This is a genomic window from Enterococcus sp. DJ147D b, from assembly GCF_058216655.1.
Map to the genome: position 1 here is coordinate 1,730,146 of NZ_CM177104.1, position 57,671 is coordinate 1,787,816.

Here is a 57,671-nt window from a genome sequence, read left to right on the forward strand (position 1 = left end):
AGACTAGGTAATTTCTTTTCATTTGTTCTCCTTAAGAGTGGGAACATGACTACACCTACTGCATTGATAAACGTTAGAAACATATTCGAAATACTCAAGGTAAAGGATAATTTACCAAATACTTCAATAGTCCAGCGACGTTCCACAAAAAAACGAATTGAACCAATAATAAACATACTCGCAATATTAGATAACATTAATTTACTACCCACATTTATATTATCTAATATTTCGGTAAAAATCATCTTATGAGTGATTAGTTTCACCGAAATCATATCTCTAATATGATACATTCCCCATAAAGTCATAATTAATTTCGATAGAATATCCATGATAATCAGCCAATAAAAATTTCTGCCACCTAACAAAAAATAAAAACCGATCATGCAAATATAAATATATCTATCACTTCTTGATAATTGAGCATATTCTTTTATTCTGTTTGTCGATTGTAAAATATACTGTATGAATGTTTTAGCAATCGTAATGACAGAAACAATAGCAGTTAGAAGTAAAATTACTTTTTTGTTCGAACTAGGAACCATTATCATTGTTGCGATAATTACACAACAAGAGATAATCACTTCCATACATATAAGATACCAGTACTGAGAACCTAGGTTCCTTTTGTCTAATTCATCATAATTTTCTCCACCAATTTTCAGATAAATACCATCAACCCAACCAAAATGTAAAAAACCAACGTAAGAGGAATAAAATACATATAATTGCCAATAACTATATTCTTTAACTCCCAATAATTTAGGAACAAATAGATTAAGCAATACAGAAATAGCTAAAGTAACAAAATTGGCTGCCACGGTATAATAGAGATTTTTTATGATCATTTTAGCTTTATTATTCACATATGAAGCTCCTTTAAATATAAAATAGAAAATTTCTACTTTAGCTGTAATTTACCAATTCAACAACCCAATAAATAGTCATTCTTCCTCATTATCCATAACATTATTCACTCCACCCAAGAAGACCCAGAAGACTAGTGGAGAGCTTGTTGTCATAAAGAAAATTTCATTGTGGAATAAGCCAGACAAAGCAAGTGCTAGTACTGCCAGTGCATAGTACAGAAACTCAGTTTGCCTAATATTATTTTTAAATGCATATCTTAACATTCGTATTACATTCTTAAGAAGAAAATACCCTGCTAATACTGCTCCAATAATTCCGGTACAAACAAGAACATTCAAATAAGCATTATGGACTGCTAAATTAGTTTTTGCAAGATACGTATTAGGGAGTTCTTTCTTTGCATAATCATGAATAGATTTTGGTGCTACTCCAAAGAGAGGTCGTGTTTTAAAAATCTCAAATCCACTTTTCCATAGAGTAAATCTCATATTTGAAATATCACCGCTCTGTGCGACGTCCTCTCGTGACAAATTAACTTCATCTTTATTATTTACTTTAGTATGGTTCTTCTTAATACTAATTTCTTGAGTTAATTCTGGTAGTTTACTCATTCCATTTTTTGAAACATCTACTAGAAGAAACATTGCAGAACTCACGACAGCGGCAACTAGAAAACCATAGAATATATTTTTAAATTTTGAAAGTTTTTTATACTTGCCGTAAAAGACTTGAAAAAATGTATAAACTGACGTAAGAGCTAAAAGAACAATTAAACCATTTCTAGAACCCGATAAACCAATATATAAAATTTGTATAATCATATTAATGATTAATAACAAACGCGTAATCCAACTTTTACAAATTTTATTAAACAAGTATACAGAGAATAATATTACTATCGTTGACATTACAGCCGCATAGTTTGGATCAGCATATGCTCCGAACAATCGATTTTCAACAAATCCTAGTCTTAAAGGGTTAGTTTTATTTACTAATGGTGCTATATATGAAAAATTGAATACAAACATCAGTAATGAAACAAATGACATAATGAACCCAAAAGCTACTAAAATTACTTGGAATTTAATAAAAAAACTTTTCCTTACCTCTGAATTTTTTGCTAGACTAAATATTGTTAATAAAAATAACGCTTCCCAACAAAAATTCTTAATATTAGCAAAAAATGCATATTGATAGTTTAACAAAATCGAAATTAAAAAAGCAATTAAAAACAAAACCAAAGAAATATCATAATCGAATTTTTTCTTTTTAGTAATGATTTCAAAAAACTCAGCTAATAAAATCAGACCTCCTACTAATCCAATAACATTAAATAACAAAGAGTCAATAGAGTTAGGCATTAGACTCCAAGCTCCAATTGATCTTAATAAGGTAATTGAATATAGGATTAAAACATATAATTCTTTATGAAAAATTTTTTTATTCACTTGGTTCTCCACTTTAAAATAATCCTCCTCATTTTAAAACAAATAATTTATTAGTCTACTTTTAAATCAAAGATAGATTTATACTTTTTGAAGGATTTCAACGGTATGTTCCAATGACTCTTCTAAATCAAATAAGGGCATCCAGCCCACGTTTTTTATTTTCGTATTATCCAAAATAGCTGTATTTGCTTTCGAAAAGCCTTTGCTTTCAACTTCGTCTGGTAGTTCAAAAATAACCGTTTTCCCACTGATATTTGCTATTTTTTTGGCTAAGTCTTTCAAATACAAATCAAATTTCTCACTTGAAACATTATAAGCTTGGCCACTTTCACCATGTAACAGTAAATATAAAATTGCAGAAACCGCATCTGCTACATACACATATGAAAAATATTGATTTCCTTCACTTTTTAATACAATATCTTCATGATTCACTGCATTTAGAATGAATTGAGAAGAAGCTTTTGTGTCAGAAGCCAACATAGTTGGACCAAATGTTCGACATAAGCGTGGAATGACAATGTCTAAGTCGTATTTTGTAATATATGCTTGGCAAAGTGACTCGCTCACTCGTTTCCCTTCTGGATAGCCAGCGCGTAATGTATTGCAATCAATATAACCACAATATTCTTCATTAAATTTTTCAACGTCTCCACGATTTTCACCATAAATTTCAACCGTCGACAAAAAGAGTGTTCTTTTAACATTGGTTGCTGCTGCATGCTTTAACACCTGATCTGTTCCAGACAGATTCGTCATGATTGTCCCAATTGGATCTGTTGCATATGCCTTTGGATGCGTATTACTTGCCCCATGAATCATATAATCAACCACAAGATCTTCTGGTAAAGGTTCCGTTACGTCACCTTCCACAATCTCAAAAAATGATGAATCCAGATACATTGAAAAGCGAGTCTCAAGTTTTTTACGATTTCTTCCCATTGCAAATATTTTGATTTTCAATCCTAATTGCTGGTTTGCCAACATCAGAGTATCAATTAAAAATGAACCAATCATTCCAGAAGCGCCAATCATTAAAATTGATTGACCATCCAGTTTTTTCAATTCAGGTAAATTGTCAACTACCTTGGCCAAATCAACTTGATACATAGGCTGTTCAACTAATGTCATCATACTCTCTCCTAATCCTTCATTTTTAAATAAGCCTTAAATAACTCCAAGTCATCGGTTGTTGTTAGCTTGATATTTTTATCAGAACCAGCTGCAAAATACAATGTTTCACCAAGATCAACCATCATTGTATTTGTGTATGAGGAATCAGACATTCCAATATTTTCTTCTACTGCACGATTATAAGCTGCTAGCAGTTTACCATATTGATAAGCTTGTGGAGTTGATACTCTTCGTAATGTATTACGGTCCACATATTCAACCGTTGTGTCCTCAGTTTTTTTAATAAAAATTTGTTCATTGTATGGTAATGAAGTCACGCCGTTTCCATATTCCTTACATTTCACAATGACATCAGATAATACAAGTTCATCAACCAGTGGACGGATACCATCGTGAATAATGATCGTATCATCTTCATCAGAATAATCTTTCAAAAACTGCACACCATTGTTGATTGATTCTTGTCCTTTTGAACCACCTGTTATTACCCATTGAACTTTGCTTATATTAAATTCTTTAATATAAGCCCACATCGTTTCTTCCCATCCTGATTTACAAACTACTAAAATGCGATCGATTTGTGGATGCTTCTGAAAAGATTCAAGTGTATAAATAATGATTGGCTTACCTTCAATATTTATAAATTGTTTCGGGATATCTTGTCCCATTCGTTTACCGACTCCGCCGGCAATAATAATTGCTGTAATCATGTCAGTGTTCTCCTTTATTTTTTAATAGGAAATAAGTATCTGCAATAATTGGATGTAAAGAAGTATATTGAGGTAAATTCAAGACGATTAGAGATAAGCTTCCTTCTTCAATTGCTACAATTCTTCTATCATATTCATTTATCAAAGCATTTAATTGCTCAATTTTAGTTTCTTTATCTTTAATGCTTTGCTTTGTATTTTTAATATATAGAATATCTGAAATAGTTATTTCTTTTAGCCTATTCAGTTTTGCTAATCTAATTTGTTTTTTATTAAATACACTCTCTTTCCCATTCTCTTCTCGAATAGCACTCTCTCCATGCTTTCGCCAAGTTCCAGTTACTTGATTTAAATAGTAAAGACTATCGGTTAATACTGCTGTCGACCACATTGTTATATCATGAACTGGAGTAATTGCTGTCTCTTTGTACAAATTGATTTCTGCCATAAAACTTTTTCTAATACCGTAAACCCATCCAGGACGATTAAGATAAACATTTTTCTTGGTAAAAAGAACTTGCATATCTTTAACGTTCCTTATTCTTCTCTTACTGCAAGGATAGGATATACCTCCCTCTTCAATCAGCTCATCGTAATTAGAGATTACAACATTTGCTTTAGGAAATTTTTTAAAAAACTGAACCATATTTTTTATTTTATCTTTCTCCCAAATGTCATCCTGATCTGATGGAAATATTAGCTCGCCACTCGCTTGATTTAATCCTACAAAGAAATTTTCTCTCCATCCAAGATTTCTTTGATTTTTCTCTATTTTCCAATTTTTTAAGGAATATTTACTAATATATTCTTGAACAATTTGTACCGTATTATCGGTAGAACCATCATCTTTCATTATCACTTCATAAAGTGGGTAGCTTTGAACTCTCAATGATTCTAACTGTTCAATAATGTTTCTTTCGCCATTATAAGTAGGCATAATAATTGAGACTTTTGTAATCTCATTCATTGCTAGAATTCACCCCATTAATGTTTTTGTAAATTTTATAATGTGCAGGCACTTGTTGTTCAATTGGTGGCAATTCCATATAGTTGCCGTATAGATTTACTAAATAATTTTCATAGCCTTTTGGCATGTAAGTTTTTTCTCCTTCAAATTCCACTTCTATTTTCTCAGAAAAAGCAGCTTTAGGTAGGAATTCTTTTGTTCCGTGGGTAGACACAACCATCACTCCAGCTGTATTTGAATCACTATACTCACGATTGATTTTTTTAGCATATTTATCTATTTTTTTAGCATAGTAATTTGGTCCACGAAAATCAGCATAGGGCTTAATCATTTTCTTTATTCCTAAATGTTGTTCAGATGGCCTGAATTTTTTCTTTGTTCCCGAGCCTCTAAGCAAGTCTAAAAATTTAATTTTTCTTGTTATTTTTTTTTGTTCTTTTTCATCATCAGGTAGCATATCTATAGGAAAAATATCCAGGAATAATCCATGTTGAACTACTCGAAATTCATCCTTAATAAATGTAGTAGGCAGGTCAATTTTGGCAAATGGATACTGCCAATCTGGTGTTAATTCAAGACAGTTCATTCTGTATTTTTGATTTAGCTCTGAGACGTTAGCGATCAATTTTTCGTAATCTTTTCTCATCATCATCAAATCTAGATCATCATCCCAAGGAATAAAACCTTTATGTCTAACTGCACCTATCATAGATCCACCAGATAAATAGTAAGTAATTCCCAATGTTTCACAAACTCTATTGAACTCCTCTAAGAGTAAAAGAAGTTCTTGATGCACTTCTTCCAATTCCAAAACTTTCTCTTTCATTTGTTAACACGATTCCCTTCTCAATTCAAATATATCTGTTCCATTTGTTTCACTGTATAAGATACGTCATAGGTCTCCAATTCAGAAGTTAATTTGTTATCAAATGGAGATTTCAGAATCTCATCCACCCATTCATGATTGCTTGCAGATAGAGATACAAATTTAACGTTTGGCGTTACCTTAGTATCCTTCGAAATTTCACTAGACAATACTAATTTTTTTCCAGAGGCTTGTGCTTCTAAACCAACCATTGGTAATCCTTCATATAAAGAGGTCATAACAAAAACATCCATTAAAGATAATAATTCTGGAATGTCATTTCTCTCACCAGTCATAACTACAGAATCTTCAATTTCAAGCTCGTTTATTTTATTCTCCAGTATATTTCTTAGACTTCCTTCACCAATTAATAGTAATTTTGCATTTCTTTTTTCATGCTTGACATCTTTAAAAATATCTAACAAACGTGATTGGTTTTTTTGTTCTTCCAAGCGTCCAATATTTCCAATAATAAAATCAGTTGCTTCAAAACCCATTTGCTTTTTCTTATTTTTTTTTTGCTCGTCAGTAAATCTGTAATCAGAAATTTTTATTCCGTTGTGAATAATGACAAATTTAGAACTACCGAATAAGCTTTCACCTGCTTCTTCACTCACAGCAAGTAAATCAGTAGCATTATTTTTTAACATTTTATCAAGAATAACTCGCAACCCTTTCATAAGAAAATTATTAGATTTTCCATCACTAGTTGCATGACTATGTGCAATTCTTTTTTTTATACCATGAAGTTTTGCTAGTTTCAGATTAATGCCGCCTCCAAAGTATACTTCGTTATGTGCAATATCAAATTTTTCTGTCTTTAAAAGTTTATTAACTTCAAAAAGATATTTAATAATATTTTTTTTAGGATTGGTGACAATAAATATTCTGCCACCAAGTTGTTCAATCTCTTTATTGTAATCAGTTACGCTCTTATAATCATCGTAGATTAAGAAATCGAACTGAATCTTCGAGCGGTCAATCTCACGGTACATATTCATCATAAATGACTCTGCTCCGCCTTTGCCCATCCTCCCTTGAAAATGCAATACTCTTTTACTCATTATGCCTCTCCTTATTTAATAGACCCTCTTCAAAAATGACATCAACCCAGGTAGTTTTACTTCAACAAAGGCACCTATTTTTATAGTCAATAAAAAAAGCGTTATTGGCATATTATATAAAAATTTAGTAACCTTTTTTGCTGTGGAATCTGTCAAAGCAATTGCTTTCGCTTCAATGATCACTGGATCATGCAAGATTTCAACCGCTTCTTGTTTCTTTTCCTGTTTTGTTAAGGTTTCAGTTTCATAAATCGAGAAGATGACCGATGTTGCACCTTTTAGCAACAAAGCAGCCATTCCAGATTTATCTTGATTCTTGGTAATAAAATTAGTTAACTCATAAAATTCTTTGAATGTTGCGAATTTATTTTCTTTATACTGATTAGTGATTCCCTTACCACCTTCAAAATCATACGTATATACAAGCGAAGAATTCATAACCACTTGTTGACAATATTGATAATAATCCAAATTAAATATCCGATCTTCACAACTACTATAATTTTTAAAACGAATTTGATGTTGTTCTAGTATCTCTCGTTTATAACATTTGTTCCAAACAACATACATCAACTGCTTACTCATCAATTCATACATATCATTTAAAAAGCATTGATTATCTTGATAAACAAAATCAGAAACTAGGTATTCTTTTTCAGAAATAATTTCAGTTCCATTCAGTGTTCGAAAAACAAATGAGCTGATAATCAAATCAGTTGCTGGATGAGTAGAAAGTATTTGTTCATAGTTTTTTAGTACATCTTTTTTAGGTGTATCATCTGCATCAAAAAATAGAACATATTCTCCGCGAGCATATACAAGGCCTTCATTGCGAGCAGCTCCAGGGCCTTGATTTTCAGTCGTAATAAAATGAAAATAATCATTGCCTTGAACTAGCTCGCTAATCACTTGTTCAGTAGCGTCTGTTGATCCATCGTTAACAATAATCACTTCATAATCGTTAAATTCCAGTTCCATCAATAAAGAAATGGTATGAGAAATGGTTTTTTCAGCATTATAAACAGGTATGATAATACTAAACTTAGGAGTCTTCATCTTTCCTACACCTTTCACCTTTTATCCATAAATCTTATCTTCTGGAAAATGCAGTTCTGCTAAAGAACAAACAGCTTCTTCATCCACACCTTGAGAAGACATTTTATCGAATAAGATTTTAATTGTTTGTAATAAGATTTTCAAATCCAACAATAATGAGTACTTTTTGATATATAACAAATCAAATCGTAACTTACTATTGTAGTCAGAAACATACTTACCATAGACCTGCGCATAACCAGTGATACCAGCGCGAACATTATGACGTAAATAATAATAAGGATTTTCTTCATTAAATTGATCAACAAAGAATGGTCGTTCTGGGCGTGGTCCCACAATTGACATATCTCCTTTTAAAACATTAAAGATTTGTGGTAACTCATCAAATCTTACGGCACGAATGAATTTACCAACTGGAGTTACACGTGCATCATTGCTTTTAGCAAGGACTGGACCCGATTTGGATTCAGCAGTCACACTCATTGAGCGGAACTTATAAATTGAAAATTCTTTTTGATTTTTTGTGATACGTACTTGTTTATAGATAACAGGACCTGGTGAAGTCACTTTTACCAAAATCGCTGTTAATAACATAAATGGTGACGCTAAAATCAATAAAACCAGTGAAACAACAATATCAAATAATCGTTTGAAAAGTTCATCTTCTGAAGGGATTCTAAAACCAGACGATTCAATAATGCTTTCATCCTCAAAATTCATGATATTTGGATTGATCATGATCAAATTTTCAAATGTTGTATTTAAAAATAATTTTTTCTCTTTTTTTGTCACTAATTGGTAGATTTTAATTTTTTCTTGTTCATCAATTTCGGAAGCCAAGTACACAATATCAATTTCATCAATCAGTTGTTTCGCATGTTCATAGAAATGATCTACAATAACTGCTTCGACTTTATGTTTATTATTTTTCTTTGATTGAAAATTTTGGATAGCTGGTGCAACATCTTTTTCTAAACCAACAATGATCACCTTTTTATCATTGCTGAATTTTAGATAAAGCTTATAAATAAAAATACGATACATACTGATTAAAATGGTTCCGATTATAAAAGAAAGTAAGATGACTAGACGTGGAAAAGCAAACCAGCGTCCAGCAAAAGTGACAATCATAATCCCAAAAGTCATCAATACTTGACCAATAACTGTCACAAAAATAATGTCACTGATCATTCGATTATAAAAGACATAGGCTCCTAATAAAATATTAAGAACGATAAAGATGATCGAAATAAAAATTGCTGAATTTTCAAAGGTTTCAAAGTTACGCATCGGTATTTCTCCTTGAAACTTCAATAAAAAGCTTAAATAAATTGCAACGTTATAAACAATAACATCCATCAAAATAATAAATATTCTGCGAGCGGCGCTCCACTCCCCATTTTTATTCATATATACACTCCTAACCTCAGAATAATGCCTTTATCATCTTACCATAGCAAGGCTTAAAAGCCTAGCGAGTAACCAAAATGTAAAAGAAATTAAAATATTCTAGACAATAAATTATTCTACTTTATATTCTTATTTTTATTTCTAAAATCTATATTCAATGTTTTTATTTTTATAGACATGATAAATAACAAAAAGTGATCAAAGTATTCCATTTCAATACTTTGATCACTTTTAATTTAATCTGGTCTTAAAGAAAAATCACCAATACCTTCTTTAGTCAAATTATCATTATAAAAAGGGTCATGGGCAATGTAAGTTGGCCATTTATCTTGCATTTTTTTGATTTCACCAGCAAACCGTTTTTGTTTTTCCGGTGTATCTTCGTATCCTCTAGATTTCGATTCAAAATGATAAAGTTCTACTTGATGTGCATACACGTTATTACGTCCTAATTCATAGACTTTCAAGCATAAATCGACATCATTAAACGCAACTTCTAATGTTTCATCAAATCCTGAAACGGCATGAAAATCAGTCGCTTTAACCATCATACAAGCCGCAGTAACTGCTAGATAATCAACATCAATCACTAAGCGGCCAAAATAGCCACAGTGTGTTTTATCATAATTATTCAATGCATGACCTGCCACACCACCAATGCCGACGAGGACACCAGCATGTTGTGTTGTTTCATCTGGATAATACAATTTTGCTCCAACACAGCCAATTCGATCAAATTGTGCGTAAGAAACCATTGTCGTCATCCAATCTGGCGCAATAACTTCAGTATCATTATTCAAAAACAAGAAATACTTTCCACTAGCTTTTTCAGCCGCCAGATTATTAATTCGTGAGTAATTAAAAGGAATATCAATTAACTCAACGATGAATCGATCGTTTAAGCGTTCTTTATAGTCTGCAAATAATTCTTGCATTTTTGGATCTGTGCTGCCATTATCAGCAATAATAATTTCATAGTTGGGATACGTTGTCTTCTCAATAATGGAATCAACACAAACTTTTAAATCTTCATAACCATTTTTAGTCGGAATAATTACACTCACTAAGTCTTCATCAATTACGTCATACATGATTTCATAAAAACCTGAGATTCTTCCTGGGCGCACATGTCCTTTGATTCCCCGACGATTCAGTGCATCGGTCAGAGCCTTTACACCAGAATCATAAATATAACTTTTCGCTTCGCCATTGCTTGCTGTAGAACCGGGAATTGTTCGCCAATGATAAAGAATTTTATCAATATGATAAATGTGATCTGCTGGGATTTTTTCTGTCACGCGTAAAACAAGATCATAATCTTGTGAGCCTTCATACCCTTTACGAAAGCCACCTAATTCTTTCACGATACTTGTGCGATAAACACCTAGATGAGAGATATAATTGTTTCCCATCAGTGTATCTGGTGACCAATCAGCTTTAAAATGAGGATCAAAACGATTGCCATCAGAATCGATTTTATCTTCATCACTATAAATCAGATCAAGCTCAGGTCGTTCATTCAACACCTTGGCTACTTCGTAAAGTGCTGAAGGCGGCAATTCATCATCATTATCCAACAAAGCTAAGAATTCCCCAGATGCTAATTCTAAAGCAGAATTAGTGGCTAAGCTGATATGGCCATTTTCTTGTCGAAAGACGACTTTTATTCGCTCGTCTTTTGCTTGATAAGCTTCCAGACATTTACGAATAGCCGGATCTGTTGAAGCGTCATCACTAATGCACAGCTCCCAGTTTTCATAAGTTTGTCCTAGGACGGAATCGATACATTTTTCTAACCATTTGATTTCAACATTATAAACAGGCATAGCAATCGAAATCAACGGACGATATTCTAAGTCAGTAGCAGCTTTGCGTTGTCCTGCTAAATCTACTTTTTCGTGACGAGTAATCCATTCAGCATAATCAACTGAACCAGGTTTTAATTCTAGCTTAACGCGACGGATGGCTTTTTTTAAACCATGTGTTCTTGTGTAATTGATCCCTTTTTTAAGCAAACGTTTTTGTTTTTGCCAAGAGGTCTCAAAACCATCATCAAAAGGATAGTGCCCGTTTAACTTCACTGCGATGCCATTTTGGTGAGCAGTCGTTTGAAAATCTAAAATAGCTCTTCCTTTTAATTTTCCAGATAGTCGAATTTTAAATCCACTTTGTGTTTTGACATCGACTTCATATAAATGATTAATGTCTAAACGTACTACAGGGGTTGTTTCAATCGAAACTTGGTTCTTTTCTACCTTGACTGAGGGGATTTCTTTGGTTACTTCATCAATTGCCCAGCCAACAATAAGCAAGTCTCCAGTAGCTCGTTCCCGAGTGATCGTATCAATAAATACAGCAATTTCTTTCTTTGTCACTGTCCAGTTACTCCTTTATCAAGTAGGTCCAATGAATTACATTTCAATAATCCAAGTTTGACCATTTTCTGCTATTACTTCAATTAAAAATGTACGTTCTTGTTCACAAAGAATTTGTAATTCGAACCCAGCAGAGACATTTTCCGCAAGATTTTCAGCCTCATTCACTTCTTTGCGATAAATCGGTTTAGCATCGAAAAACGGTGATTGATCTACAGATAAGTGATAAGATAATGCATTTCGATCTACTTGGGAGATTCCCCAACCAGTAATTGTTAAAACTTTCGTTTCTTCATCCCAATGTTTTTCATCAATACATAATGCTAACTCTTTTGCTTGAACTTTTTTCGGTGTTTCTTTTGCTCGACGTATTTTCTTTGATTTAATTGTCCATTCATCGCTATCTAAAAGTGAACAATAACGCGTGGTCGTAGTTTGCAAGTAACGATCAAGCTTAGCATTTTCTTCTCTGATTTGATAATTATCCTTTTCTAAATCAGTTATTTTTCCTGACAATTCTTGTTGAACAGCCATCATTGGTTGAACAGTTTCCAACACTTCTGAGAAAGTTTGGGTAAGCTCTCCAATAAAACGATAGTGGATATTTACCGTTAATTCCTGACCAGCAACATTTTTTACTGCCAATTCTGGTATGCTTTTACCGTCAAACAGATAGCAATCCGTATCTGTTTTTAATGCGGCATTTGACCGAATAAAATCAATTTTTTCTCCCACAACCTCGGCAGTGAATTCAATAAAACTTGGCTGTTTTTCAAAACGGAATAGCACCGTTTCGACGTTTTCAGCAATTGGAAATGTCAAATGTTGATTTTCGCCCGTGTAATTGTTAATGGGAATCTGTTGACTAGTTTCTCCTTCAACCGTTTGTTGGATTAAGTCAAAGACTTTCACGTAATTTGAATTTTGTGGCTGTGCAATTTCAGGTACTGCCTGTTTTTTCAACGAAAAGAAGTATTGATAAACTTCTCCAAATGGACGCATTTTGAAATCATAACGAACCGCTTCTGGCAAATCTTCATAGCGGGAAGAAAGTTCAGTGTCCTCTACCGCCAAGTATAGATAGTCTTCGATGTTGATCATTAAGCCAGCTTTTTCAAACACTTTCTGAAAACCATCATGCGTATAAAACGAATTATGTGTTTCATCTAACAACCCATAAGAAGTCCACGGAAGTTGATTATTAAACAAATCGATCATTACTGAATTATGTGCTAAGTTAGGAAACGTAATTAAAATTTCTCCATCTTCACTCAAAAATTCACTGACTTTTTTTAAAGTTGCACCCGGGTCAACCAAATGCTCCAAAACATCTGCAAACAAAATATAATCAAATGCTTGACCTTCAAAATAGTTCGCCCATTCAAAGCTTTCGATGTCTCCATAGAAACCATCCTGAGCAAATTCACTTACGAAATCGAATAGTTCTTTATCGAGTTCCACAATGCTAACTTCACATTGCTTCGCACCAATCAAATGTTTTGTCAATCGGCCATTTCCTGGGCCAAATTCTAATACTTTGCTACCTGGCTTAATTTGAGCTGCAATCTTTCCTACACTACTTTGCTCATCTAAATCCATTTCAAAATCATATTTCATCTTTTTGACTACCTTCTTCCCATTTGTGATCCAAGATGACAATACCTTCGCCGATATAAGAACCGCTAACAAATAAGTTCATATACTTCGTCTTATAAACTAACGGAACTGTAGCATTTTCTTCAAAAATCGCCACATCAAAATAATATTCACCAGCTAACAAGCCCAGCTTTTCATATTCAAGATAAAAAACATTTTTTCCTTTTTTCCAAGGAATCGTTATATCATCCAATAATGTGTTCAGACCACAAACATAAAAATTATCGACTGTTCGTAACGCAATCCCTAAAACTGGCTTTTTGATTGAATCATCTTTTACATTGTAGGTAACTTTTACGAAGAGTGTCTCACCTTGTTCAATCATATCCACTGGTTTCTTCTCTTTATCAAGCAACTCAGCGCTTAGCACATCCACGATGTCTGGTGCAGCGTGACGTTCAACTTGACTCTTATTACGGTCAACTGTTTTTACTGATTTTTTCTTCAAGAAGTTTTCATAATTTGTCGTAACGTCCATCGTGTCCCCATACTCTACGACTTCACCGTTTTTCAACCAATAACTACGATCACAAAAACGACGAATTGAGCTAATATCGTGAGAAACGAATAAGATCGTTTTTCCAGAATTTTTGATTTCAGTAAATTTTTCCATACATTTCAGTTGAAACTCTAAGTCGCCAACTGCTAAGGCTTCATCAACGATCAAAATATCAGGGTTAACATTGATTGCTACCGCAAATGCCAAACGGACAAACATCCCGCTTGAATAAGTTTTTACTGGTTGATAAATATGATCTCCAATATCAGCAAAATCAATGATATCATCGACCATGCCTTCAATTTCTTCTCGTGAAAAGCCCAACACCATCCCATTTAAAAAGATATTTTCATAGCCAGAATATTCTGGGTTGAATCCAGAACCTAGCTCAAGCAATGCTGAAATTTTCCCATCGATTTCCATTGTACCAGAGGAAGGTGTCAAAACACCGGTAATGATTTTGAGCATCGTCGATTTACCTGAACCATTTTCACCAACAAAACCAATCATCTCGCCTTTTTTAATTTCAATATTAACATTTTTCAATGCATAAAAGACGTCATGATAAGATTTTTTGAAAGGATTCAGTGCCTCACGAAAACGATCACTCGGCTTTGCGTACATATTATATGATTTGGTGATGTTTTCTAATTTAATCGCATATTCTGTCATTTCTATTCTCCTTACAGTACATCTGAAAAATGTGGTTTCAATCTACGGAACACTGCTGAACCAACCACAAAGAATGCTAATGTAACTACCCAAAAGTATAAAGTATACATGCCATGTTCAAAGAACCAGGCTTGACTCAAGAAAGATTCACGATAGCCTTGAACGATATAATAAAGTGGGTTTAATTTCAAAATTTGAACAATTGTCGGGTTAAATTGACTTGGACTCCAAAGAATTGGTAATGTCCACATAATCAATTGCAACAAAATCGTAATGAATTGGACGATATCTGGTAAAAACGGTTGGATAGATGCTGTCAACCAAGTGATACCTGTTAAAAATGCACACATGCAAAACAGATAGTAAATCAATTGTAGCGTCATCACAGTTGGAAAGATTCCATGTCCAATCGTCACAACTAAACCAATCACGATAAAAAAGAGATGGGTATATAAATTAGATAAAATTTTCGTACTTGGTAAGATACGAATGTTGAAAACGACCTTCTTGACTAAATACGTGTACTCTCGAAAGACTAACGTCGTTGAGGTAAATGCATCTGAGAAGAAGAACCAGGGAACCATCCCTGTAATCAGATAAACAATGAATGGATACTTACCATCAGTCATCGCAGCTTTCAAGCCGAAGCCAAAGACTAACCAGTAAATCAACACAGTAAATATTGGGTTGATAAATGCCCACATGATTCCTAAAAAAGAACCAGCATAACGTGATTTAAAGTCATTTAATGAAAACTGAATCAATAATTTTCTGTTCTGATAGATATCTTTCATAAATAAAAACAGATCTTTAAACATTTGTGTTCCTCCAAGCGATTTCTGTTAATTACAATCAACTGCCATTTTACCATATTTTTACTAGCTGACTGCGATATTATTTATTTCTTAATTTTCTATTAAGTAACAAATACTCGAACGTTACTATTCTACAAAAGATAGTTTCTAATTGCAATAAAGCGAGGTATCACTCTATCTCTGATACATAATTATTTTTATAAAAAAGAGGGTGAAACAAAACTGTTTCACCCTCTCTTTGATTACTTATCAATGATGATACTTGCTCATCCGTGAATACTCATTATGATTTTCTTCCGGATGTTCCACTGCTTCATCCGTTATTTCCAATTCATCAGGTACTTGCTGAATTTCTGTCGGCTGGTCAAAACGATGAACGCTCATTCCTAGTAAAAGATAAATAATCGGAAGCCAAGCAAAGGATGTCAACGTATCTTCCATAAAAGATTGTGTCATTATACCAAAGAAAGCCCAAATAAAGGTCAATTGTCCATTTGTTAAATCACCTTTTAATGTTCTTCGGCCAATAAAAATCAGTAACAAAGTAACCACGATGGCTAATCCAATCACTCCATAAAGATTTAAGAGAGAATTATAACTATTATGGTTACCCAAAATTTGGTTTGCTCGTTTCGTATAGAAAAAAGGCTTCATTCCTACCAATACTTGTTGCGTTTTAGTAGCTAAAGTTTGATAAAACTCTGCCCAAATTTCTTCTCTTCCGGTAAAAAGATTCACTTCTTTTGAAGCTGCTGCAAAATATGAAAGTGGCAAAGCAAATACTGCGGTCACCGTATAAATGATGAATGGCGCACGAGTCACACGCATAAATGATTTAGGTAGCAAGTTCAAAAGAACAAAAACAATCAATGCAACTAATGCACCTCTTGATTGACAAACCCAAATCGTAGCGAACGCTGCAACGACCGCTAGCACACTTAGCAATCGAATGTACCACTTTTCAAATGAACTAGCAAAACCACTAACCAAGAAAGCGAGCGTCATCACTGATGCACCTATCGTGTTAGTATTGATCCAAATATCAGAAAGCTTATTCCCTGGCGACCAGATACTTTGCCCTTCCCGAACCGGAATTTCTGTAAAAACACGATAAACCGTCACTGTTAAAATGAACGAAAAGAACAATAAGAAAACAGCTCGGTCTATTTTCCCAAATTCAATCCATTTTAGCGACAATACAAAAGCAATAATCAACGGTATCATCATATCCGTGTAAAACGAAGCACTTCGCGCGTCTCTGAAATATGAAAAGAAGAAAAAGAAGAAAAATCCTATCCCTATAAAGAGAAAATCAATTCCTCTTGCTTTGTAAACATTTAGTAAAAACAAAACGGCTATGCCGCCCAAAATTAATTGCGAACTATTTTCATATAAAAATAGTGCAGTGTTGTTGCTTAGCCCAACGGTCCATATGAAATACAATGAGCCTACTAATAGGAGAAGCCAAGCAACACTCATCTCATTGATCATTTTTCGCAGGATTCTTTGCATTTCTCCACTCTCCTGTACTAGCTTATCTCTTTTGTTTAATTGCATAACTTTGTTATTGCTGACTAATGACTTGTCCATTCACCGGATAATCTACTTCGAATATTCGATAGCCATCATTGTCCGGACCATATAATTGAGTAAATTGAGCCTGATTTAATTCATTGTAGTCTGCTAAAGGTCGCTTGCTCACAACATAACGTATGCCAAATTTTTCGGCATCAGCAAAATTCAACGTCACAGAGAACATATCTGGCCGATCAAGAATGAACGTTGTATCTTCTTTCGCGATAAATGCACGCGTGTGGGCATAACGATTATAGTATTTCTCATAGGTTCCATCAGGATCAATGATTTCCCATGCTTTCATATCTGGATAAAATCGAACCGTATTGAATGATTTTACTCCTAATGTTGGCGTAAAGTTGTATAGTTCATCTTCAGATAGCCACAATTGATCTGGATTTTCATCATTAATTTTTTGAATTTCTTTTGCTAAAGTTTTTTCAAAAATGGCACCCGTTCCTTCAACAATCGGATTGACAAAAAAGCCAGAAGCTATAATTAATGCCGTGAATGAAACATAAAATAATTGTCTTTGACGAAACAAAGCAAATCCTAGCAACAATGTACCTAGTACAACAATCCCTGCAATTTCAATCTCTGAAAAATAATTAATCATTCTAGAAGTGAAAATTGCCACAGCAAACGTTCCAGCGTTAACAACTAATAAAACAACTTTATACCAAGTTGGAATAACATCTTCTCGCCAAACATAAGCAATGAACCAAATGGTTAACAAACAAGCTGCAAAACCAAACGTCGTAAATGCTCGTGATGCTGGAACATAGGAAAGAAGCGTAATTTCAGCTAATCCTTTCGGCAAGCCAATCGTAATCCAAAAAATCGCGAATAGACAAAAAATCATCAATATTCGCCCTAATAATTTCTCCTCACTATTTTTCTTACCAAATAATACAAATGGACTAGCTAAAAGAACTGTTGGAAAGAAATGATAGAAAAAGGCCACTTCTGAATTGTTTGAAAAAGTAATATCTTTAAATGGAATCTTCCAGTTAGTCAAAAAATAAAAGAATTTGCCAAAGGTGAATTTTCCCCCGGTACTGATTCGTTTCCCTGGATACAAGGTTTCTAGTGAAGCCATCAAGGCATCCTTCGAAACGAGCCAAAAATGAACCATGATTCCACCGATGATCGCAATCGCCCCGACAATCAATACAGCATCCAACAAATCCCAAACAATTTTTTTCCTGAAATGGATTAGTAAACCAATAAAATAAAAGACGAGCAAATAACCCAACATTACTTGATGCGCTGGGTAAATGACTAGAATAAATCCTAAGCCAAAAATAACCACCAGTAACATCATCAGGGTTCGCAGCCCTTTGCGATCATGTTGATAGAAGTAGTGATAAAAAGCCACCATCAGACCAATCGTGAAGAAAATCAGATCCCCTACATGTTGCATGAACCACCATTGAACAGCCGGAGCAAAAGTTAGTGCAAGCGAACCAATCAATGATAATCCCTTTCGTTTTTTAGTGATAATCATCAATAATTCAAAAGATAGCAAGAGCATACCGACGATTTTCATTCCCCAATACCAGGATAGCCCTCGATCACGTCCTAGGAAAAAAAATCCCCAGTTAAATGGTTTACCGATAACCGTGATATCTTTCACCGGTGAATTATAAGCAATAATCATATTTTGACCATTTAAGGAATAATCATCATTAACTACAGGATAATCATTTTCTGCTTGCGAAAGATAAAATGGTGTCTGTACCAGCCATTCATCTGAACGAACCTCACGATCTTTGCCAAACAAAACATCTGTTTCTTTTCCATCATCTCGTTGCGAAACGTATTTATCCCACATGCCAATTGAGCTACCATTTAAATTAAGTGTGACAACTATGATGATTGCCAGTAAGCCAAACAAATAGCGGAGCCGAAGTAATGAGTCAAAAATTGTCTGAGGTGCACGACTTGTTTTATGATTACCATGTCGTACACTTCGTGTTTGTTTTTCCATAAAATTCCCCAATTTCTCTTTTGTTTCTCAAATGGCAGAAATAAATTATGCTTTTGCGTTTTCAGCAGCAAGTAGCATCTGCGCCAAAGCTTCTTGCCAAGTTGGAATAGAAAAACCTAAACTTTCTGCTTTTTCTAAACTCATCACAGCATACTGTGGCCGTACGGCTTTTTGTGGGAATTCTGCTGATGTAACTGGTGCCACTTCTACATCAGAATTTTTTAAAATTTCTTTTGCGAATTCATACCAAGAACAACTATTTTCATTTGATAGTTGATAAATGCCATAAGGTGCTTTTTCATTGATAACATACACCATGAATTCAGCTAAGGTACGTGTCCATGTTGGACGACCAAATTGATCGTTAACGATTGTCAAACGGTCATGTGTCTCTGCCAGACGTTGCATAGTAAACACAAAATTATGGCCATAAATACCGAACACCCAAGAAGTCCGAATAATATAGTAATCTTCCAAGATTTCTTGAACAGCCTGTTCACCTAAAAGTTTTGTGCGCCCGTACTCATTTAATGGATTTGTTTCATCATCCACTTGATATTCTTCATCTTTTTTCTTTCCATCAAATACATAATCCGTACTGATGTAAACAAGCTTCGCATGAACAGCTTTGGCAGCGAGAGCAACATTTCGTGTACCATCGACGTTGATTTTTTCATCTAATTCTTTGCCCTCATCTTCTGCTTTATCAACTGCAGTATAGGCTGCACAATGAAAAATCACATCCGGTTTTAATTCCGTAATATATTCCATTGTTCCTTTTTCATCTGTAATATCTAATTCCTTGGCATCTGTCGAAACATAAGGCAGATTTTTTTCATCTAGTAGATGGCGCAATTCTGTACCTAATTGACCATTTCCTCCAGTTAATAAAAACATTATTATCGCTCCTTTAATTTTGTTTGAAAAAAGAGACAGGCTAGCGCCTGCCTCACACTTTTATCTCATCAATAATTATTATTGACCATTTTGGGCGTATGCTGCTTCAACGGCTTCTTTTTCTTTTTTCCACCAATCTTCATGTTCTTCATACCACTTGATTGTGTCAGCTAATCCATCACGGAAATTCGTAAATTCTGGCTTCCAGCCAAGTTCTTCACGTAATTTTGTTGAATCAATAGCATAACGTAAATCATGGCCTGCACGGTCTTTCACATGATCATAGGCGTCTTTTGGTTGACCCATCATCTCTAAAATCAATTCCATTACTGTTTTATTATCTTCTTCGCCGTCGGCACCAATCAAATAAGTTTCACCAATTCTACCTTTTGTCAAAACCAACCACACAGCAGAAGAATGATCATTTGTATGAATCCAGTCACGAACGTTCTTTCCATCACCGTATAATTTAGGACGAATGCCACTTAAAACATTTGTGATTTGGCGTGGAATAAATTTTTCGATATGTTGATAAGGACCATAGTTATTTGAACAGTTAGAAATAGTTGCACGTAAACCAAATGAACGTACCCATGCTCTAACTAATAAATCAGAACCTGCTTTAGTTGAAGAATAAGGACTTGAAGGGTTATAAGGTGTTTCAGCCGTAAATTTTTCTCCTGGACCCTCACCATGACCTGGAAGATCTTCAACTAATGGTAAATCACCATAAACTTCATCTGTGGACACATGGTGATAACGTACATCATATTTCCGACAAGCTTCTAATAATGTATACGTACCAATAATGTTTGTTTGAACAAATGGAAATGGATCTTTAAGTGAATTGTCGTTATGCGATTCAGCTGCATAATGAACAACTGCATCTGCTTCTTTAACTAAACGATCAACTAATGGTGCATCCGCAATATCGCCCACTACAAGTTCTACCCGATCACTTGGTAATCCCGCTAAATTTTCTTTGTTTCCTGCATAAGTTAGTTTATCTAAAACAGTTACATGGACTTCCGGATGGTTCTGTACGATATAATGTACAAAATTGGAACCAATAAATCCGGCACCACCTGTTACAATGATATTTTTCATTAAAATGGTTCTCCTTTAAAGTTTAAATTTCGCCATAAACGAATGGATTTTCTGCTTCAAACTCTTTTAACGTTGGATGATTATGATCTTTTTCTGACATGATTGCTTTACTGATGTCAATTGGCCATTCAATAGCTAAATCAGAATCATCAAAAGCGATCCCGCCATCTGCAGCAGCATCATAATAGTTGTCACATTTGTAAAGGAAGTTAACATTTGGCGTCAAAGTGACGAAGCCGTGTGCATATCCTTTAGGAACAAGTAATTGACGATGATTATGTTCAGATAAAATAAATCCATCCCATTGACCATAAGTTGGACTACCCTTACGAATGTCAACAACTACATCTAGTACTGCTCCAGTGACTACACGAATCAATTTTGTTTGTGCAGATTTACCTTTTTGGAAGTGTAAGCCTCGTAACACCCCGGCTTCTGCAGATAAAGAGTGATTATCTTGAACAAAGTCATAAGTCAAACCATGTTCTTCAAATTTTGCTTTTGAATAGCTTTCAGTAAAAAAACCACGGTGATCACCAAAAACATCCATTTCGATAATCTTGACATCTGTTAATTTTGTATCAGTTACTTTCATTTTGTCAGACTCCCTATTCAGCGGCCAAAGCTAATAAATATTGACCGTATTGATTTTTTTTCAATGGTTGCGCTAATGCAAGCAATTGTTCTTTCGTAATGTAGCCCATACGATAAGCAATTTCTTCTAAACAAGCTACTTTTAAATTTTGACGTTTCTCAATTGTTTCAATAAAAGTTGAAGCTTCAAGCAGAGATTCATGTGTGCCTGTATCTAACCAAGCAAATCCGCGCCCCATCAATTCAACAGATAAATTTCCTTTTTCTAAATATGCTTTATTGACATCCGTGATTTCTAATTCTCCACGTTCAGATGGCTTGATGTCTTTTGCAATTGAGATGACATCGTTATCGTAGAAATAAAGACCTGTAACAGCATAGTTTGATTTTGGTTGAGCCGGTTTTTCCTCGATGGATAAAGCATTCATGTTCTCATCAAATTCAACCACACCAAAACGTTCAGGGTCATTTACGTGATACCCAAACACAGTTGCGCCACTTTCTTTTGCTGCAGCGCGTTGCAACATTTTAGATAGACCGCCACCGTAGTAAATATTGTCACCTAAAACTAAGCAGACACTGTCATCACCAATAAATTCTTCACCAATGATAAAAGCTTGTGCTAAACCATCAGGACTTTCTTGAACAGCATACTCAATATGGATTCCCAAGTCATGGCCGTCCCCAAATAGTTCTTCGAAACGAGGTGTATCTTGTGGTGTTGAAATAATCAAGATCTCTTTGATTCCAGCCAACATCAAAGTTGACATTGGATAGTAAATCATTGGTTTGTCGTAAATCGGCATCAACTGTTTTGAAGTTGCCTTTGTCAATGGGTACAAGCGTGTTCCGCTTCCCCCAGCAAGAATAATTCCCTTCATGGCTTTTAAGCGCTCCTTTTTTCAAATTTCACTTTGTTATTATCTCATCAATCTAGAGATTTGTCATGAGCTATTTAGCATTTAATACTTTTTTATTAAACTTGGCGTCGACGCCACTTTCTTTTTAAATAGGATACTAATAGGTGGTATCGCCATGTCAATTTTTGTTGAAAATTAGAATGTGTTTGAATTTCGCTCGCATTCAAGTCGTGACGCCGATATAACGTTAACGGTTCACGGATAAATCCAACCTGATTTCCACCCAATAAACCAATCCACATGTCATGCATAGGCACATCTTCTGGAATGGGTAAGATTTTTGGCTTCAGGTTTGAACGAAAAGCCATACCAGCTCCAATGTAATGACTACGAATAAAATTATTCAACCATCCTTCTTTCGAATGACGATAAGTAAAATAGGAAGGATAAATCGTTTCGAGATTCTCATCCACGATCACCAAGTCCGAAACGACAACTTGTCTTTCCGGATGAGCTGCAAAATCAGCCGTTATCCTTTTTACCTTGTTGTCTAACCAAACATCATCTTGATCAGCCAAAAAAATGATTTCACCATTTGCTTTTTCAATAGCATGGGAAAAATTTTGAATCAGTCCACGTTGAGGTCCCTTTAATAGTTTGATACGTGAATCTTGTTGTGCATATTCCATCAAAATATTCCAAGTGTTGTCAACTGATCCATCATCAGAAATAACTAGCTCATCTGTTGTAGAAAGCTGTCGTAGAATGCTATTTAATTGTTCTCTAAGATATCTTTCGCCATTAAATGTGGCCATGCAAACAGATCGCAAAAATTTACACCTTCCCCATCTCAACATAAGCGCGTAAAGTTAAACGCCAAATTTTTCGATTTTCCACTGTCAAAAATTGTTTAACGCTTCTCAAAAGTAATTGTTTACGATGCTTTTTCCAGTGAATCCGATCATACTCACGATAAAATTTTGTTTCAGCAGCTAAAATCGACTCATATCTGGTTGTCGACACTTTTTCATAATTGAACACAGATAAGTCATGCTCCAAACGAATAGGCAACACTTCAATTTTTTTGTGCAGCTGATGAACTTTCCAAAAAAACCAATGATCTAAAAAATCTAAAGAAAAAGCAGGATCAAACCCGCCAATTGTTTGTAAAAATGAAATTGAAAAAACTGTTCCCGAATTGATTGCCATCACTCGCTGCTCCGTCATCCCTACCTCAGAAACTGCTTGATAGGTACGATTAACATACTGATCAGCATAGACAGGTGAGATTTGCTTTCCTTGATCAAAGATCATCGGTACAGCGACAACGCAGTCATCTGAAAATTCAAGCTGACGAACTCGTTCTAAATAACTTTCATTTAAAACAGTGTCTTGATCCAATGTAATCAGTTGCTGAACCGTGGGGAGAGCTTGCGACAGTGCATAATTGTAGGCCGCCGCCAATCCCGGATTTTGCGCGTCATGATAATAATTCACTAACCTATTTTCAAACAATAAATGATATTGCTCTGTTAGACTGTTATCAAAAATAACGAGTTGGATATTTTGATCCACCACAGCTTGTGATAACAGAGCAAAAGAAGGTGTTTTTTCTATTGATTGCTGATACAATACAACAACAACTAAACTAGTTGGCTTCATTAGAAGAAACTCCACCCCCACTTATGGAAAAATTTTGCCATGGAAGACATGAAAATTCGAAATAATTTAAAGTTACGATGTGCGCCTTTCCCATATAAATGAACGACTGAATGAGTTGGGGTATACAGCAATTTGTACCCAGCTTGTTCAAACTTCAAACACAAATCATTGTCCTCAAAGTACATAAAGTATCGAGAATCAAAACCTGCGACCTCAGTAAACTTTTCTGTATCGATTACCATAAAACTCCCTGATATCATTCGAACATAACTATTTTTATCAAGTGGAAGATCACGACACTCAAACTTAGCCAAGCGTTTATCAAACATTTTTTTCACCCATTTAAAAGGAATGAATCGCAACATATAATCAAAAACGTCTAGGTGTTCACGAATCAAATATTGAGTAGAACCATCCTCATTTAAAATCTTAGGGGCTAGCATCGCGCATTCGGGATGTTCCATTAGTAATTCAACAACTTCCACGATTGTTTGCTCGTCTACCAAAATATCAGGATTAAAAATAACTGCATAACGATAGTTACTATTCAATAAGTTTTGATTATGTCCATAACCAAATCCACTGTTTTCCTGATGGAAGTTAATGTGTAGATATGGATATTGTAAATACTCCTTCAATTTCGCCTGATATTCAGGTAAGGAATTATTATCAAAAATAACGATCTCAATTGCTGGTTTTTCACCAATCGTTGCAATCAAGGTATCTAATGTACGAAAAATCTTCTGACTATTCGCGGTCACTATACTGATTAGGACCGGCTGTTCTAATTTTTTATTCATCTAATGATGGTCCCATTTCTTCAAATATTTCTGCAGTACTTGCGTACGATATTCTTTATTTCCCAAAAATCGTAAAGTTTTCAAAATAAATTGGTGCTTTTCACCAATCAATCCAATTAACTCCAGTAACAAAATAATCGCAAATAACATTACCAGTACCAGAACAATTGTCCCGACTTGACCAGCATAATTCATGATCATTGCTGTGAAAGAAAACATTAAAGCCATCGCATAAATCGCCAAGACTGCTCCTTTGTGTGTGAAGCCTAGACTCAACAAGCGGTGATGCAAATGTTTTTTATCCGCAGTCGAAAAAGATACCCGATTTGCTTTTCGACGAACGATTGCAAAAAAAGTATCCGTCACTGGAACACCTAAAACAATCAATAAAGAAATTGATGAAACAAACGTTACATTTTTTAACCCTTGTAAAGATAAAACAGCCAACATAAACCCTAAAAATAATGCACCCGTATCCCCCAAATAAATCTTGGCGGGATAAAAATTATACGGAAAGAAGCCGATGATGCTTGCTACTAAACAGAAAATAACGATAGGAATGTACACAGTGGATGAGTGAAGAAAGAAATACCCAATGATTCCAATTGTAATCAATCCAATCAGTGATACTCCTGCAGCTAAACCGTCCAATCCATCAATCAAATTCACCGCATTTGTGATACCGAAAATCCAAAAAATCGTTACTGGAAAGCTTAACCATCCTAGTTCAAAATGACCAAAAAAGGGTAAAGTGAACGAATCGATGTGAATATCTGCTAGAAAGTAGATGACAAGTGAGGCTAGTAAAATTCCGATGCTTTTTTGCTTCGGCGTTAGCTCGAAGCGATCATCTAGCACTCCTGTAATAATAATGATCAACGCTGCTAACAAAATAGGTACAATATAAAATCTTGGAATAATATCATGAAACAAAATCAACGTTGAAATAACAAAAGATATGAAAATCGGCAACCCTCCCGCACTTGGCATCGGTACTTTATTGATTCTTCGCGCGTTCGGTTTATCAACCATTCCTGTTTGGACGGAAATTATTTTAAATATCGGTGTTAAAATCAACGATAATACTATCGTTAGGAAAAATCTAACGACCATACTAAACGAAACAAGCATCTGGACACCTACTTTAACTTGAGAGTTTTCCCGTTATTATAAAACACTATCATTAGTTTACAATAAGTCGAGTAAAAGAACGTAAAATTTTACGCTTTTTTATTAGAAATTTTATTTTTTATTTTTTCAACCCAACGATTGAGTGGTCCTTTTCGACGTGTTGCCTGACTGCCCAATACATATTCTTGGACCACAGCATTGATGATTCCACCAAGAATGACAATGGTTGCAGCAAAATTCAACCACAGCATCAAAACGATGAAACTTCCGATAATTTGATACCCGCTGACGCGTGAAGCAAAGTATTTCGCATAAATTCCAAAAACTTGCGACAACAACATCCAGCCCACTGTAGCAAAGATCGTCCCTGGCAAAATCGTTTTTAATTTCAATTGAGCATTTGGCACGATCAAGTAAATCAAGAACAAAATAACGAATAAAGCAACTAATGTGACAGGCCACTTCAGCGCTTGAAACTGATCGATCAACTGTAGCGGAAACTGAAAAATCGGTTGAATTGCTTCCAGAATCAGGTTACCTAATCCTAAGACAATGGTCACTCCACCTATTGCGACCATAAATAAGACAATAACAACTAATGAAACAAGGCGGACAATCAAAAAATTCTTTCGATTGTCCACACCATAGGCTTTATTCATTGCAATTTGTAATGCATTGATACTTTGACTTGCTGACCAAAGTGCAGCTAAAGCAGAAATTGAAAGCAAGCTGCCAGAACTTTGAGTCAGCAGATCTTTGACTGCAGGGCCAATAAATTGGTAAATCGTTTCAGGCATAACCTCTCGAACATAAGTTAACACTGTATTTGGATCAATATTCAAAAAAGGCAATACATTGCCAAATGCAATAATCAGCGGAAACAACGATAACAATAAATAATAAGCAACAACAACAGAAGTTGTCCCAATTTCAGAATCATTCATTCGATTTTGAGTTGTTTCGATAAATCGCATCAATTCCTTATTTTCTTTAATTTTCTGCCAAATCCCCATTTACTTCCCCTATACTCTTATTATTAGTATGTGCCTTCTTCACCTTGTGAAGTTAAAATTTTCGGACCTTCTTTCGTAATAGCTAAAGTATGTTCATATTGACAAGATAGCCCGCCATCACGTGTATACGCAGTCCAACCATTTGGATCCATTTTCATCTTCCAAGTTCCCGTATTGACCATTGGTTCAATTGTAATAACCATGCCTTCTTTCAATCGAAGACCTTTGCCTGCTTCACCATAATGAGGGACAGCTGGCTCTTCATGAATTGTTGGGCCAACACCATGGCCGATAAAATCGCGTACGACAGATAAGTTTTCAGATTCAACGTAAGTTTGGATTGCATGACCAATATCTCCAATGCGATTGCCAACTTTCGCTTGTTCAATCCCAAGATACAATGCTTTTTTCGTTACTTCCATTAAACGATCGATTTCGGGTGTTGATTCCCCAACAACATAAGCCCAACAAGAATCAGAAATGCCACCTTTTAAATCGATACACATATCGACTTTAACTAAATCACCGCTTTTTAGCGGTTTTTTCCGAGGAAATCCATGACAAATTTCATCGTTGATACTAATACAAGTTGCATATTCATAACCTTCAAAACCGATTTGGGCAGCAATTCCGCCATGACTTTCAATATAATTTCTGACAAAAACTTCAATGTCCCAGCTTGTAACACCAGGCTTGATAAAGTTGCGTAAGTTTTTATGCACGTCTGCCAATAAGGCGCCAGACTCTGCCATTGTTTCAATTTCACGTGCTGATTTTAATGTGATCATTCTCTCGTCTCCTTTTTACAAATCGTTCTCATTTTACCATAGTTATCAACGTTTAGCCAAATTGCAGTAATCATTTTATCGAGTTCCATTTCCTTTTTTTATCATCGTTTGGTATAATTCTTACATATTAAGTTAAAATCGTTGATAAATTAGGAGGCAAATCATGGCTTTAGCAAAAATCGTTTATGCTAGCATGACCGGCAATACGGAAGAAATTGCTGATATTGTAGCAGAAGCTTTTGAAAATTTAGATATTGATGTAGAAATTAATGAATGTACACAAGTCGATGCAGATGAATTTGAAGATGCAGACATTTGTGTTGTCGCAACCTATACATATGGTGATGGTGAACTACCAGATGAGATCGTTGATTTTTATGAAGATTTAGAAGATGTTGATCTTGAAGGAAAAGTTTATGGTGTTTGTGGTTCTGGTGATACATTCTATGATGAATTTTGTAAATCCGTCGATGACTTTGATGCTGTCTTTGTCAAAACAGGCGCAACAAAAGGGGCAGAAAATGTTAAAGTTGACTTGAATGCCGAAGAAGAAGACATTGAAAATCTTGAAGCCTTTGCTAAAGCACTTGTAGCTAAAGCTGATTCACTCTAGATGCTTCATTTAAACAAAATTAAAAACCGCTAAAAATCGAATAATGATTTTTAGCGGTTTTTAATTTTGTTTAATACTCACTCAAAGCAAAAAATAAAAAGGTCTACCAAACTCTTGGCACACCTTTTCAAAAAAATGATGCAACGATTTTATGTAAATACAATGGACAGTTCAGCGTGGTCCAATACTAATAATCCACCTTGATTGGTTCTTCTTGTACAAGAATGGCATCGATACTGTCTTGAATCAATTTTTCAATTTGAACATCAGTTGGGTGAATAATTCCTGAAGACATCAATGCAGCAATCCCAGTTGCTACGATCCAAGTACCATTATGAAGTGATTCGATTTGTTCATTTGATAAATTTGCATATGCAGCATCTTCTTTGACTGCGTTCGTGAAATAATTATAAGAGAATTCTTGCATCTCTTCTCCTCCGCCATACTCTTCCAAGTATAAAGAACGGTACAATTTTTTCTCACTGTTGGCAAAATGAATATAATTGTATGCTAAGTCAATGATTTTATGCCCCGTATGTTCAACTGGAAAAATTTCATTGCTCAGATAACTATAAATTTGTTCAAATAACTCTTTTTTTAGCTCATCCATATTTTTAAATTCCAAATAAATTGGTTGTGTCGAGCATTTCATTTTACTAGCGATGTTTCTTGCAGTAAATCTTGAAAAACCCTCTGTAGCAACCACTTCATACGCAGCAGCTAAAATTTGCTCTCTGGTAATCGTCTTTTTTCTTGCCATAATTTTTTAATCTCCTCAAAAATTATTTATAACGCTTCCACCTATTGGTTATTTTAATTGTAACACGTTTTTTTTGATATGCAAAATTTGTTTTTTTACTCTACATCTACCCTTTTACTACGGTAATAATCTTAATTTCTATTTTTATAAAAATCATGAAACTAAACATTTCCGTTCGCTATTTACCAATTGTTTCTACTATTAATAAATGTTATCATATTACTGGTTATTAAATCAAATAATGAGGGGGAGTAATATACATGTTAGCAAATTTTAATAAATATATGGAGAAATATGCACGCCTAATCACTGAAACCGGAATCAATGTTTCAGAAGGTCAAACAGTTGTTTTACAAATCAGCGTTGACCAAGCACCCTTAGCACGCCTGATCACGAAAGAAGCATACCGATTGGGAGCTGCGGAAGTCATCGTACAATGGACAGATGATACTATTCAAAAAGAATTTCTAACTCACGCAGCAACAGATCGCATCGAAAATGTTCCACAATATAAAATCGATCAAACAAATGATTGGGTAGCAAAAGGCGCGAGTCGGATTAGTGTCGTTTCTGCTGACCCTGACTCTTTAGCTGGCGTCGATGGCGACCGTGTAGCAAGCTACCAAACTGCTGTTGGTAAAGCGATGATGAATTTGCGTAAAGCAACTCAAGCAAATAAAGTTAGCTGGACAGTTGTCGCTGCTGCAGGTAAACAATGGGCAGCTAAAGTTTTTCCTGACTTACCTGAGTCAGAACAAGTGGATGCACTCTGGGATGAAATTTTCAAAACGACTCGCATTTATGAAGATGATCCTGTGCTTGCTTGGAAAAATCATGATGAAAAATTAGCGAAAAAAGCCGATGAATTAAATCAAGAACAATTTACCGCTCTACATTACACGGCGCCGGGAACCGACTTGGTTATTGGTCTACCAAAAAACCATTTATGGGAGGGTGCTGGTAGTTTGAATGCACGCAACGAAAAATTCATGGCAAACATGCCTACCGAAGAAGTCTTTACAGCTCCTGATAGTCGTCGTGTGGATGGATTTATTTCTAGCACTAAACCTTTAAGCTACGCTGGAACTATTATCGAAGGAATGAAATTTACCTTCAAAGACGGAAAAGTCGTTGAGTTTTCTGCTGAAAAAGGTGAAGAAGTTTTAGCAAAACTATTGGATACAGACGAAGGTGCACGTCATTTAGGTGAGGTTGCTCTTGTTCCTGATCCCTCACCAATTTCACAATCTGGAATCATTTTCTTCAACACCTTATTTGATGAGAATGCTTCAAATCACTTGGCACTTGGATCGGCTTACGCATTCAACTTAAAAGGTGGAACAGAAATGACTGAAGAAGAACTAGCAGATGCTGGTTTGAACCGTAGCCAAACTCATGTAGACTTCATGGTTGGCTCAAATAAAATGGCGATTGACGGCATTCGTGAAGATGGCTCAACTGTTCCAATTTTCAGAAATGGTGATTGGGCATAGTTTTCCTAGATTATTCACCTGATAAAAAGCCCCTCTACAGCACTATGTGGAGGAGCTTTTGACACTTTTATCTAAATTTTAGATGCAATTTAGTAAGTTGTAATTAATAGCCTGCTGATTAAAAGCTATTAATTGAAACAGATGGGGAACCTTTTGAACAAAAACACCAACAAAGAAGCTTCTAAACATTGGTTTAGAAGCTTCTTTCTACGTTCCCTGCCGGAATCGAACCAGCAACTAATCCTTAGGAGGGACTTGTTATATCCATTTAACTAAGGGAACTTTTTAACGATTGATTAAAACATAAAAATTACTTTGAACAACTTAAGTCCAACAGAGTTATTGTAGCTGTTTTGATTTTTTCTTGCAAGCCTTCCCCTGATAAAAGACAATATTTCTTGATTTTCCCTCCCAAAAGCAAACTATTCGCCATCTACTACTCGCTGATGCTACACTTAGAATATAAATAAAACTTATGCTTAGGAGGAATTTTTGATGACAGAAGAGCCAAAAGAAAAAATTTATGCGGAACGTTTCGACGCCTCAAAGAAAGATGAAGAAAAAATTTCAAAAGCTGCTATTCAAGAACATAAAGAAGATCACCCTCAATCACCAAGCAAAAAATTCAAATTTAAGAAAAAACCGACTCAGTAGGAACTGATTGTGTCCGTGATAAAACATGAACAAAAAATTTCATAAACAAATGAAAAGTAAAAAGAGTCAGGCAAAGCGCGTACGCATTTTGCCTGACTCTTTTTCTTTTAGAAATAATCATTTAAAACAGGTTTTTGATCTGGAATCAGTTCCGCCAATTTTTCAACTAACGCTTCTGAACAAGTCAATTTTTCTTGGAAAACCAATTCTTGAACTTTTTTATATCCCATGAATAATTGCGTTACACTTTGGATCGTTCCACTGACTCTTGGTAACATGGAGTTTGTTACTTGCTTGACCCGAACTTCCCCCTCCACTAGGACCACTTCAAAAATACCTTCATTCCATTGTGCATAAGCATCTTCCGTTACTTCAATAGCGAAAGCACCTTGTGTTTTCGGGAACGGATATTCGGTTAAAAATTTAGCTATATCAACAATTCTTCCCATCATATCAGGTGTGATTGTTGTTTTTGCAAAAGGATTTGCAAGTAGTGCATTCAGATTATTCCCAGCATAGCCACAAGCAAACGCAAATGTTTCAAACGCCCCACTATGTGAACCAATAAAGCGAGCAAGTGCTTGAAACGCAGTATGTGTCAAATAACCCCATTCGACAATAGTAAAAATTGGTGTTTCCAAGCGATAAACTAAATACCCTGCCACTGCACCAGACTCATCATAGTATAACGCAAACTGGTGACCTTTCTTTTGGCGGAATTTAAAATCAATCCACCAAGCTTCTCGTGCTACTGCACCACGTTGATTGTCTGCCATTTGGGGATAAATCTCAGCTATTGCTTCTTGGGCTTTGTCAAATGAAGTCCTAACCATTTTTCCCGGTACTTTTTTGACTGCAGGAAAGTCACGGCTAGCTAATTCATAATGAACCTTTTCAAACAATAGTTCATAGCCATAACGACGATAAAAAGGATAAGAAAATGGTGCTAAATAAGACAATGTCACATCTCTTTCTCGACAATCAGTAAGAATTCGCTCCATGATTTGATTGATTCCGCCTTGTCCTCTCGCCTCTGGATATGAAGCAACATAGCCGATTCCAGCCATCAACAGGTCTTTTCCATGAAAAGTAACCGGAAATGGTGTGGCCATCACTTGACTCATCAATTGTTCTTCTTCATTAAAAAAACCATAATTCCACGAGTGTTCTGCGATGGTTTGAAACCGTTCTCGACGTTCAAATGTATCTTCAAAATTAAATGCGTAAGCAGCCAAATCAAACATCTCATCGATTTGTGCACTGCCTAATTCTTTGACCTTTTTATTCATTCTTGCTACTCCTCCTACACAAAAAACTGATTGATGACTTGCTTGAAGTTTTCTTTGCAAACTCCAATCCACGCTCAATCAGTCCATTTACAACTTGCTTTTTCTTTTTGTCATATAATGATAACCTAATAGGTTTCTTCAATCATCGTCAACATTTTTTTGAATTGGCGACGTTTGAAGTACATCAAGATTGTGCCCAAAACCATATCATTTAACTTTTGTAATAAACCGTGCGAAGTCATTTGTTCCGTGTAATGGATTTCACACGAGGAATCATCAATTGGTTTGATTTGATAGTGAACCACAAAATCATTTTTAGTCGTTGATGTCCGAAATTTATAAGACTGGTTTTCAATGACTTCCTCGATTTTGATTCGAGCACGGCTAGATTTAGAAAATACTTTTACATATTCAAAGTTATTTAGCTGTTTACGTGTGATACTTTTCCCCGTTGCTTTACGTACATCAAAAAGAACAGAGTCCATAACTTTATCGTAAAAGAACGATGCCGGAATATTCAATTTTTTCGTAAGTTCCATTAGTTATTTTTCTCCTTTACTTCTTTTTTCTTTCCTTTTTTAAAGAAATAGATACCTAAGCCTAACAAAAACAAGCCTGTAACCATGCTATATAAATCATAACTTTGGGTATTGGGATTTAGACTATACAATAACACTAAAGAACCAATACTACATAAAAATAAGCCATTTTTTATCATTTAAACCATCCTATCTTTCAAACACTTTTATTATACTGCAGTTGCTTGGAAATATAAAACTGTGCCCCAAGGTTGTGCTTTGATCAGCTCTTTCGCCTTTTTAGCGGCTGCTTCCGGATCACTTGCCGTTGTTTCAAACATTAGCTTGATTCCTTGTTTTTCTTTAAATTGGAAACTGATTCCATCTTCGTTGAACCCTTCTAAAAGTTCTTTGATAGCATCTTGTTGCATTGCACTTGCGATTGTAATCATTGATTTATCCTCCTAATATTTACAAAAAAGACTGCTTCCACCTCACTGGAAGCGTCAGCAGTCTATCTTTACTTCATTATAGTTGTTCCCCTGCATTAGGGTCCATTTTGTTTGCTGCAATAACAAATGGTGCCCAGATCAAGAAGGTTACGATCATACATACCAAGGTTACGATTGGCGCACGCCAGTCAGCTCCCGTTGCTAGGAATGATAGTAAGAATGGCGGTACAACCCATGTTACTTGTTGTGATACCGGTGCGACCAGACCTAGGTAAGTTGCTACCCAACCAATTGCTGTCGCAACAACTGGTGCAATCAAGAAAGGAATAAACATGATTGCGTTCAATACGATTGGCAAACCAAACATTACTGGTTCATTGATATTGAAAAGACCAGGTCCAATTGACAGTTTTGCAACTGTTAAATAATCCGCACGTTTTGAGAAAATCAAGATAGCAATCAAGAGAACGATTGTCCCACCTGAACCACCGAACCAAGCGAACGCATCAAATGAACCACGAACCCACATATAAGCTTTGCCGTCTTCAATAGCATCTAAAACTGCTGGTGTCCCTGTTTTTCCGTTGTATCCTTTTTGGAAAATATCGATATTGATCAATTGTGCTTGTCCCCAAATACCTTCTAATACTGGCGCCAATACGTTTGGACCATGAATCCCGAAGAACCAGAAAATTTGCACAAAGATCGTAACGATCAATACAGCACCGATCCCTTGTGATAAACCAAGGAATGGTTCAGCAATGTATTTTTGAACCAAGTCAATAATCAATTGACCATCAGTAAAACGTCCGACAACATAGTTAATAATTGCAATTACATATAAAGCGATTGTTGCTGGCAAAATAGCTGCGAAGGCTTTAGAAACTGCCGGAGGTACTGAATCAGGCATTTTGATCGTAATGTCAGCTAACATCAATTTACAGAAAATAATAACAGAAATGGCACCCATGATCATAACAGTGAAGTAAGCATTTCCATTTAGGTGATTGATATTCAACCATCCCCATAAACCAACAGACAATGTTCCATCTGCTACAGTCGCACCAACACCACTGTTGTTGATTGCTTCTGCTACGTTTGTTGGAACATCCACATTTAGTGCTGCTGATAAGGAAGGACCAAACGAGATCCCTTGAATCAACGTTGCTAAACCTACGATACCACCTGCTAGGTCATTAACGCCATAAGCACGCGCTAAGTTATAGCCCCAAGAAAAGGCAAAAATCAGACCCGCAATAGCTAGTGTTCCGTTCCAAACAAAACCGTTGATCCCAATAATAACATTTAATACTGCATAGAAACCTTTGTCTGCTGCTAAACTATCTGCATAAGTACTAATAAATTGCTGTGGCAAATCACGAATGATTGCATTGATCATTACAGCAACAGACCCTGCCATCGTTGCAGGCATTGTGCCGATAAAAGCGTCACGTAAAGCAACTAAGTGCTTCTGCGCGCCAATTTTAGCGGCAACCGGTAGGATGTGTTTCTCCATCCAAGCTGTTAATCCGTTCATTTTATTGTTCCTCCTATAAGTTTATTTATACAAAGAGTTGCCTCCCTATACCAAATTAAAAAAATCCGTTCAAAATTTTTTCTTCTTCCGTTCAAAAAAGAAGGTGTTGGCGTATAACTTCTTCCGTTCAAAAAAGAAGTGTTACTCATTTCCTAAGCGACGATAAATATCAATAATTTCTTTTGCTAAGTCTGTAAACGCAATTGAAGTCATCAGATGATCTTGACTATGAACCGTTAGTAAAGTCACTTGTACATGATTCCCTTGTGCTTCTTGAGTTAACATTTCTGTTTGTGAATGATGTGCTTGGACTAATGATTCTTCAGCATCCGCGATCTTTTGATCTGCTAAGGTAAAATCACCTTTTTTTGCTGCCGCAATTGCTTCCATTGCATCACTTTTTGCGTTCCCACCAAACATGATCAAACCCATGATTGCTTCTAAATTTTGTTGATCTTCCACGTGCGTTTTCCTCCAAATGTCTTAATCAGTTATTTCATTAAACTTTCTGCTTGTTCAAGCACTTTTGCACCATTCATCATACCGTAATCTTGCATGTTGATGACATCCAAAGGAATGCCTTTTGGTGCTAATTTTTGTTCAAATTGGGATTTCATGAAGCGGACTTGAGGTCCTAATAAGAGTACGTCTACATTTTTTGCTTCCAAATTGTTGTCTGCATCTGAAGCTGAAACTGCAAAGATGTCTGCATCGATTCCTTTTTCTTCAGCTGCTTTTTGCATTTTTGTTACAAGTAGGCTTGTGCTCATTCCAGCGGAACAAACTAACATGATCGTTTTTTTCACCATTTTCTTCACTCCTTCTAATTTGTTTTACACTTTATTATAATGCAAGAAGTGTGCCAATAAAAAAAAGGCTAAAATAGCGTTTTCACGCTTTTTAGCCTTTTGTTTCAGTGCGCACACTACTGTTTTTGTGTGCAAACAAGTAATTAGTGTGCTGTACTGTATATATTATTCATTTTTAATTTTATTTTCCAGAAACATCTGTGTAAGATAGGCGATCTCATCTTCCGAGATTTTGATTTGATATTTTCTTTCTAATGGCATTAAATTCGTACGAACCATATCCATCTCCAGTCGATATTTCTTGGCAAAATCAGGAAGCTGTTTAAAGACCCTACTTTCTTCGTTTTTGATAAGAGCATCAATCATAAATGCTAAATGAATCAAGATGCCTGCATCAACACCTGGCTCCACAATGATTGAAATATCTGTTTGAACTTGTTGAACTACCTTTTGCAAGGAATAAATCAGTTCATCCATTGCTGGAATAGATGACAACGAGTCTTTTAACGAATAGACAATCTTATCAATTGGGATTTCATCGTCAGCCATTCGTTTCAATGTGTTTAATTTCTCATCATTGAAAATATCGTATGCCGAAAAGAATGGGATATTTTGATAATCCACATCTACTGTTCCTGCAATTGCTTTGATCTCGTATTCTTCTAAAAGAGCATCGATATGTTTTTTGAAAGATTCTCTTTCTAAAAACTGCATTTGGATCAACTCAACTTTTTGTTGATTGATAACTGGTGCAATTCGTTGGTAAAGCTTCGCGGCTACGCCTTCCCCAGTAAAGCAAGTCACGATAACTGCTTTTTTACGTTGTGTATCCGCCGCATCACCTAACTTGAATTGGTCACGAACAATTGATTCAAAGGATAGTTGGATATTTTGATAAATATCTTCTAAACTTCTTCCAACATTTGCCATTCGGATTGCTTCAATCACAATCATCGTACTTGTCATCGTGATTGCTTTTGTCCGAACACCGGTCTCTTCATAAATCAAATTACTAAATGTGTTTAAGGAACCCATATCAGTTAATAACAGCAAACCATTGCTTAATTGTGCTTGACGAGCTTTCACATAAGTTAAGACTTCTTCATACATCGTTTGAACTTCCATGGCAAGTGGCATATTAAATGCTGCCCCTATGTTCGTTCCAAGCAGTTCTTGTGCCATCTCCAACATACTAGAAGCTGTTTGGCGCCCGTGCATCAATACAAGAACATCCACATTATTTTCTTTGACTCGCTCACTCTCCCCTAAATTAATTGACAAAAACATGCTGATGAAGCCTATTTCATCAAACGGAATCTCCACTTCGCATTCATCTTCAATAATAGTAGACAAATCAATGGCGACTTGGAACTCTTTCTTAAAGTGTTTGCGGATATTATTCAAATCTGGATGAACGATCATGTGACCATCACGTACCCGATCTAAGGTACTTTGTAAATGTAAAGCAAAAGCAAATCGCGCTTTTTCATTATAGATCCGATCCAATCGTTCTTCTGCCACGTCATATAGTTGATTCGTCAACTGCCAAATATCATCTGGCAACAAATCTTTAGGAATATTGCTTTGCGTCAATTCTTCGACATAGGTTTCAAAGTACTCGTCGACATCTTTTGAAATCAGTGCTTCTAAATCAATACTTTCCACACCAGTTTCAGACAAACTAGCTACTTTTTCTTCAATATCATTATAAACTTGCATATTACGTTCAGGATCTTGTGACCAAACAACATCTGCCAATCCCGGCTCAAAGGTTAGGTACTGGCTTTTGCTTTCGATAAAATGATCTAAGCGTTCTGGAAGTTCCTTGATTTTTAACAAGCCCTTTTGAACTTGCAACGAAAGTTCTTCTTTACGAATAATCAATTTTTGCTCGTTATGCGTGCGGTAATGCAGAAATGATTTTGCACAGACCAGTTTTAAATCACGTTTCACTTGGCCGATATTTCCTTCTGCATCATAGAGCATAAACGCTAAAATTGCTTCTCGCTCAATGTCGATTCGTTGATTCAAACGATTCGCCTCTTGTTTAATGAAAAGCGAAATGATTTCATACCGTTCATCCAATGAACGGGAAGCTAAGTTTGGCAAGGTAATTGCCATCGGAATCCGACGATTAAACGTCGTCAAGAAACTTTCAGAAGACTCTGTCGTAGCTCCTATGATTTGCACGGCTGCTTCATGAACTTGTGCACTTTCCCCTAATGGTCGATAGATTCCTTTATCAATAAAAGTGAACAACATTTCTTGTCCTTCTGGTGGAAGGCGATGAATTTCATCAAGGAATAAAATCCCGCCATCTGCTTTTGCAATCAAACCGGGACTATCTTCTGCCGCTCCTGTATAGGCGCCTTTTTTGATCCCAAAAATGTGTCCAAACAATAACTGAGGATTCTGCGCGTAATCTGCACAATTAAATGAAACAAACGGTGCATCGGGTGCCAAAGTTTCAGAGTCCATTGCAAAATGATACATACATTCTGCAAACATCGATTTTCCTGTACCTGTTTCCCCAAAAATAATCGTATGTAAGCCTCTTGGTGGATAGAGAATCGCTGCTTTTGCTTGTTGGATACTCACTTTTAGCGACTCATTTTCTCCTACTAATGTTTCAAATGTCACTTGTGTTGATGAGTCGACATGGACTTCTTCTTTTGCTTCTTTAGACATAGAATAAACCACCGGGCGACCAGCGGTTTTCATAATTTGTCGCTCTTTATATAGATCACTTAAATAACGGCTTGCATTACTTCGATCAATGTGAAGATGTTTAGCTACGTCACTTGCTGTTAAGCCGTGTTGATTGATTGTTAATAAATGGATGATTTCTTTCTTGCGAGCATTCATACAAACCCTCCTTTAGTGAGTTTTCATTGATGCCGTTTTCAACATAATAACACAAAAAGGCGCTTATTTGCGCCTTGCTCCTTTATTTTTTTGCTTTTTTGTTTTCTTCTTGTTCTTGCTTTTTTTGTTTAATTTTTCTGTTTCAGGAAGCATTTTTGTGTGTTTCGAGACTGTTCGATCCGCTTTTTTTAGTGGACGTTCTGTTTTTTCTTCTTTTTCAGCGGGCTCATGATGCAACATCCCACCGTACAAATAGATTTCAGTTATTGTGATGTCCGCCTCACGCGCAATTTTCTTCATATCTCTTAACTGATTGTCTTGAACCAAAGTAATGACTGTACCAGCATTACCCATTCGTCCTGTACGACCTGAACGGTGAAGATATGTTTCGACATTGAACGGCACTTCCGCGTTGATAACATAAGGTAATTTAATAATATCTAAGCCACGAGCAGCCACATCTGTCGTCAACAAAGCTGTTGTTTTACCTGCCTTGAAATAGTCTAGTGCTGCTTTTCGAAGCAATTTGTTTTGGTCTGAAGCTAAACTTCCCACCGTTACACCACGAAACGTTAGTTTTTCTTCCATCAGACCTAATTCACTTAATTGGTTAAAAAAAACTAATCCTTGAAAGCCATCCACATGCATCAAACGGCGCAAGTAGTCATCCTTTTTACGTGCAGGAACACGTAAAAAGTAATGTTGCAGACCCTTTCTTGACTCGTCTTTGTTAGAAACATCTATTACTTGAAGTTGTTTTCCACTAATTTTTTCAAACATTTCCAGCGAGCGATCAGCCGTAGCAGAAAAGAAAGCGAATTGATAATCCACTGGTGCTTGATGCAAGATTTGTTTCACTAATTGAACACTACTTTCATCAAATAACTGATCAGCTTCATCAAATACCATTGTTTGGATTTGATGTGCTTTCAATTTTTTAGCCTTCATCAATTCTAACACGCGCCCGGGTGTTCCTATTAAGATTTCCGGTTTTTTCTTCAGCCCTTCGACTTGTCGTTTCACATTCGCACCACCAAGTAATGATTGAACTTTTAGATCAACTAAAGCTGCCCATGCGCGAGCCACTTCCGTTACTTGGATTGCCAGCTCTTGTGATGAAGTCAAAATAAGTAGACTGCTACCAGCTTGTGGTTGGACATTCAGCAGTAATGGCCAGAGATAAGCTAATGTTTTGCCAGAACCAGTTGGGGAAATGGCTACCAAGCTTTCTTTTTCACGTAATTTTTGAAAAACAGCTTGTTGAATCAAAGAAGGTTCTTCAAATCCTTGACTCGTCCATTTTTCTTGCCATTTTTCGGGAAATGCTTGTATAAATTCATTCATTAAATTTCTTCCTCATTATCTGCATCAAAAGTGATGCCTCCATTTTTTCTTAAGTCATAAACGACTTGATTCACATTTCGTGCTAATTCGACCCATTCTTCATACAATAAGCCCCATGCACGATCTTCACGATGGTTCAATACGTTCGCAAAGTCTTTCGCTTCTTCTACCATTGGATTTTCAGCAACTTTAATTGCTAGATCCACGATTTCTTGGTGATTTCGATCGTGAAATTCTGCTTTCTCAATCGCATTTACACCATTTAAAACTAAAGTTCCTGAATCAAAATAAATTTCAGACGGCATAAATGAATCGCCAATTTTTCCAGGTTGGATTGCAACATCAAAAGAATCATAGCGTAAAATTCCCCAGCCAAGACCATCGACCCCAGTTGAAATTTTTCTTGAAAAATAGTGGACTTCTTTTGGCATACCGAACCAAGCAACTGCCGCATAAACTAAATAAACGCCTAAATCCATCATTGCCCCACCAGAAAAATGAGGAGAGAATATGTTTGGTTCTCCACCATCTAGAACTTGATCATAACGAGAAGAATACTTCATGTAGCTAAAGTTCGCACCAATGATTTCGTCTTTTGAAGGTAAGTGATCTGTAACTTTTTTAAAGCCTTTTTCATGAATATTGCGAGCAGCTTCAAAGAAATACACTTTTTGTTCATTCGCTAGATGAATGATCTCATCCATTTCTTCTGGCGTTGAAAATGCAGGTTTTTCAACGATTACATTTTTACCAGCTAAGATTGCTTGTTTAGCTTGTTCAAAATGAAGACTGTTTGGTGAAGCAATATAAACAGTATCCATATGGGCAATTCCAAAGAATGTTGTTAAGTCTGTCGCAAACTCGATATCCCCCGAATACTTTTCGCCAAATGTTTGGGCTTTTTCCAATTTTCTTGAATAAACTGCTGTTAACTCATATTTTTTCGTACTTAAAGCTGCTTCAACAAATTGATGTGTGATCCAATTCGTCCCAATAATACCTAAATGAATCATTTTCTCGTCCCCTTTTCTTTACTGATTTTCAATCACTGGGTTTTCAAATGGCGCCTCCAAATCAAAAGGAATTCTTTGCTTTAATCGTACACTATTCGCGTTCACCACACAATTATACGTAAGAACTTGAACCCCTGCTGCTTGAGCCGATTGAATAGCCAATGCAAATTCTGGTTGCATTTCTTGATGAATCGTTGAGACTGTTACTTGTTCAAATTGAGCAATAAACAAAACATACGTCAAGTACCCTTCTTTGCGTGCATCGATCAATTCCAAGATATGTTTCAGTCCTCGCGTCGTTGGCGCATCTGGGAATGCTCCGACAGCTAAGTTTTCCAACGTCATCCCTTTAACTTCCACAAAAATTTTTTGATTCGTCGAAGTTTCCAAATAGATATCAAATTTTGAATGATGATACACAACTTCCCGTTTCAAAAAAGTGATTTCTCCTGCCAACTCAGGCAACTGGATAAGCCCATTTAAAATGCCTTCAGCTGCTAATTGATTGGGTAATTGACTATCAATATTGAACCAAACATCTTTTTTCTTCACCGCAATCAAATCATAATCGGTTTTTCTTTTAGGACTTGGCGTGTAAGTCACTGCAACTTGCGCACCTGGAAGAAACACTTCTCTTCCGCGTCCTGTATTCTTGACATGAGCAGTGATGATCTCACCATCTGCTTTTTGACAATAGGCAATAAAACGATTGGGTCGTTCAAGAAAAGAAACGACCTCGACTTGTTGATACTCCACTTGTTGTCACCTGTCTTTCTATCTAGTATCCTATCATAATTTCACTAAAAACACTTGAAAAACCAGTCGAAAGTCTTAGAGAATTTTTATCCTTTTTTCGGTAGAATGAAGGTAAGCATAAAATTGACGATAAACTTTCCCATTCACTTTAGTTAAGAAGGAGCGATTCAATGAAAAAAAGAATTTCGTATCTGATTGGCATGTCGTTGTTAACTTTACTCGGCGGAGTCGCTGTGCAAAAAAGACAACAAAAAAAACAAGAAAAAACAATCGATGCTACGACCTACGTTCGCACGTGGTATTTTCAAGATCATCATCAGCAACCCCATCAACTCACTGTCCTTCCTGAATATACATTAGTTTTGGATCAGCAACCAATCCAAGCGACGATCATCGAATTAAATACCCAAAAATTTGTTGTTCGCGATCAATATGGTTACCACCTCATATTGACAAACCAATCACCAATGACATTTTACGATGAGGCTGAAGATGTTTCATATATTTTGAGTAAAAAAGAGCAATAATTTATTTCAATTTTCTTATCACAAAAATCACTTAGAAAACCAGTTCAAACAATTAAAATGATTTCAATAAATAAAACAGCTGACCAATTTGTGTCAGCTGTTTTTGTTTGGGTAGAAAGCACAAAAATTCCTCATTTTTTCATTTAGAAAAATAGTCATTTTCATTTTTTTTTGTTACACTTACTATTGATGGTTTTTACCATGAAAGGATGATCGAACATGACACCAAATCGAGAGGATTACTTAAAAATCATTTTAGAATTGGGTGGCGATACAACAAAAGTTAATAACAAACAAATCGTATCCAGCCTGGATGTCTCGCCGGCGTCTGTTAGTGAAATGATTTCAAAACTTGTGAAAGAGCAATTAGTTGAACATTCACCTTACCAAGGCGTACAATTAACCACTGCGGGACTTTATAAAGCTAGTAGCTTGATTCGTAAACATCGTTTATGGGAAGTTTTTTTAGTTGAACATTTAGATTATCGTTGGAATGAAGTACATGATGACGCTGAAGTCTTAGAACATGTTACCTCAGAACAACTTGCAGATCGTTTAGAAAACTATTTGAATCATCCTAAGCATTGCCCTCACGGCGGCATTATTCCACAAAAAGAACAAGTCGTTCATGAAGAACGACGCCAAACATTAGAGTCTTACCCACTTGGCACATATATTCGCATTGCGCGTGTATTAGATGAAAAGGAACTACTTGACTACCTTGTAACCATTGATTTAAATATTGATGAAGAATATGAAATCATTGATATCGCAGCTTATGAGGGGCCGATTACGATAAAGAACGAAACCAAACAAATTTCCGTCAGTTTCAAGGCGGCTAGTACCATTTTTGTTGATAAACTATAAAGGAGGACATCTGCATGTCAAATGAAAAAAATGTTTTATTTACGATTTTTGGCGGTACAGGCGATTTAGCACAACGTAAGCTGTACCCTTCATTATTCCGTCTTTATAAAAAGGGGAATTTGAATGAACACTTTGCAGTGATTGGTACCGCGCGTCGTCCTTGGTCAGATGAACACTACCGTGAAGTAGTCAAAGAAACCATCCAATCATTGAATCCAACGGCTGAAGAGGCAGAAGACTTTGCTGACCATTTCTACTATCAATCACATGACGTCAATGATTCTACGCATTACCAAACACTGAAAGAATTGGCAGACAAATTAGATGAGAAATATCAAATCAATGGGAATCGTGTGTACTACCTAGCAATGGCGCCACAATTTTTTGGAACGATCGTTACACATTTGAAATCAGAAAAAATTGTTACTGAAACTGGCTTCAATCGTTTGATTATTGAAAAACCATTTGGTGCAGATTATCAATCTGCCTTTGACTTGAATCAACAAATTCGTCAGGTTTTTCCAGAACAAGACATTTTCCGGATCGATCACTATCTCGGAAAAGAAATGATTCAAAATATTTCAGCCATTCGCTTTGCAAATAATATTTTTGAATCACAATGGAACAACCGCTACATTGATAATATTCAAATCACGTTCGGTGAAAGCCTCGGTGTCGAAGATCGTGGTGGGTATTACGATCACAGCGGTGCATTAAAAGACATGGTGCAAAACCACATTTTACAAGTTGTCGCTTTGTTAGCCATGGAACCACCTGTTGCCTTTTCTGAAAAAGAAATTCGGACAGAAAAAATCAAAGCTTTAAAAGCTGTTCGGATCTATAACGAAGACGAAGTCAAAGAAAATTTTGTTCGTGGACAATATGCAGCAGGAGAATTAGATGGACAAACTTTCAAGGCATATCGTGATGAAGATAAGGTGGATGAACATTCTGAAACAGAAACATTTGTTGCTGGTAAATTCACTATTGATAATTTCCGATGGTCGGGTGTTCCTTTTTATGTCCGAACTGGTAAACGTCTGACGGAAAAAGGAACCCGGATCAACGTGGTCTTCAAACAAGTCCCCGTCAATGTTTTTAAAACTTCTGTCGATGAGGCTTGTGAAGAAACAAACCTTCCACCAAATGTTTTGACCATCTACATTCAACCAACTGAGGGGTTTTCTCTTTCACTTAATGGGAAAGAAGTTGGCCAAGGTTTTGATACTGAACCAATCAAACTTGCCTTTCGAAATAGCGCGGAAATGGTTGAGAACAGTCCTGAAGCTTACGAAAAATTACTTTTAGATTCATTAAATGGTGATGGAACAAACTTTTCACACTGGGAAGAAGTTGCTCAATCTTGGCATATCGTTGATGTGATTCGCAAAACGTGGGATCAGATCCAACCAGATTTCCCTAATTATAAAGCTGGTTCAATGGGACCTGATGAAGCATTTGAACTTCTAGAAAAAGATGGATTTGAATGGATCTGGCAACCAGACCACTGGTACCGTGAGCGTGGAAAATTGAATTAACTAATCAAAAAAACACATTTCTTATCAACTGTTGAGGATAAGAAATGTGTTTTTTTGATTAGTTAGTTTACATAAAAAAGAACTACCCAACCAAATGGGTAGCTCTTTTTTTATTCGAATCCTTCTGCAACAGCTTCTGGATAATTTTCTTCAACGATTTTAGCACAACGTCCGCATAAATGTGGTAATTTTTCATCTACACCAACATCTTTACGAATTTGACGACAACGATCACAAACTTCACCATCTGCTTTTTCGACTAAAATCGCGACATCTTCAAAATCAACTGCTTCAACTGGAACAGCATCTTTTGCAGAGGCAACTTCAAAATAGTCCGGAGAAATAATCAATAATTGTGGAATATCGGCATCTACTGCTATCAATAATTCACGAACTTGTTCATTTGGATAAACAGTTACTTTTGCTTCTAAAGATTTACCGATCAACTTCGCATTTCGCGCTTCTTCCAAAGCTTTCAACACTTTATCACGGAAATCCATAAATGCTTCCCAAGTATCCATTAATTCCTCTTGATTTGAAAATTCTTCATAGCCAGGCAATTCACTCAATTGTACATAGTCTTCTTCTTCTTTTAAGAATGACCAGATTTCTTCTGTTGTATGAGGAATAATTGGTGTTAATAATTTTGTCAATGCTACAGCAGTTTGATAGAAAACAGTTTGCATACAACGACGTTGATAGTCATTTTCTGACTCAATATAAACAACATCTTTGGCAAAATCTAAATAGAAAGCAGATAGATCAACAGTTAAGAAATTCATTACTGTACGATAAATATGCATGAAGTTATATTTTTCATAACCTTCATCACGAATTTCTTTAATCACTTGATTCAAGCGAACAGTCATATATTTATCAACTGAACGTAATTCATCGTAAGAAACTGCATCTTGTTTTGGATCAAAATCTTCTGTATTAGCAATCAAGAAACGCATCGTATTTCTGATTTTGCGGTATACTTCAGCTACTTGACCCAAGATATCCATTGAAACGCGAACATCAGCTTCATAATCAACACTTGAAACCCATAAACGCAGAATATCTGCACCAAATTGTTTGATAACTTTATCAGGAACAATCGTATTTCCTAAAGATTTACTCATCTTGCGTCCTTCACCATCAAGTGTGAAACCTTGAGAAAGAACGGAGCGATATGGTGCTACACCATTGATTGCTACACTTGTTGTAATACTTGAATTGAACCAACCGCGATATTGGTCAGAACCTTCCAAATACATATCCGCTGGAAATGACAATTCTGGACGTTGACGTAAAACTGCTTCGTGCGAAGATCCAGAGTCGAACCAAACATCCATGATATCTGTTTCTTTGGTGAATTCGCCATTTGGTGAGCCAGGATGTGTAAAGCCTGCTGGTAAAAGATCTTTTGCCTCTTTTTCAAACCAAATGATTGAGCCATGCTCTGCAAATAATTTTGCCACATGCTCAATTGTTTCTGGTGTAATGATTGCTTCACCATTTTCCGCATAAAAAATTGGTAATGGTACACCCCAAGCACGTTGACGAGAAATAACCCAGTCACCACGATCACGAATCATATTGTACAAACGAGTCTTACCCCATGGAATAATCCAATTCACATTTTCAACTTCATCCAAAATATTTTGACGGAAGTCATCAATCGATGCAAACCATTGTGGTGTTGCACGATAGATAACTGGTTTTTTTGTACGCCAGTCATGTGGATAGCTATGTGTAAAGAATTCTAATTTTAAAAGCGCACCTTTTTCTTCAAGTAATTCTGTAATCATTGGATTTGCTTTGTCATAAAAAATACCTTCAAAACCTGGTGCTTCATCAGTAAACACACCTTTAGAATCCACCGGTGAAACAACTGGTAATTTATATTTATTCCCCGCAATGTAGTCATCTTCCCCGTGTCCAGGAGCCGTATGAACTAAACCAGTCCCTGCTTCTAATGTTACATGGTCACCTAAGATAACTACAGAGTCACGATCATAAAAAGGATGCTGTGCTGTCATAAATTCCATGTCTTTACCAGAAATTTCTTTCAGTACAGTAACGTTTTCCCAGCCAATTTCAGCTTGAACTTTTTCTAATAGATCTTTTGCTACAACAAATTTGCGTCCATCAGCTTCAATCAAAACATAAACAAAGTTTTCATTTACAGCGATTCCTTGGTTTGCTGGTAAAGTCCATGGAGTTGTTGTCCAAATAACAAATGAAGTATCTTCGTCTAAGATTCCTTTGCCATCTTTCACTTTAAAAGCAACAAAGATTGATGGTGATTTTACATCTTTATATTCGATTTCAGCTTCAGCAAGAGAAGATTCACTTGAAGGAGACCAATAAATTGGTTTTAATCCTTTATAGATATACCCTTTTTCTGCCATTTTTCCAAACACACGGATTTGTGCTGCTTCGTATGATGGATCCAATGTTACATATGGATGTTCCCAGTCCCCAGCAACACCTAGACGTTTAAAATCCTCACGTTGTTTGTCGACTTGAGAAAGTGCGTACTCACGACATTTTTCTAAATACTCAGTGATTGGCATTTCTTTACGTTTGATACCTTTATTTGCTAAGACTTGTTCAATTGGCAATCCGTGTGTGTCCCAACCTGGAACGTACGGCGCACGGAACCCAGACATTGATTTTGAGCGAATGATAATGTCTTTACTAATTTTATTCAAAGAGTGACCTAGATGGATATTACCGTTCGCATAGGGAGGTCCATCATGTAGGATAAAACTTGGTTTGCCTTCATTTAATTCTTGTCTTTTCTGGTAGATGCCTACTTCTTCCCACTCTTTTTGCCATTCACCTTCACGGTTAGGCAAGTTCCCACGCATAGGAAATTTTGTTTTTCCTAATTGTAGTGTCTCTTTCATTTTCATAAGAGAACCTCACTCCTTTGATTTTTTTCTAAACGCAAAAAAGCATGTGCATCCCAAAGGGACGAACATGCCGTGGTACCACCCAAATTTAAGTTACAAAAAGCATAACTTCTTCGAGACCAATAACGAGGTCAGCCGTTACTTCTTACTTTTATTTCAGAAATAATTAATGTAGAGGATCTTTCACTTTGGAGGGTCTTGCCAAACTCACACTACCATTGGCTCGCTAAAAAGAATTCAAAGTGCTTTTCTGTTCTACTCGTTTTTGTCAGCAATAACAGAGAGATCAATTTCTCTCGTATCAAATGTTTGAACTGCTGGAGATTCTAATGTTTCTGGTTCTGAGTTTACAACAGGATTATTTTCATTGTCAAGTTGTTTTGCCAAAACTTCTTTGATTACTTCATGACTGTCATTCACATAACTTGAGAATGGTTGTAAAATTTCATCCCACTCAGGACTCTTAACTTGTTCTAATTGTGATTCTAACATCAAACTAATACGTTGATGGAAGACACGTGTGCGTTTTTTCAAATCTTCTGTTTCTGTTGCAAGTTGTTTTGCTTTTTCAGTTGCATCTGTTAAGATTTGACGTGCTTTTTCTTCTGCATCTGTTGTTAGTTGGTGTGCACGTTTTTCAGCGTTAGCAACTAATTCATCTGCTTTATTTTGAGCAGATGTCACAATTACTTCTGATTCTTTGCTTGCACTTGTTTTTACTTTATCAGCTGTGTCCTGTGCAACAATAATCGATTGATTCAATGCATCTTTTAATTCATTGAAGTACTCTAATTTTTCTTCAGAATGTTTAATTGCTTTTTCTAATTCGCGATTTTTAGTTGTTGCTTCCTCGTAGTCGCGAACAACTAAATCTAGAAAATCATCTACTTCATCTTGATTATACCCACGCATTTTCGTTGGGAATGTTTTATTTTGAATATCTAATGGAGTTAAAGCCATGAATAAACCACCTCTTTGTTTTATTTGCGTAATACACCAAATAATACCCTATATTTTTCTTTTTTTGTTTTTCCCTCAAGCTCTTGAATCTGGATTCGTCCATAACCACGAATCGAAACAATATCTAATAATTCAAGAATAAAATCTGGTCGTGTATTTTCCGTCCAGTTCACTTTCACTTTACCAGATTCAATCAATTGTTTCGACCTTTGTCTAGAAATATTATAGATTTCTGAAATGACGCTATCAAGCCGCATCGAAGTAACTGTTCCTCTTTCTTGTGTCCAACTATCTTTTGGCAATAACATTTCTGTATAAGCAATTGGTTCTAAACGAGCCGTTACTTTTCCAATTTTCGTTATTTGGGCAACAACAAAGTGTTCAATCTCTCTTGCAACAAAGATTTGCCATCGTTCACCATCAGAAATAATATCTCCAAAATAAGCACGCTTAATGCCGGTACCTACCAAAGTACCTAATATCTTTCCATGGCTTAAGCTAGCAAACTTACTTGGATAGTGTACCTCGTACAAGCTCACTTCAAAATCGTCTTCAGTAGGTTCGTAATACTCTGGATAAATCAAGCATCGCTTTCTCTCTGCTTGTTCATACCCACCATAAAACGTGAAACGTAACTCACTGTCTTGCCGAATCAAAGTTTCCAAAATATAGGCTTGTCTTGGATCTAAGAAATCAGTTAAGTACGGTGCGTATTGACTTTGTACTTGTTCAATCCAATCACCCACCGAATCAATAAAAGTTCGTTCTTCCGTTCGAAAATGTTGGTAGATATTTTCATCCATGATACTCACCTCCTAAAAACTATAAAAGTGAAACAATAATCATCGTTAGTCCTTGACTAGCTAGATTCAAAACGATAACTGCCACCATGATTGTAAGATCGATTGGTCCAAAACGTAAGTTTAATCGATCAAACAAGCTAAGATAAGGTTCACAGATTCTCGATAAAAATTTCCCAAAAGCCGATTGATACCCGCCAGGAAACCAAGATAACAACGCATAAATAACTAATAAAATAGTATATAGATAAACTGCATCATTAAGTAAATTAAGCAAACGATAAATTAAAATGGTCCTTCCTCCTCTTACAGATCAAAAATATTTGCATCTGCGAATGTTTGAGCAGTTGAACTATCAATTTCCATGCCAGTTGGTGTACAAAGAAAAATTTCATCGCCAACCCGTTTGATATCTCCATCCAATGCGTAAACTGTTCCAGTTAAGAAATCAACAATGCGACGCGCTTGTTTTTCTTCTACTAAATGAAAGTTCACTAATGTTGCTTCACCAGCAATGATTTTTTTTGCAATCATCATTGCTTCTGAATACGCACGTGGTTCCATCACTGTAATTTTATTTGCCAAATTGGTTTTAGGTTCATAAGATTGACGAGCAACTTTTTCTTCTTGTTTTACTGGTCGTGTTGGAGCTTGACGAAGCTCAATTACTTTCTTTTGCTCAACAGTTGGTTTTTCCTCACGTGTCGCGTACTGCGATTGATTGGTAACTGTTTGAGTCGCCTCACGTGTTGATTTGTTAACTGTTGGCTTTAGTGTTTTTTGTGTTTGTGACTGAGTCACCGTTTGTTTTTTTGTTTCAGGAAAATCTGGATACTCGTACTCTTCTTCATCGGCTAATCCGAAAAAATTAGCAATTGCTCCTCTATTTAAAAGTGGCATGACTCTTCCTCCCTTATTTGTCCTTGAATAGTGCTGTACCTACACGGATAAACGTTGCTCCTTCTTGTATCGCAATAGGAAAATCTTGACTCATTCCCATACTTAATTCTTCACACGGTGCATGAGTAAATCCTTGCTGATGAACAAGGTTACGTAAGTCTTCAAGTGTTCCAAATACTTTGTGGATTTGTTCAACAGAAGCATCTTTTGGGGCCATAGTCATCAAGCCAATGACCTTGATTTTTGAATAATTACCTAAAGAATCAACAAATGAAAGTAACTCATCGGGCGCAATTCCATGTTTGGACTCCTCACCTGATACATTTACCTCAATAAAACAAGCCAATTCTTTCTGAACCCTCTTTTGAATTTCTTCTGCTAATTTCAAACTATCCAGCGCATGAAAATAATCAATTTCATTTACAATCAATTTTACCTTCCTACGCTGTAAATTACCAATCAAATGCCATTTTATTTCAGGAAAATTAACTAAATCTTGCTTCTTCTGTAATAATTTGTCCACACGGTTTTCTGCACAATGCAAAACCCCCGCTTCAACAAGTTGTTTGGTTGTATCTGAATCAACTGATTTTGTTACAGCAACTAATTGAACTTCTTTCGGATTTCGATGAACAAGAGCACACGAATCCTGAATTTCTTGCTCAATTTCTTGCAAGTTGTCAGCAATCATGTGCTCTTTCCTCTCCTTTATCGCTTACGACGGAAGAACGGTGGCGTATTTAATTCGTCATCGTCATTCGCTTTTGTTTCTTCACGGCTGAATGTATCAAAATCTTTTTTTTCAACATGATCAAAATTTGATTCTTCAACTTTAGGACGAACATTTTGTTCACGTCTGATATCCCAGTCACCAAAGCTGTTTTCATCTTCAGTCGAAGTCGGTTTTGCTTGGTCCATATCTAAGATAGGTTTTTGAGTTTGTGATTGCATTTGTTGTCTAGCTGGACGGCTAGACTTACGCTCCTTTTTTGACTCATCAATACCTGTTGCAATAACCGTTACGCGGATTTCATCGCCCAATTCTTCATTAATTGATGTACCCAAGATAATGTTTACATCACCTGTAGCAGCATTAGCAACAATATCAGAAGCATCTTGCGCTTCAAATAAAGTCATGTCTAGACCACCAGTAATGTTCAACAATACTTGTTCTGCTCCATCGATGGATGTTTCAAGAAGTGGAGAAGAAATAGCTTTCTTCGTTGCTTCGACAACACGTTCTTCACCGCTAGCAACACCAATTCCCATTAGTGCAGTTCCTTGGTTTTCCATCACTGTTTTAACATCAGCAAAGTCTAAATTGACATAACCTGGTGCAGTGATTAAATCAGAGATACCTTGAACTCCTTGTCGTAAAACATTATCTGCTTCACGGAATGCTTCAAGCATCGGAGTCTTTTTATCAACAACTTCAAGTAAACGATTGTTTGAAATAATCAATAATGTATCAACATTTTCTTTCAAACGAGCGATACCTTCAGCAGCAAAACGTCCTCGTTTAGGTCCTTCAAAAGTAAATGGTCGTGTAACCACACCCACTGTCAAAGCGCCTAATTCTTTGGCAATTCCTGCTACGATTGGTGCAGCACCTGTACCAGTCCCGCCGCCCATTCCAGCAGTGATAAAAATCATATCTGCGCCATCTAAAGCTTCGCGCAATGATTGTTCACTTTCTTCAGCAGCTTTTTGGCCAACTTCTGGTTGAGAACCAGCACCAAGACCACGTGTATATTTAGGGCCTAACTGGATAACAGTTTCAGCCTTTGAATTTTTTAATGCTTGAACGTCTGTGTTGGCTGTGATGAACTCAACACCTTTTACGTTTTCTTCAATCATACGGTTTACAGCATTACCACCGCCGCCACCGACACCGATGACTTTGATAACTGCGCCGTCATTGATATTATTATCAATTGAGAATTCCATGTTTTATTCCTCCCAGGATGAATTAATCAAAAATATTTGTAAAGAAACCTTTGATTTTACTTGTTACGTTTTCACCAGATTTTTTTTCTTCTGGTTCTTCATAAGTTACTTCTTCAGCTGATTCATAAGAGTCATAAGAAGGTGCTTCATGTTCAGTAACTGATACATGCTGAACAGCTGTTTCGCCAGTAACTGCTGATTTAGCAAGTTGATATACCTCGCTTAAGTTTGCTGAGTAATCAACAATACTAATGACGTTTGTAAAGACTGGATTTCTTAGTCCCATATGATTAGGAACATACAGTTTTACGTTAACACCAAAAATTTCTTGTGCTAGTTCAACCACGCCTGGCAAGCTAGCCGCACCACCTGTTAATATGATGCCACCAGGTAATTCCAACGCTTCAATTTGATCCAAAGCATCTTTTGCTTTATTAAATATCTGTTCCATACGAGCTGAAATTACTTCTGATAGATAACGTTCATCAACTTTCACAGGTTCTGATTGTCCAATTACATCCACAGGAAATTCTTCGTTTTCTGACGTTCTTTCTGGATATGCATCACCATAATTGATTTTTAATGCTTCTGCATTGTTGAAGGAAGTATTCAAAACGATAGAGATATCTTTAGTGGCAAATTCGCCACCTTCTTGATCTGTGTTTGTAAATTTCAATTGTTTGTCATGCATAACAGCCGTTGTAGTTTGGCCACCACCCATGTCAATAACAATCGTTCCAAAATCTTTTTCCCCATCAGAAAGAATCGTTTCCGTTAAAGCTAACGGTGTGATGACTAGTTCGTTGACAATTAGACCTGCTTTTTCGACACATTTTCTGATATTATGAACAATTGTTTTTGGTCCAGTAAATAATAGACCAAACATTTCTAATCGCACACCGATCATTCCTCGAGGATCTCTAATCCCTTCAAAACCATCTACAGTAAAGTCTTGTGGCAAAATTGACACGATCTGACGTTCAGGAGGAATTGAACGAACAAGGGCAGCTGAAGCCACATTTCTGACATCTTCATCGGTGATTTCTTTTGAATCCCCATTTACTGCAATCATTCCTTGGCAATTTTCGACTTCAAGCATATTTGCAGGTAACCCTACGCTGACACCCTTGATTTGAATGCCTGCTTTTTCTTCTGCTTGTCGAACTGCACGTTGAATCGCTTGAACTGTTTTTTCAATATCAACGATGATGCCGCGGTTAATCCCTTCTGATTTTGCGTTTCCTACTCCAATAATATTCATTTGGCTGTCGATATATTCAGCCACGACAACTTTAACAGATGTCGTTCCAATATCAAGGCCTACATACATTCCTGTTTTTGCCATGAATGGGATTCCCTCCTACTTACTATTCCATATACAAGCGAACAACTAACGTTCGTTTTTAAATATACTATATTATAGATATTCACTGCTTTCAATTCTACCATAAATTTATAGTTTTTAGAAAGTAGATTATCACTTTTTAAGGTTGTTTTATTGATTTTCGATTGAACTGCTGGAAGATGGTGTTGACTCATCAGCTTGTTGGCTGGACTCACTTGACTCTCCGGACTCTATTTCTGTTGATGTATCAGTATTTTGAGTTCCTTTTTCATCAGTAGAGGTTTCTGCTTGCTCTTCTTCACTATTTGAGTATGGATAAGAAAAAATTCCAACCTCCATATCAATCACACCATTTTCTTTCATTTCTTTGGCAACTTGTGGATAATATTTCATTTGGCTAGCTAGATTCGTAATATTCACAAGTACTTGATTACCATCGTTCATATTCATCTGAAGTAAGTTTTCATTACTTTCTGTAGGTGCATACTTGATCTCTGAAATAGCTTTTTGTAGTTCGGCAGAAAGTTGATTATATTGCTTTACCAATGCCTTGATTTTTGCATCACTTTTAAATCCTTCAAGAATCGGTAAATTTTTTGTCGGATTATCCACTTTTTGATCTAAAACAATGCCATTCTCAAGTACTGGATAATATTTGTTTTCCGTAGCAATCAGTGCAATATCTTTATATTCTGTGATAGCTAATTCAAATTGATTAATCGAATGGAAACTGATTTTTGCTGTTTTCACTCGAGGCTGTTCGGTTTTCAATTCTTTGACGTATCGATCCTTGTCCCAATATTGTGTCCACAAATTGTCGCCAATCCTTAATTTTGATTCAGTAATGACCGTCTCACTAGGAATGAGCTCATTTCCGGTTACTGCGACTGCTTCTAGCTTACTATACGGAGAAATATAATAAATCAAAAATAACAATGGGATTCCTAAGATCGTAATAATCAATGATAATCTACGCGTCAAAACTTTGTTACGCTGGTTTTTTAAATTAGGCAATCGATTTAAGAAGGAACCGTTATATGGTCCTGTCTGTTTATTTGATTCTTCTGGTTCTCTTAAAAAGGCTGGAAGTTCATCCACCTCAACCTTGTCGGACGAAGCTTCTAACTGTTTTTCTTGATTCTCATCAGAATCATCTGAATGATTGCGAAGATCGTTGTCTTTTTTGTGATGTTCAGCTAAATATTTTTGGTTGGCCTTTTGCCACGGAGTTAATTCATCCTGGTTATCAGATGATTTCGGTAAATCATTTGGTTCTTTCTTTTTACTCACTAAGACCACCACCTTTTACTTTTTAATAACAGTTTGAACTAGTTCATATAAACGCTCAGATGCATCAGGCATTCCTTGTTCTTTTGAAGCTTTGGACATTTGTTGCTGCACAGTTTCATTTTTCATGATTGCAGTGATTGCTTTTTCTAAAGATTCTCCTGTTAACTCACTATCTGCAATCATTTTTGCGGCACCTGCGTTCACTAAACTTTGCGCATTCTTCGTTTGATGGTCATTGGTAACGTAAGGGCTTGGAATCAATATTGCTGGTAATCCTAGTGCTGTAAATTCAGCAATAGAAGTTGCCCCAGCTCTTCCTACAAGTAAATCACTATTTGCCATCACTTCAGCCATTTGTCGAATATATGGCTGGATACTAACATTGTTTTGCTTGGTAACATCGACTTGATTTTTTATTTGTTCATAGTAACGATCACCCGAAGCATATAGTACTTGATAACTATCATCATCAAAATTTTGTAGAAAATCCATTACTGCTTCATTTAACTTCAGAGCGCCTTGGCTTCCGCCAAAAATCAGAACCGTTTTTTTGTCTGTCGCTAATCCAAAATCAGCTAAAATAGTCGATTTTGGTGTATCAGCAACTTCTTGTGCTCGGGGATTACCAATCAAACTTGATTTTTCTTCTGGAAAAAACTGTGCTGCATCTTGGAAAGAAAGAGCGATCTTATTGACATAACGACTAAGAAATTTGTTCGTAATTCCTGGAACGCTATTTTGTTCATGAATGATTGTTGGAATGTTCAACTTTGCCGCAGCATATACAACAGCACCTGAAACATATCCACCTGTTCCAATCACCACATCTGGTTGAAAATCTTTCAAGATTTTTTTTGCTTGGCGAATACTTTTCAAAAAGAGTTGGATTGTTTTAACATTATCAAATGACAATTTTCGTTTGAATCCTTGAATTTCTAAAGTATGAAAAGGAATACCAGTCTCTGGAACAATTTTATTTTCTAATCCTCGATTTGCCCCGACATACATAAACTCAGCATCTTGATCTTGAGACTTCACATAATTAACAAAGGCTAATGCTGGATAGATATGACCACCTGTTCCGCCGCCTGTAACCAAAATTTTCATTTTTATCGCTCGTTTCTTTTCTATTTTAATTTATTGACAGCTTCCATGAAGCGTGCACCACGAATCTCGAAGTTAGGATATTGATCCCAACTTGCATTAGCTGGAGATAACAAAACAACGTCCCCTTCAGCGCTTAACTCTAATGCAAGTGGCACAGCTGTCTCAACATTTTCTGTTATTTCAATCACTTGAATACCAGCCTTTTGACCAGCTTTAACTAGTTTATTTTTCGTTTCACCAAACGCAATCAATGCTTTTAGATTTTTAAGAGAAGGAACTAGTTCATCAAAACTATTGCCTCGATCCAATCCACCAGCTAATAAAATCATTTTTTCTGGAACAAAACCACTTAGTGCCATTTCCGTTGCTAAGATATTCGTTGCTTTAGAATCATTATAAAATTTTCTTCCATGGATTTCTCCTACATATTGGGTACGATGAGGTACACCATGGAACAAATGTAGTGTTTGCTTAATTGCTTCTGTCGAGACATCATATAGTCTAGCAACCGTAATTGCCGCCAAAGCATTTTCAATGTTGTGTGCGCCAGGAACACCCAAATCTGAAGCATCCATAATTTTTTCTTGATTATAGTAAATGATACCATCTGCACAATATGCACCTTGTTCTAGCACTTCTGTTGTTGAAAAAGGAAGGACCTGTGCTTGAGTTGTTTGAGCCAACATTCGTAGTTCTTCTTGGTTCCAATTCAAAATTAGATAATCTTCCGTTGTCATATTTTTTTGAATTTCCCATTTTGCTTTTACATACTCTTCACGTGTTCCATGATAGTCGATATGAGCTTCATAAATATTTGTAATAACTGCTATATTAGGATGAAAATCTGTAATGCCCATTAATTGGAAACTTGACAATTCCATAACGATTTTATCGTCTGCTTGTGCTTCCTGGGCTACACTGCTTGCTGGATAGCCAATATTTCCAGCTAGGCGAGCCATTCCTTTACTTTCTCCTGCATTTAACAATAATCCTGTCATTGTTGTTGTTGTTGTTTTTCCATTCGTTCCAGTGATACCAATAATTGGACATTCCGCTACCTCGTAAGCTAACTCAACTTCCGTAATTACCGGAATACCCATTTCTTGTGCCTTCGCTACCAATGGATGGTTATATGGAATGCCAGGATTTTTTACCATTACAGAAAAATCTTCATCTAATAGTTCAATTGGGTGACTTCCTGTAACCACTTTAATTCCTAAAGCTAATAAATCTTGTGCATCTGGATTTTCATCGAAAGGTTTTCCGTCATTAACGGTGACAAGTGCGCCCAATTCATGTAACAATTTGGCCGCACTAAATCCGCTTTTTGCAAGTCCTAAGACTAGAACTTTTTTATTTTCATATGTTGTGATTTTTTTCATTTTCTGTCATCTCCTACCAAACAAGCCATAATGTAATGAGTGAA

54 protein-coding genes, 1 tRNA gene and 2 pseudogenes (2 of these 57 only partly in view) are annotated in these 57,671 nt (G+C 36.0%); 6 read left to right on the forward strand and 51 right to left on the reverse strand.

Annotation, left to right across the window (positions count from 1 at the left end; translation table 11 throughout):
• The 25 genes from AC4BD1_RS08225 to map form a co-directional block, all read right to left on the reverse strand.
• Positions 1-866 carry the 5' portion of a lipopolysaccharide biosynthesis protein gene (locus tag AC4BD1_RS08225; protein WP_490466257.1) on the reverse strand. 553 nt of this gene lie to the left of the window's left edge, so the window shows 866 of its 1,419 coding nt (coding positions 1-866); the start codon lies at positions 864-866; its stop codon lies beyond the left edge, outside the window.
• 78 nt (positions 867-944) lie between these two features.
• Positions 945-2,330 carry an O-antigen ligase family protein gene (locus AC4BD1_RS08230; protein WP_490466258.1) on the reverse strand — a complete coding sequence of 462 codons (1,386 nt, stop codon included), beginning with the start codon at positions 2,328-2,330 and terminating at the stop codon, positions 945-947.
• Between the two features lie 66 nt (positions 2,331-2,396).
• Positions 2,397-3,452: an NAD-dependent epimerase/dehydratase family protein gene (locus AC4BD1_RS08235; RefSeq protein ID WP_490485471.1), complete on the reverse strand. Its 1,056-nt coding sequence runs from the start codon at positions 3,450-3,452 to the stop codon at positions 2,397-2,399.
• Positions 3,453-3,460: 8 nt separating this feature from the next.
• Positions 3,461-4,162, reverse strand: a complete 702-nt coding sequence (locus AC4BD1_RS08240) for an IspD/TarI family cytidylyltransferase (protein ID WP_490466260.1) — start codon at positions 4,160-4,162, stop codon at positions 3,461-3,463.
• A 1-nt stretch (position 4,163) separates the two neighbouring features.
• Positions 4,164-5,129, reverse strand: a complete 966-nt coding sequence (locus AC4BD1_RS08245; RefSeq protein ID WP_490466261.1) for a glycosyltransferase — start codon at positions 5,127-5,129, stop codon at positions 4,164-4,166.
• On the reverse strand, positions 5,122-5,955 hold the full coding sequence (locus AC4BD1_RS08250; protein WP_490466262.1) for a LicD family protein: 834 nt from the start codon (positions 5,953-5,955) through the stop codon (positions 5,122-5,124). The genes AC4BD1_RS08245 and AC4BD1_RS08250 overlap by 8 nt, the downstream gene beginning before the upstream one ends.
• A gap of 20 nt (positions 5,956-5,975) precedes the next feature.
• Complete coding sequence (locus tag AC4BD1_RS08255) at positions 5,976-7,058, reverse strand: glycosyltransferase family 1 protein (RefSeq protein ID WP_490485472.1); 1,083 nt, start codon at positions 7,056-7,058, stop codon at positions 5,976-5,978.
• A 15-nt stretch (positions 7,059-7,073) separates the two neighbouring features.
• Positions 7,074-8,114 carry a glycosyltransferase family 2 protein gene (locus AC4BD1_RS08260; RefSeq protein WP_490466264.1) on the reverse strand — a complete coding sequence of 347 codons (1,041 nt, stop codon included), beginning with the start codon at positions 8,112-8,114 and terminating at the stop codon, positions 7,074-7,076.
• A 21-nt stretch (positions 8,115-8,135) separates the two neighbouring features.
• Complete coding sequence (locus tag AC4BD1_RS08265; protein WP_206909065.1) at positions 8,136-9,524, reverse strand: sugar transferase; 1,389 nt, start codon at positions 9,522-9,524, stop codon at positions 8,136-8,138.
• A gap of 236 nt (positions 9,525-9,760) precedes the next feature.
• The gene (locus AC4BD1_RS08270) at positions 9,761-11,899 is read right to left on the reverse strand and encodes a glycosyltransferase family 2 protein (RefSeq protein ID WP_490485473.1); all 2,139 of its coding nucleotides are present in this window, start codon (positions 11,897-11,899) and stop codon (positions 9,761-9,763) included.
• Positions 11,900-11,935: 36 nt separating this feature from the next.
• Complete coding sequence (locus tag AC4BD1_RS08275) at positions 11,936-13,516, reverse strand: class I SAM-dependent methyltransferase (RefSeq protein WP_490485474.1); 1,581 nt, start codon at positions 13,514-13,516, stop codon at positions 11,936-11,938.
• Positions 13,506-14,726 carry an ABC transporter ATP-binding protein gene (locus tag AC4BD1_RS08280; protein WP_206909059.1) on the reverse strand — a complete coding sequence of 407 codons (1,221 nt, stop codon included), beginning with the start codon at positions 14,724-14,726 and terminating at the stop codon, positions 13,506-13,508. Before AC4BD1_RS08280 ends, AC4BD1_RS08275 begins: the two co-directional genes overlap by 11 nt.
• An 11-nt stretch (positions 14,727-14,737) precedes the next feature.
• Entirely contained in the window at positions 14,738-15,544 is an 807-nt protein-coding gene (locus AC4BD1_RS08285) for an ABC transporter permease (RefSeq protein WP_206899868.1), read from the reverse strand.
• A 246-nt stretch (positions 15,545-15,790) separates the two neighbouring features.
• Positions 15,791-17,053 carry an EpaQ family protein gene (locus tag AC4BD1_RS08290; RefSeq protein ID WP_206909056.1) on the reverse strand — a complete coding sequence of 421 codons (1,263 nt, stop codon included), beginning with the start codon at positions 17,051-17,053 and terminating at the stop codon, positions 15,791-15,793.
• 52 nt (positions 17,054-17,105) lie between these two features.
• On the reverse strand, positions 17,106-19,106 hold the full coding sequence (locus tag AC4BD1_RS08295; RefSeq protein ID WP_490466266.1) for a DUF7657 domain-containing protein: 2,001 nt from the start codon (positions 19,104-19,106) through the stop codon (positions 17,106-17,108).
• A 45-nt stretch (positions 19,107-19,151) separates the two neighbouring features.
• Complete coding sequence (gene rfbD, locus AC4BD1_RS08300; RefSeq protein ID WP_490466267.1) at positions 19,152-20,003, reverse strand: dTDP-4-dehydrorhamnose reductase; 852 nt, start codon at positions 20,001-20,003, stop codon at positions 19,152-19,154.
• Between the two features lie 78 nt (positions 20,004-20,081).
• Complete coding sequence (gene rfbB / locus AC4BD1_RS08305) at positions 20,082-21,110, reverse strand: dTDP-glucose 4,6-dehydratase (RefSeq protein ID WP_206909049.1); 1,029 nt, start codon at positions 21,108-21,110, stop codon at positions 20,082-20,084.
• A gap of 22 nt (positions 21,111-21,132) precedes the next feature.
• Positions 21,133-21,705 (reverse strand): dTDP-4-dehydrorhamnose 3,5-epimerase, encoded by a 573-nt coding sequence (rfbC, locus tag AC4BD1_RS08310; protein ID WP_490466268.1) that lies wholly within the window; start codon positions 21,703-21,705, stop codon positions 21,133-21,135.
• A 13-nt stretch (positions 21,706-21,718) separates the two neighbouring features.
• Positions 21,719-22,585, reverse strand: coding sequence for a glucose-1-phosphate thymidylyltransferase RfbA (gene rfbA, locus AC4BD1_RS08315; RefSeq protein WP_206909046.1), 867 nt, complete (start codon positions 22,583-22,585; stop codon positions 21,719-21,721).
• A 95-nt stretch (positions 22,586-22,680) separates the two neighbouring features.
• A complete protein-coding gene (locus AC4BD1_RS08320) occupies positions 22,681-23,394 on the reverse strand; it encodes a glycosyltransferase family 2 protein (RefSeq protein WP_206909044.1) in 714 nt (237 codons plus the stop codon).
• Between the two features lie 4 nt (positions 23,395-23,398).
• A complete protein-coding gene (locus AC4BD1_RS08325) occupies positions 23,399-24,226 on the reverse strand; it encodes a glycosyltransferase (protein WP_490485475.1) in 828 nt (275 codons plus the stop codon).
• Entirely contained in the window at positions 24,226-25,026 is an 801-nt protein-coding gene (locus tag AC4BD1_RS08330; protein ID WP_490485476.1) for a glycosyltransferase, read from the reverse strand. Before AC4BD1_RS08330 ends, AC4BD1_RS08325 begins: the two co-directional genes overlap by 1 nt.
• A complete protein-coding gene (locus AC4BD1_RS08335) occupies positions 25,027-26,157 on the reverse strand; it encodes a glycosyltransferase family 4 protein (RefSeq protein WP_206909038.1) in 1,131 nt (376 codons plus the stop codon). It abuts the gene before it with no gap.
• An 89-nt stretch (positions 26,158-26,246) separates the two neighbouring features.
• The gene (locus tag AC4BD1_RS08340; protein WP_490466270.1) at positions 26,247-27,170 is read right to left on the reverse strand and encodes a YihY/virulence factor BrkB family protein; all 924 of its coding nucleotides are present in this window, start codon (positions 27,168-27,170) and stop codon (positions 26,247-26,249) included.
• Positions 27,171-27,193: 23 nt separating this feature from the next.
• Positions 27,194-27,958 carry a type I methionyl aminopeptidase gene (gene map, locus AC4BD1_RS08345; RefSeq protein ID WP_206909034.1) on the reverse strand — a complete coding sequence of 255 codons (765 nt, stop codon included), beginning with the start codon at positions 27,956-27,958 and terminating at the stop codon, positions 27,194-27,196.
• Positions 27,959-28,121: 163 nt separating this feature from the next.
• Here map and AC4BD1_RS08350 point away from each other — a divergent pair, with 163 nt between their 5' ends.
• Complete coding sequence (locus AC4BD1_RS08350) at positions 28,122-28,571, forward strand: flavodoxin (RefSeq protein ID WP_490485477.1); 450 nt, start codon at positions 28,122-28,124, stop codon at positions 28,569-28,571.
• Positions 28,572-28,758: 187 nt separating this feature from the next.
• On the opposite strand, the gene AC4BD1_RS08355 is transcribed toward AC4BD1_RS08350, so the two are convergent.
• A complete protein-coding gene (locus tag AC4BD1_RS08355) occupies positions 28,759-29,331 on the reverse strand; it encodes a TetR/AcrR family transcriptional regulator (protein ID WP_206910389.1) in 573 nt (190 codons plus the stop codon).
• Between the two features lie 260 nt (positions 29,332-29,591).
• Between AC4BD1_RS08355 and AC4BD1_RS08360 the strand changes: the two genes are divergently transcribed.
• Positions 29,592-30,824: an aminopeptidase gene (locus AC4BD1_RS08360; protein WP_206910390.1), complete on the forward strand. Its 1,233-nt coding sequence runs from the start codon at positions 29,592-29,594 to the stop codon at positions 30,822-30,824.
• A gap of 210 nt (positions 30,825-31,034) precedes the next feature.
• On the opposite strand, the gene AC4BD1_RS08365 is transcribed toward AC4BD1_RS08360, so the two are convergent.
• A tRNA-Arg gene (locus AC4BD1_RS08365) sits at positions 31,035-31,106 on the reverse strand.
• A gap of 213 nt (positions 31,107-31,319) precedes the next feature.
• On the opposite strand from AC4BD1_RS08365, the gene AC4BD1_RS08370 reads away from it, so the two are divergent.
• Positions 31,320-31,478, forward strand: coding sequence for a hypothetical protein (locus tag AC4BD1_RS08370; RefSeq protein ID WP_490466273.1), 159 nt, complete (start codon positions 31,320-31,322; stop codon positions 31,476-31,478).
• A gap of 107 nt (positions 31,479-31,585) precedes the next feature.
• Here AC4BD1_RS08370 and AC4BD1_RS08375 read toward each other — a convergent pair whose 3' ends face one another.
• The 11 genes from AC4BD1_RS08375 to sfsA all read right to left on the reverse strand — a co-directional run bounded on the left by AC4BD1_RS08375 (position 31,586) and on the right by sfsA (position 42,061).
• Complete coding sequence (locus AC4BD1_RS08375) at positions 31,586-32,767, reverse strand: GNAT family N-acetyltransferase (RefSeq protein WP_490466274.1); 1,182 nt, start codon at positions 32,765-32,767, stop codon at positions 31,586-31,588.
• A 125-nt stretch (positions 32,768-32,892) separates the two neighbouring features.
• Positions 32,893-33,306, reverse strand: a complete 414-nt coding sequence (locus AC4BD1_RS08380; protein WP_206910393.1) for a DUF3284 domain-containing protein — start codon at positions 33,304-33,306, stop codon at positions 32,893-32,895.
• The gene (locus tag AC4BD1_RS08385; protein WP_067480612.1) at positions 33,306-33,485 is read right to left on the reverse strand and encodes a DUF3188 domain-containing protein; all 180 of its coding nucleotides are present in this window, start codon (positions 33,483-33,485) and stop codon (positions 33,306-33,308) included. Before AC4BD1_RS08385 ends, AC4BD1_RS08380 begins: the two co-directional genes overlap by 1 nt.
• A 30-nt stretch (positions 33,486-33,515) precedes the next feature.
• Complete coding sequence (locus AC4BD1_RS08390) at positions 33,516-33,737, reverse strand: hypothetical protein (RefSeq protein WP_206910395.1); 222 nt, start codon at positions 33,735-33,737, stop codon at positions 33,516-33,518.
• A 76-nt stretch (positions 33,738-33,813) separates the two neighbouring features.
• Positions 33,814-35,274, reverse strand: coding sequence for a PTS sugar transporter subunit IIC (locus AC4BD1_RS08395; RefSeq protein WP_206910396.1), 1,461 nt, complete (start codon positions 35,272-35,274; stop codon positions 33,814-33,816).
• A gap of 141 nt (positions 35,275-35,415) precedes the next feature.
• A complete protein-coding gene (locus AC4BD1_RS08400) occupies positions 35,416-35,736 on the reverse strand; it encodes a PTS lactose/cellobiose transporter subunit IIA (protein WP_206899996.1) in 321 nt (106 codons plus the stop codon).
• Positions 35,737-35,765: 29 nt separating this feature from the next.
• Positions 35,766-36,083 carry a PTS sugar transporter subunit IIB gene (locus AC4BD1_RS08405; RefSeq protein ID WP_067480601.1) on the reverse strand — a complete coding sequence of 106 codons (318 nt, stop codon included), beginning with the start codon at positions 36,081-36,083 and terminating at the stop codon, positions 35,766-35,768.
• 165 nt (positions 36,084-36,248) lie between these two features.
• Positions 36,249-38,948, reverse strand: coding sequence for a sigma-54-dependent transcriptional regulator (locus AC4BD1_RS08410; protein WP_206910398.1), 2,700 nt, complete (start codon positions 38,946-38,948; stop codon positions 36,249-36,251).
• A 63-nt stretch (positions 38,949-39,011) separates the two neighbouring features.
• The gene (locus tag AC4BD1_RS08415) at positions 39,012-40,292 is read right to left on the reverse strand and encodes a DEAD/DEAH box helicase (RefSeq protein ID WP_490466275.1); all 1,281 of its coding nucleotides are present in this window, start codon (positions 40,290-40,292) and stop codon (positions 39,012-39,014) included.
• On the reverse strand, positions 40,292-41,305 hold the full coding sequence (locus AC4BD1_RS08420) for a Gfo/Idh/MocA family protein (RefSeq protein ID WP_490485478.1): 1,014 nt from the start codon (positions 41,303-41,305) through the stop codon (positions 40,292-40,294). The genes AC4BD1_RS08415 and AC4BD1_RS08420 overlap by 1 nt, the downstream gene beginning before the upstream one ends.
• A gap of 18 nt (positions 41,306-41,323) precedes the next feature.
• Positions 41,324-42,061, reverse strand: a complete 738-nt coding sequence (sfsA, locus tag AC4BD1_RS08425) for a DNA/RNA nuclease SfsA (RefSeq protein ID WP_490466276.1) — start codon at positions 42,059-42,061, stop codon at positions 41,324-41,326.
• Between the two features lie 170 nt (positions 42,062-42,231).
• On the opposite strand from sfsA, the gene AC4BD1_RS08430 reads away from it, so the two are divergent.
• From AC4BD1_RS08430 to zwf, 3 genes are all read left to right on the forward strand, one after another.
• Positions 42,232-42,588, forward strand: coding sequence for a DUF4828 domain-containing protein (locus AC4BD1_RS08430; protein WP_490466277.1), 357 nt, complete (start codon positions 42,232-42,234; stop codon positions 42,586-42,588).
• A gap of 219 nt (positions 42,589-42,807) precedes the next feature.
• Complete coding sequence (efaR, locus tag AC4BD1_RS08435; RefSeq protein ID WP_206910406.1) at positions 42,808-43,455, forward strand: transcriptional regulator EfaR; 648 nt, start codon at positions 42,808-42,810, stop codon at positions 43,453-43,455.
• A 14-nt stretch (positions 43,456-43,469) separates the two neighbouring features.
• Positions 43,470-44,993 carry a glucose-6-phosphate dehydrogenase gene (gene zwf / locus AC4BD1_RS08440; RefSeq protein ID WP_490466278.1) on the forward strand — a complete coding sequence of 508 codons (1,524 nt, stop codon included), beginning with the start codon at positions 43,470-43,472 and terminating at the stop codon, positions 44,991-44,993.
• A 110-nt stretch (positions 44,994-45,103) separates the two neighbouring features.
• On the opposite strand, the gene ileS is transcribed toward zwf, so the two are convergent.
• From ileS to mraY, 13 genes and pseudogenes are all read right to left on the reverse strand, one after another.
• On the reverse strand, positions 45,104-47,896 hold the full coding sequence (ileS, locus tag AC4BD1_RS08445; RefSeq protein WP_206910410.1) for an isoleucine--tRNA ligase: 2,793 nt from the start codon (positions 47,894-47,896) through the stop codon (positions 45,104-45,106).
• A 255-nt stretch (positions 47,897-48,151) separates the two neighbouring features.
• Positions 48,152-48,856: a DivIVA domain-containing protein gene (locus AC4BD1_RS08450; RefSeq protein ID WP_206910412.1), complete on the reverse strand. Its 705-nt coding sequence runs from the start codon at positions 48,854-48,856 to the stop codon at positions 48,152-48,154.
• Positions 48,857-48,876: 20 nt separating this feature from the next.
• Positions 48,877-49,659: a YlmH family RNA-binding protein gene (locus AC4BD1_RS08455; protein WP_067480574.1), complete on the reverse strand. Its 783-nt coding sequence runs from the start codon at positions 49,657-49,659 to the stop codon at positions 48,877-48,879.
• 19 nt (positions 49,660-49,678) lie between these two features.
• Positions 49,679-49,942 carry a YggT family protein gene (locus AC4BD1_RS08460; RefSeq protein WP_430733290.1) on the reverse strand — a complete coding sequence of 88 codons (264 nt, stop codon included), beginning with the start codon at positions 49,940-49,942 and terminating at the stop codon, positions 49,679-49,681.
• A 20-nt stretch (positions 49,943-49,962) separates the two neighbouring features.
• Positions 49,963-50,337, reverse strand: a pseudogene (locus tag AC4BD1_RS08465) (cell division protein SepF); the annotation flags it as partial.
• Between the two features lie 122 nt (positions 50,338-50,459).
• Positions 50,460-50,556 (reverse strand): annotated as a pseudogene (locus AC4BD1_RS08470) (cell division protein SepF); the annotation flags it as partial.
• A 13-nt stretch (positions 50,557-50,569) separates the two neighbouring features.
• Complete coding sequence (locus tag AC4BD1_RS08475) at positions 50,570-51,247, reverse strand: YggS family pyridoxal phosphate-dependent enzyme (protein ID WP_490466280.1); 678 nt, start codon at positions 51,245-51,247, stop codon at positions 50,570-50,572.
• Between the two features lie 17 nt (positions 51,248-51,264).
• Positions 51,265-52,503, reverse strand: a complete 1,239-nt coding sequence (gene ftsZ / locus AC4BD1_RS08480) for a cell division protein FtsZ (RefSeq protein ID WP_206910418.1) — start codon at positions 52,501-52,503, stop codon at positions 51,265-51,267.
• A gap of 22 nt (positions 52,504-52,525) precedes the next feature.
• Positions 52,526-53,848 carry a cell division protein FtsA gene (gene ftsA / locus AC4BD1_RS08485; RefSeq protein WP_206910420.1) on the reverse strand — a complete coding sequence of 441 codons (1,323 nt, stop codon included), beginning with the start codon at positions 53,846-53,848 and terminating at the stop codon, positions 52,526-52,528.
• Between the two features lie 150 nt (positions 53,849-53,998).
• Positions 53,999-55,138 (reverse strand): cell division protein FtsQ/DivIB, encoded by a 1,140-nt coding sequence (locus AC4BD1_RS08490; RefSeq protein ID WP_490485480.1) that lies wholly within the window; start codon positions 55,136-55,138, stop codon positions 53,999-54,001.
• A 15-nt stretch (positions 55,139-55,153) separates the two neighbouring features.
• Positions 55,154-56,245, reverse strand: a complete 1,092-nt coding sequence (murG, locus tag AC4BD1_RS08495) for an undecaprenyldiphospho-muramoylpentapeptide beta-N-acetylglucosaminyltransferase (protein WP_206910424.1) — start codon at positions 56,243-56,245, stop codon at positions 55,154-55,156.
• 20 nt (positions 56,246-56,265) lie between these two features.
• Complete coding sequence (murD, locus tag AC4BD1_RS08500) at positions 56,266-57,627, reverse strand: UDP-N-acetylmuramoyl-L-alanine--D-glutamate ligase (protein ID WP_490485481.1); 1,362 nt, start codon at positions 57,625-57,627, stop codon at positions 56,266-56,268.
• A gap of 13 nt (positions 57,628-57,640) precedes the next feature.
• Positions 57,641-57,671, reverse strand: partial view of a phospho-N-acetylmuramoyl-pentapeptide-transferase gene (gene mraY / locus AC4BD1_RS08505; protein ID WP_206910429.1) — the 3' end only. 932 nt of this gene lie beyond the right edge of the window; 31 of the gene's 963 nt are visible here — the last part of the coding sequence; its start codon lies beyond the right edge, outside the window — the gene reads right to left on this strand; its stop codon occupies positions 57,641-57,643.

Excerpts from the sequence above, each read along its gene's own strand:
- AC4BD1_RS08415 (WP_490466275.1), bottom strand. The coding sequence starts at position 40,292 with ATGAATGAATTTATACAAGCATTTCCCGAAAAATGGCAAGAAAAATGG.
- AC4BD1_RS08265 (WP_206909065.1), bottom strand. The coding sequence starts at position 9,524 with ATGAATAAAAATGGGGAGTGGAGCGCCGCTCGCAGAATATTTATTATT.
- AC4BD1_RS08235 (WP_490485471.1), bottom strand. The coding sequence starts at position 3,452 with ATGATGACATTAGTTGAACAGCCTATGTATCAAGTTGATTTGGCCAAG.
- AC4BD1_RS08405 (WP_067480601.1), bottom strand. The coding sequence starts at position 36,083 with ATGGTGAAAAAAACGATCATGTTAGTTTGTTCCGCTGGAATGAGCACA.
- rfbA (WP_206909046.1), bottom strand. The coding sequence starts at position 22,585 with ATGAAGGGAATTATTCTTGCTGGGGGAAGCGGAACACGCTTGTACCCA.
- ftsA (WP_206910420.1), bottom strand. The coding sequence starts at position 53,848 with ATGGCAAAAACAGGAATGTATGTAGGCCTTGATATTGGAACGACATCT.
- AC4BD1_RS08360 (WP_206910390.1), top strand. The coding sequence starts at position 29,592 with ATGTTAGCAAATTTTAATAAATATATGGAGAAATATGCACGCCTAATC.
- rfbD (WP_490466267.1), bottom strand. The coding sequence starts at position 20,003 with ATGTTTTTATTAACTGGAGGAAATGGTCAATTAGGTACAGAATTGCGC.
- AC4BD1_RS08285 (WP_206899868.1), bottom strand. The coding sequence starts at position 15,544 with ATGTTTAAAGATCTGTTTTTATTTATGAAAGATATCTATCAGAACAGA.
- AC4BD1_RS08420 (WP_490485478.1), bottom strand. The coding sequence starts at position 41,305 with ATGATTCATTTAGGTATTATTGGGACGAATTGGATCACACATCAATTT.
- AC4BD1_RS08385 (WP_067480612.1), bottom strand. The coding sequence starts at position 33,485 with ATGATAAAAAATGGCTTATTTTTATGTAGTATTGGTTCTTTAGTGTTA.
- AC4BD1_RS08330 (WP_490485476.1), bottom strand. The coding sequence starts at position 25,026 with ATGAATAAAAAATTAGAACAGCCGGTCCTAATCAGTATAGTGACCGCG.
- AC4BD1_RS08335 (WP_206909038.1), bottom strand. The coding sequence starts at position 26,157 with ATGCTTGTTTCGTTTAGTATGGTCGTTAGATTTTTCCTAACGATAGTA.
- ileS (WP_206910410.1), bottom strand. The coding sequence starts at position 47,896 with ATGAAAATGAAAGAGACACTACAATTAGGAAAAACAAAATTTCCTATG.
- zwf (WP_490466278.1), top strand. The coding sequence starts at position 43,470 with ATGTCAAATGAAAAAAATGTTTTATTTACGATTTTTGGCGGTACAGGC.
- AC4BD1_RS08450 (WP_206910412.1), bottom strand. The coding sequence starts at position 48,856 with ATGGCTTTAACTCCATTAGATATTCAAAATAAAACATTCCCAACGAAA.
- AC4BD1_RS08280 (WP_206909059.1), bottom strand. The coding sequence starts at position 14,726 with ATGACAGAATATGCGATTAAATTAGAAAACATCACCAAATCATATAAT.
- AC4BD1_RS08380 (WP_206910393.1), bottom strand. The coding sequence starts at position 33,306 with ATGGAACTTACGAAAAAATTGAATATTCCGGCATCGTTCTTTTACGAT.
- rfbB (WP_206909049.1), bottom strand. The coding sequence starts at position 21,110 with ATGAAAAATATCATTGTAACAGGTGGTGCCGGATTTATTGGTTCCAAT.
- AC4BD1_RS08250 (WP_490466262.1), bottom strand. The coding sequence starts at position 5,955 with ATGAAAGAGAAAGTTTTGGAATTGGAAGAAGTGCATCAAGAACTTCTT.
- AC4BD1_RS08275 (WP_490485474.1), bottom strand. The coding sequence starts at position 13,516 with ATGAAATATGATTTTGAAATGGATTTAGATGAGCAAAGTAGTGTAGGA.
- AC4BD1_RS08350 (WP_490485477.1), top strand. The coding sequence starts at position 28,122 with ATGGCTTTAGCAAAAATCGTTTATGCTAGCATGACCGGCAATACGGAA.
- AC4BD1_RS08340 (WP_490466270.1), bottom strand. The coding sequence starts at position 27,170 with ATGGGGATTTGGCAGAAAATTAAAGAAAATAAGGAATTGATGCGATTT.
- AC4BD1_RS08370 (WP_490466273.1), top strand. The coding sequence starts at position 31,320 with ATGACAGAAGAGCCAAAAGAAAAAATTTATGCGGAACGTTTCGACGCC.
- AC4BD1_RS08355 (WP_206910389.1), bottom strand. The coding sequence starts at position 29,331 with ATGGCAAGAAAAAAGACGATTACCAGAGAGCAAATTTTAGCTGCTGCG.
- AC4BD1_RS08245 (WP_490466261.1), bottom strand. The coding sequence starts at position 5,129 with ATGAATGAGATTACAAAAGTCTCAATTATTATGCCTACTTATAATGGC.
- AC4BD1_RS08260 (WP_490466264.1), bottom strand. The coding sequence starts at position 8,114 with ATGAAGACTCCTAAGTTTAGTATTATCATACCTGTTTATAATGCTGAA.
- ftsZ (WP_206910418.1), bottom strand. The coding sequence starts at position 52,503 with ATGGAATTCTCAATTGATAATAATATCAATGACGGCGCAGTTATCAAA.
- AC4BD1_RS08290 (WP_206909056.1), bottom strand. The coding sequence starts at position 17,053 with ATGCAAAGAATCCTGCGAAAAATGATCAATGAGATGAGTGTTGCTTGG.
- AC4BD1_RS08430 (WP_490466277.1), top strand. The coding sequence starts at position 42,232 with ATGAAAAAAAGAATTTCGTATCTGATTGGCATGTCGTTGTTAACTTTA.
- murG (WP_206910424.1), bottom strand. The coding sequence starts at position 56,245 with ATGAAAATTTTGGTTACAGGCGGCGGAACAGGTGGTCATATCTATCCA.
- AC4BD1_RS08325 (WP_490485475.1), bottom strand. The coding sequence starts at position 24,226 with ATGAAGCCAACTAGTTTAGTTGTTGTTGTATTGTATCAGCAATCAATA.
- AC4BD1_RS08395 (WP_206910396.1), bottom strand. The coding sequence starts at position 35,274 with ATGAACGGATTAACAGCTTGGATGGAGAAACACATCCTACCGGTTGCC.
- AC4BD1_RS08410 (WP_206910398.1), bottom strand. The coding sequence starts at position 38,948 with ATGAATGCTCGCAAGAAAGAAATCATCCATTTATTAACAATCAATCAA.
- AC4BD1_RS08455 (WP_067480574.1), bottom strand. The coding sequence starts at position 49,659 with ATGGATGAAAATATCTACCAACATTTTCGAACGGAAGAACGAACTTTT.
- AC4BD1_RS08255 (WP_490485472.1), bottom strand. The coding sequence starts at position 7,058 with ATGAGTAAAAGAGTATTGCATTTTCAAGGGAGGATGGGCAAAGGCGGA.
- AC4BD1_RS08375 (WP_490466274.1), bottom strand. The coding sequence starts at position 32,767 with ATGAATAAAAAGGTCAAAGAATTAGGCAGTGCACAAATCGATGAGATG.
- AC4BD1_RS08475 (WP_490466280.1), bottom strand. The coding sequence starts at position 51,247 with ATGATTGCTGACAACTTGCAAGAAATTGAGCAAGAAATTCAGGATTCG.
- map (WP_206909034.1), bottom strand. The coding sequence starts at position 27,958 with ATGATCACATTAAAATCAGCACGTGAAATTGAAACAATGGCAGAGTCT.
- murD (WP_490485481.1), bottom strand. The coding sequence starts at position 57,627 with ATGAAAAAAATCACAACATATGAAAATAAAAAAGTTCTAGTCTTAGGA.
- efaR (WP_206910406.1), top strand. The coding sequence starts at position 42,808 with ATGACACCAAATCGAGAGGATTACTTAAAAATCATTTTAGAATTGGGT.
- AC4BD1_RS08390 (WP_206910395.1), bottom strand. The coding sequence starts at position 33,737 with ATGATTACAATCGCAAGTGCAATGCAACAAGATGCTATCAAAGAACTT.
- rfbC (WP_490466268.1), bottom strand. The coding sequence starts at position 21,705 with ATGAAAGTAACTGATACAAAATTAACAGATGTCAAGATTATCGAAATG.
- AC4BD1_RS08295 (WP_490466266.1), bottom strand. The coding sequence starts at position 19,106 with ATGGAAAAACAAACACGAAGTGTACGACATGGTAATCATAAAACAAGT.
- AC4BD1_RS08240 (WP_490466260.1), bottom strand. The coding sequence starts at position 4,162 with ATGATTACAGCAATTATTATTGCCGGCGGAGTCGGTAAACGAATGGGA.